This is a genomic window from Streptacidiphilus anmyonensis, assembly GCF_000787855.1.
GTDB lineage: Bacteria > Actinomycetota > Actinomycetes > Streptomycetales > Streptomycetaceae > Streptacidiphilus > Streptacidiphilus anmyonensis.
Map to the genome: position 1 here is coordinate 56,314 of NZ_BBPQ01000023.1, position 52,124 is coordinate 108,437.

Consider the following 52,124-nt stretch of genomic DNA (forward strand, 5'->3'; position numbering starts at 1 on the left):
GAGGCGGGCCGCGTCCGTGCTCGGTCCTGGCCCGCCGGTGAGGATGATCTGCTGGTACTTGCTCTGCGCGCTGACGCGGACCGGGGCTCCGTAGAGCCGTCGCTGCGCGGCGCGCTCGAAGGCCCCGCTGCCGGCCCAGGCGAAGCCGAGCACCACGACCACGGCTCCGCTGCACAGTCCGAGCAGCACCCGTTCCCGCGGCGCGGGCTCGCCGCGGAAGAGCCAGAAGGCGATCAGCCCGCCCGCGACCGTGTTGACGACGCCGGTCAGCAGCGCGCCGGTCAGCTGGCCGAGGGTGGGCAGCAGCAGGAACGGGAAGGCGAGGCCGCCGACCAGCGCGCCGACGTAGTCCGCGGCGAAGAGGTCGGCGACGGCACGGCCCGCCTCCTGCCGCCGGATGCGCTGCATCAACGTCATCAGCAGCGGGATCTCCGCGCCGATCAGCAGACCGATCAGGGAGGCGAAGCCGACAAGTGCGGCCTGGTAGTGGCCGATCCAGACGTAGCAGCCGTACAGGGCGATCACGGAGAGGCCGCCGACGAGCGCGAGCAGGCTCTCGACGAGGGCGAAGGAGGCGGCCGGGCGCAGCGTGAACCGTTTGGCCAGCAGGGAGCCGACGCCCATGGCGCAGACCATCACGGACAGGACCACGGATGCCTCGGTGACGGAATCGCCCAGCAGGTAGCTGCCGAGGGCGACCAGTTCCAGCTCGTAGACCAACCCGCAGGCGGCGCACACGAAGGCCGCGAGCAGCACGAGCAGCCGGGCGGCTCGGGGGGTTGGGTTGATCACGCAGAAACGCTAGGCGACGGACCCGTCCGGGTTCTGCGCCCGGACGAGTGGTCCGCAGATCGTCGCATTGACGTGGCGGACACCTGACCCAATCATCCGCCGAGTTCTGCGGACTGCCAGTCCCGCCGTCGCAACGTCGAGCGCGTGCACACCAGGCGACCCTCCTGTGGATAGGCGTGCCAGGTGCGCCAGAGGATGCCCTCCTCGTCGCCGCCCGCGAGCAACGCGGTGAACGCATTCGGGTCGCCCGGGAAGACGCCCGCCAGTCCGTGCGGGTGGTTCTCCACCAAGGCGAGCAACTCCTGGGCCCGGCAGTCGAAATCATGTTTCGTCAGTTTTTCGATGCGTGCAGCGAATTCGTACTCCCAGCCCCGGACGTGCTCCGCGGCGCGGGCGGGCAGCGGGGTGCGGCGGCCCGGCATGCAGGCGACCGTCTCGACGCAGGCGTCCTGCCCCTGCTCGCTCTGGTCCAGGACGACCTGGTGGGAGGCGCCGAGAAGGCGCAGTTGGAGGCTGCCCTGGCCGAGTTCGAGGTCGAGCACGGCGAGGGCGGGGAGCAGGCCGCTCCCCAGGCACCACGCCAGATCCCCGGCACGGGTGTCGGTGTAGGTCGTTTTGAGGGTGGTGAGCATTCTCGGCTCCGCGTACTCGGGTCACTCGACAACGCCGGGGCGCGGCCCCGGCATGCCGTGTCACGGCGCGACACGGCAAAGAAGTGACATGTCAACGGCATGAATGGCATGAACGGACCGAAGGGCACCGCGGCGGAGAGACATTCGGGGACTCAGGAAGCAGCGAAGCACGAATGCTCCGTGTCCGTAGGGGATTTACCCATTTTCGACACCGGTCCCCCATCCGGCCCGCAAAATGGAACGAGTTTCCTGGCATCCTGGTGAAGACGCCTTTGACGTGCCGCGATTCCCGGTGAACTCACCCGCGATCTCGGTGACATGTGCCCGGCGATCATTCAGTGGGCATATCCGGCAATTTTCCGGCTCCGAGGATCACCCGTCCGTGTGCCACCCGAACGGAGCCATGCGCCGTCAGCCCGACCCCGCCCGCTCCCTCCTTCGACGGATCTGGACGGCCCCGCCGGGAGAGATGACAATCAGCTCCATGAGCAACCCCGCCACGCGGCCGCATCCGGAACCGCGCACCTCCGTGCTCCGCATGGGCGAACTCCCTCCGGACGGCCTCCCGGAGGAGCTCCTGCCCGGCGAGCGCCTCTCCGACGCGGACCGGGAACGGGTGGTCGAGCAGCTGCGCGAGCACGCGGTGCAGGGGCGGCTCTCCCATGACACCTTCCTGCGCCGGATGGAGTCGGCCTTCACCGCCCGCGCCCGGCACGAGCTCGACGCCCTCACCGCCGACCTGCCCGTCGGCGGGCGGCTCACCCGCGCCCTGACCCGGACCGTCGGCGCCCTCGCCACCCTCAAGGTGCGGCTCGACAACGCCTGGCGCACACCGCAGTTGCCTGCGCTGCCGCTGCCGCGCAACCCGGCCGGGCCGGTGAAGAGTCGGACGGCTGCCGGGGTGCGACCTCAAACTCGGCGACGAGTCGGTCTCCCGCGTCCACGCGGAACTGCGGCTGGAGGGCGGCGTCTGGCTGCTGCGCGACCTCGGCTCGACCAACGGCACGCAGGTCAACGGCTGGCGCGTGATCGGCGCGGTTCCGGTCCGGGCGGGGGACCGGGTCAGCTTCGGCTCCGTCAGCTTCCGGCTCGCCGCGACGGGCGGGCCGCTCGCGGGCGGACCGTTCTCGGGCGGGTCGGCCGCACGGGCGTGACGTAGGGCCCCGGGCCCTTCACCGTGCGCATCACGGGCGCCGACTCGATCCGCCGCACGGCGGGCAACGCGGCGATCCTGGTGGTCAGGTAGGTGTAGAGGGCCTGCACGTCCGCGCCGAGCACGACGGCGTTGAGGTTGCTCGGGCCGGTGACCGCCGCGACGTAGCCGATCTCGGGGTGAGCGGCCAAGGCCTCGCCCGTGGCCGCCAGTTCGGCGGGTGCGACGTCGAGCCAGAGCTCCGTCATCGCGTGCACGCCGAAGCGCCGCCAGTCGAGCTCCAGATCGAAGTAGAGCGCGCCGCAGCGGTACAGCTCGTCCATCCGGCGGCGCACCGTGCTCGCCGACCAGCCTGTGGCGGCGGCGAGTTCGGGAAAGCCGGCGCGGCCGTCGACGGCCAGGGCGGCGAACAGCCGCCGGTCGCCGTCGTCGAGCGTCACCCGCGCCCCCTGGGCGAACGGGTCCGGCGCGACGGCCGAGGCGCCGGACCGGCCACCGGGGTGGAGACCGGACTGGGCGCGCAGCCAGGCGACCTGCTCGGCGTCGAGGGCGCCGGACTTGAGCGCGAGGCTCTGCGGTCCGCCGAAGTAGGTGTGCAGCACGCAGTGCGCGACGATGCCCACCACGGCCGGCGTCCGCGGCAGCCGCTGGAGCAGCAGGTCGTCGTGCCGGTCCGGGTGCGCCCTGGTGGAGCAGTTGATCTCGGCGCCGCCGGAGCAGACGTTGACCCAGGCGGTGTCCTCGCGCCGCGCCAGCGCCTCGGCCAGGTCCAGGGCCGCGGCGGGCGCGCACTGCACCCGCACCATCCAGCGCACCTCGCCGAGCGCCTCGGGCGAGCTCAGTCCCAGCACCCGCAGCCCCGTCTCCCGCAGCCGGGCATAGCGGCGCGCGACGGTCTGGTCGGAGACGCCGAGCAGCTCGGCGAGACGACTGAAGGGCACTCGTGCGTCGAGCTGGAGCGCCTGGATCAACTGGCGGTCGAGCGGGTCGAAGGCACCCGGGCGTACCGTGGTGGTGTTGTCGGATTCCACCCTCTCAGGCTAGGCAATGTCGAGATCCACCGCAGCAGGGGGTGGTGGCGGTGCCCGTGGCCCCGGCCGGACGCAGGCTGTGGGCCAGGGCCGGTCGCGTGGACGGGTCCGGCCCACCCCACGACCGACCCCAAGCCCAGTCCCGTCAACCGGAGCCCACCGTGCGTAAGTGGATACCGCTCGCAGCCATCTGCCTCGGCGCGTTCATGCTGCTCGTCGACGTCAGCATCGTGAACGTCGCGCTGCCCAAGATGTCCGCCGACCTGAACTCGTCTTTCACCTCACTGCAATGGGTGGTGGACATCTACGCGCTGACGCTGGCAGCGCTGCTGATGGTCTGCGGCTCCTTCGGAGACCGGCTCGGCCACCGGCGCCTCTACCTCGCCGGTCTGGTGGTCTTCGCGGCCGCCTCGCTGGTGTGCGCGCTGGCTCCGGACGCGGCCACGCTGATCACCGCCCGCGCCGTCCAGGGCGTCGGCGGAGCGGCGATGATGACCTCCACCACCGCGCTGATCGCGGGCGCCTACCAGGGCCGCGACCGGGGGACCGCCTTCGGCGTCTGGGGCGCCGTCAACGGCGCGGCGGCCGCCGTCGGCCCGGTTCTCGGTGGGCTGCTCACCGACCAGTTCGGCTGGCGGTCCATCTTCCTGGTCAACCTGCCGATCGCGGCGATCGCCCTCGCCATGACGCTGGGCAAGGGCCTGCGGCTGCCGCGCCCGCAGGCCGTCGAGGGCCGGGTGGACAGCACCGGCGCGCTGGCCTTCACCGTCTTCGCGGCAGCGCTGACGTACGGGCTGATCGAGAGCGGCACGCACGGCTGGGGCAGCGCCGTCGTGCTCGGCTCGCTCGGCGGCTCCGCGGTGGCGCTGATCGTCTTCGTCGTCGCCGAACTGCGGGTCCGCCGCCCGCTGCTGGACCTGTCGCTGCTGCGCAACCGCAGCTTCACCGGCCTGCTGGTCGGCGGGCTGCTGCTGAACGCGGCGGCCTTCGCCGAGCTCACCTACACCTCGCTCTGGCTCCAGCAGGCCCTGGACCTCTCGCCGTTGGACGCGGGCCTGGCCGTCTCGCCGATGGCCGCGACCGCCTTCGTCGTTGCCCTGGCCACCGGCCGCTCCCTGCACCGGTTCCCGCCGCAACTCCCCATCGGGGTGGGCCTGCTGTTCATCGGCACTGGCACCCTGCTGCTGACCGCGGTCTCCGCGGGCTCCGACTGGTCGGCGCTGCTGCCCGGCATGCTCGTCACCGGCGTCGGCGTCGGCCTGTCCACCCCGACGCTCATGGCCACGGCACTGGCCTCCGTCCCGCCGCAGCGCGCGGGGATGGCCTCCGGAGCCCTCAACACCTCCCGCCAGCTCGGTTACGCCCTCGGCATCGCCGTCCTCGGCACCGTGTTCCAGCAGCACGCCCACGGCCACTCCGCGCGCTCGGCCTTCGCCGCCGGCCTCCACCCCGTCTTCCTGACGGCCGGCCTCACCGGCCTCGTCGCCGGCCTCCTGGTCCTCGTCACGGTGCGCCGCCCCCACCTGATGGCCCCGGCCACCCCGGTGGCCACGTCCTCGCCGACGGGCGCCCCGGCGGACAACACCGCGCGCTGAGCGGCAACACGAAGGCCCGGCCGTGACGCGTGTCGTCAGCTGACGGCGTAGCCCTCGACCGAGGCGGTCAGGTCGAACGAGCTCTGCAGGAAGCAGGAGACCTTGATGTACCCGTTGACGACCGGGAGGTCGACGAGGTCCGCGGCAGGCTGCCCGTTGGCGATGTCGAGCACCATCCCGTCCGAGTGGTCCTCGTCCACGATCCCGCCCGAGCGCACGTCGACCGCTGAGAGCCGCACGGCCACCTCCGTGGCCGCGGCGGGAATGCCGCCCACCCCCGCCACCTTGATCCAGAGCGTGCCGGAGTACGGAACCTGAGCGTGCCGGCCGCCGAGCCCGGTCCGGGTGTCGAAGACGGGCGTGGACCTGACCGGGACGAGGGCGTGCAGCGCCTCGTCCGAGGACGCGGGCAGGTAGTACCCCTCGACCGAGGCGCTCACGGTCGTCGAGCCCGCAGTGTTGTGGATGCTCACAGTGCCGTCCGGGGCGACCGGCACGAGCAGGGTCGTGCTGTGCATCTGGCCCGGGTAGCCGTACACGCCGTCGGCTCCGGCGCCCGCGCCCGCGCCGCCCTGGACCGTCACCCGGGTGAACGCCGTGGTGATCTGCGTGGCCACATTCAGCACCGCCAGCAGGGGACGCTGACCGGGCGGGGTCATGTAGCTCTGGTACCCCGGGGCGGCCTGGAAGCTGACCGTCGCGCCCGGACCCATCCTGCGCTGCATGACCAGCGCCCAGTGCTGGGTGTCACCCGGGTAGTCCCCGCCCACGAACTCCAGGCCGTGCGCCGACTCCGGGTTCGTGGTGTCGTAGCCCTCCACCTCAGCCGAGACGTAGGCCTGCCCGGAGAGGTTGGTCAGGTCGACGTAGCCGTCCGCGCCCACGGGCACATGGATCAGGCTGCTGCTGGACTGCCGTGCGGGGTAGAGCACCGTGGGCTCCGACGGACGGGAGCTTCCGTCCGCGTAGGCCGTCACGGAACCCGCCTGTCCCGCACCGACCGCACTGACGTTCAGGACCACCGACGACGGGACGCCCGGCACCCCGTAGCGGTTGGCCACCTGGATCCGGAGGGTACGGCCGGGTGCGACGGCGCCCTTGACGCCGCCGGTGCCGTGGTAGGTGTCCAACGCCGTGACCGGCGTGGTGCGCACGAACTCCGGCCCGACGCTCAGGGCTCGGCCCACGCTCGCGCTGCGGCCCGCCGCGTCGGTCACCGCCACCTTGGTCTGGTAGATCCCCGGCTTGGCGTAGGTGTGCGTCAGGTTCCCGCAGCCCGGCAGGGTCGTCCCGTCTCCGAAGTCGACCGAGCAGGAGCCGAGACTGAACGGCGACAGGTACTGCACGGAGGACAGCGTCACGGCAAGCGGAACGCTGGTGTTCTGCACCGCGAACTGGGGCGACTGGACCGAGACCGGTCCCGGCGGGCTCACGATCTCGGTGGTGGTGAACCGCTCGGCCTCGCCGGTCGCCGGGGAGACCTCGGTGACCGTCACCGTGTAGACCTTGCTGCCACCGCCGGGGACGGCACCGTAGGTGTGGCGGACCACGGTGTCCGTGGTCGTGACCGGCTCCGTGCCGTCTCCGAAGTCGAACGTGCGGGTGACGACGTCGTGCCAAGGGTTGGCATCGCCCGTGGTGAACGAGACGGTCGACCCGTAGGCGACCGCGGCGGGCGCCGCCTTGGGCGTCCACCCCTGCCACGGGTCCTGAAGCTCGGTGGCGCCGCGGTCGTAGTAACCGGCCCCGGTCCCGGTGTTGGGCACCAGGGTGTCGTCGACGCGGGGTCTTCCGAAGTAGTCGGTGGTCAGCTCCCCCGGCGCGGCGGCGTCGGCGGAGTCGAGTTCGAGGCGGTCGGAGGAGCCCGGTCCGTTGACCAGCGTCACCGGCCCACCGGCCAGGTCGTGCTTGCCCTGGCCGCTCGCGGCGGTGAACGGGGACAGGCTGCCGTAGTCCACGCCGGCCCAGGAGTAGAGCGGTCCCGAGCCCACGGTGTAGTCGACGTTGTAATCCGAGGTCGTGGTCGCGGCGGAGTCGGCCGAAACGGTGATCGGGCCCTCGACGTCGTCGTTCTCCAGGACCGTTCCGCTCGCCGACTGATCGACCTGGACCGGCACGGCTGAGCCCATGAAGGCGTCGCTGACGACGTCGGTGCCGGTCGCGCCGTGCACCGCCACGCCCGGCGTGCCGCCGTTCGTCTCGATCATGTCGGTCGTGATGACGACGCCCTGAGCCCCGGGGTCGACCTCGGCCGCGCTGACGCCGTTCGCCTGGACGCTCGAGCGGCTGACGGTGACCTTCGAACTCCCCGCTCCCACGACCAGGCCGGGAGTCGTGCCCCCGTTGAGGGTGTCGAAGTCGAGCGCGACCGTCGAGGAGGAGTCGATCCGCACGGCGCCGAGGAACATCCGGTCCAGACTCACGTCGTGGACACCACTCACCGTCAGGCTGTCGAACCGCACGCTGCCGGTGTACTGGCCGGTGAACCTGATCGGTGCGCCGTCATCGCCCGAGCGGGTCAGGCGAAGCGCACCGTAGCTGCCGGCGGTCACATGGACGGTGTCACCCGCCTGGGCGGCGTCCGCGGCGGCCTGCGCCGTGCAGTACGGCTGCGCGGCGCTGCCGGACCCGCCGTCCGAGCAGGATGCGTTCGAGCCGTCGACGTACAGGTCGCTCCCGGTGGCGGCGGCCGACGACACGGGCAGCGTCAGACCGGTCGCCACCACCGCAAGCACCAGCGCACCGGACATACGAGCACGCTTCATACCATCCCCCACCCCTGATCAACACAGACAGCGCGGGGATCCTGCCACACAGCCGCCGTGGCGCAAAGTCGCTTTCCCCCGGCCGGAATTCAGCGCAGTGCGGCGAGCCGGGAGACGGCGTCCTCAAGGACCGAGTCCTGCTTGCAGAAGGTGAAGCGCACCTGGGAGCGGCCCGCGTCCGGGTCGTCGTAGAAGACCGAGTTGGGGATCGCCACCACGCCGCAGCGCTCCGGCAGGGCGCGGCAGAACGCGTAGGCGTCCTTCTCACCGAACGGCGCGGTGTCGGTGGTGATGAAGTACGTGCCCTGGGGCTCGTAGACCTCGAAGCCGGCCGCGCGCAGGCCGCTCCCCAGGAGATCGCGCTTGCGCTGGAGGTCGGCCCGGAGGGTGGCGAAGTAGGAGTCCGGGAGGCGCAGAGCCTCCGCGACGGCGTACTGGAACGGACCGGCGCTGACGTAGGTCAGGTACTGCTTCGCGGTGCGGACGGCGGCCACGAGCTCGGGCGTGGCGGTGACCCAGCCGACCTTCCATCCGGTGAAGGAGAAGGTCTTGCCCGCCGAGGAGATGGAGACCGTCCGCTCGCGCATACCGGGGAGCGAGACGAGCGGTCGGTGCGTGGACGGGGCGAAGACCAGGTGCTCGTAGACCTCGTCCGTGACGACCAGCAGGTCGTGCTCGACGGCGAGTTCGGCGATGGCGGCCAGCTCGTCGCCGGTCAGCACCATGCCGGTCGGGTTGTGCGGGGAGTTGAGCAGCAGCAGCCGGGTGCGCGGCGTGATCAGCGCGCGGAGCCGGTCCAGGTCCGGACGGAAGGACGGCGCACGGAGCGTCAACGGGACGCGGGTGGCGCCGGCCATGGCGATGCAGGCGGCGTAGGAGTCGTAGAAGGGCTCGAAGGCGATCACCTCGTCGCCCGGCTCCAGCAGGGCCAGCAGCGCGGCGGCGATCGCCTCGGTCGCGCCGGCGGTGACCAGTACCTCGGTGTCCGGGTCGTATGCGAGGCCGTGGAAGCGCTGCTGGTGCTCGGCGATGGCCGCCCTCAGCTCCGGGATGCCGGGCCCCGGCGGGTACTGGTTGCCCCGCCCCGACAGCACCGCGTCCGCCGCGGCCTGCGCGATCTCGCGCGGACCGTCGGTGTCCGGAAAGCCCTGGCCCAGGTTGATCGAGCCCGTGGCGGTGGCGAGCGCGGACATCTCCGCGAAGATCGTCGTCCCCATGCCCGCCAGTCGGCGGTTCAGCAGCGGCCTGTCGCTCATGAGCGCAGCATAGGCGGTCGGTTCGCGCCGGTGACCGTTTCGGCGCACGCGGGCCCGGTCGCCACACGGCGGGCGGCGGGCCGGGCACCGGGCCGGGAGACAGCCGGTGAGGGCCGGTGAGGCGACCAGTGACGTGACCGCCGACGGAAGGGCGCGGACCGCCCGGTGCTCGGGAGTCTGGTCGCTGGACAGACCCCTCGATCGCGCGGGGCGAGACCGTCGGCGGGACGGGCGCTACCGCCGAGACAGCCGCTGCGCTGGAAACGGCCCTGAGCGCTACCCCCGCGCGCTCAGGGCCGCCTGCGACGGCCCTCCGGGCGGACGGCCGTCAGCTCGTGGCCGCGGGGACCTTCTTGAGCAGCTCGCGCGCCAGCGTCAGCGCCTTGGCGCCGGTGGTCTTCTGGTCGTTGTACATCACGTCCACGACCTGCTTGCCGCTGCGGACGGCGACCAGCGTCTCGCCTCCGTCGTAGTTGGGCGAGGAGAGGACGGCCTCGACAGCCTCGTCGCCCAACCCGCTGAGCGCGGTGACCTTGACGTGCTCGGTGTAGGGGCTGCCGTTGCCGGTGACCTTGTGGGTCTTGCACTCGGCGAAGACCTTCTTGAGGGCCGTCAGCTGCTCGGTCGCGCCGGTGCCCTGGTAGGCGCCGATCTCCTCGTAGAACTCGTTGCCGGCGGAGTCGTGGAAGTCGGCCGCGGCGAAGGAAGCCTCGCGGACGCCGGTCGAGGTGACCCAGTCCGTCTGGTCGAGCTGGGTGCAGGCCGTGGACGCCGGCACGACGCTGGTGCCCGAATCCTGGAAGGCCGTGCCGGAGTTGCGGGTGATGTTCGGGTCGGCCTTCAGGGAGGGCACCACACTGCCGGAGAGCAGCCGGCCCGCCAGTTCGGTTCCGTTGGGCAGGCCGGCGTTCGGGTCGGGCGTGGCGGAGGCCGGGGCGGCTGCGGAGCTCGCGCCCGTCGTGCTGCCCCCGGAGGAGGAGCAGGCGGTGAGGGCCAAGGCGGCTCCGGCGCAAAGGGCGACGGCGAGTGCGCGACGGAGGTGGGTGGTCATGGTGGAACGCCTCTTCCGAGCTGGGGGATGGCAGGTGAGGGCGCAGAACACACGCCGTGGTCCGCTGTTCGCGCGCCTCGGCTGTGCAGCGAGAGAATCACAGCACGGGCTGTTAAGTCAGTCAACACGGACTGCGTGTGTGAAACGTGAACTCACGGGCTCGGTGTGTATGATCACCGCGGATCCACGGGGGGATCCCGAAGGAGGCGCGAGGATGGCCCAGCAGCGCAAGGCCCGTCAGCCCCAACCCGCCCACGGGACACCGCGGCAGGCCGAGGTCACCGCGACGGCGATCGCCCGCCTGGCGGGCGTGGGCCCGGCCGCGGTCAGCAACTGGCGTCGGCGCCACGCCGACTTCCCCAAGCCCGTCGGCGGCACGCCCAGCAGCCCGACCTTCGACCTCGCGCAGGTGGAGGAGTGGCTGCGCGTCCAGGGCAAGCTCACCCGGGTCCCCTTGCGCGAACGCGCCTGGCAGGAGGTCGAGCAGTACCCGATCGGCCCTTCCGCCGCCCTGATCCGTCTCGGCTCCGCGCTCACCCTCGGCCCTGACCCGGGCGCCGCGGAAACGCCGCTGCTGACGACCGGCCTGGAGTTGGCGGAGGAGACCTCGCCCGCCGAGGCGTTCGCCTTCCTTCTCGGCCGTCAACTGGAGTCCGTCTCACGCCAGTACGCCTCGACCCCGGCCGAGCTGGCGGTGCTCATGGCCGGGCTCGGCGGCCCGGCGGCCGAGGTCCTCGACCCGGCGTGCGGCTTCGGCGGCCTCCTCGACGCCGCCCGCACGCTGAACCCCGACGCCCGCCTCTGCGGCCAGGACGCCGAGCCCGAGCTCGCGGCCCTCGCCGAACTCCGCCTGACGCTCGCCGCGGAGGGCTCCGAGGACACGGCTGTCCTGCGCGACTCCGTGGACGTGCGGACCGGCGACAGCCTGCGGGCCGACGCCTTCGACCGCCCGCCGCACGCGCCCGGCGCCGACGTCGTGCTCTGCCATCCGCCCTTCAACGAGCGCAACTGGGGCCACGAGGAGCTCGCCTACGACTCCCGCTGGGAGTACGGGCTGCCGCCGCGCACCGAATCCGAACTCGCCTGGGTGCAGCACGCGCTGGCCCACGCCCGCGAGGGCGGCACCGTGGTGGTGCTGATGCCGCCGGCCGCGGCGTCCCGTCGGTCCGGACGCCGCATCCGCGCCGACCTGCTGCGCCGCGGCACGCTGCGCGCGGTCATCGCCCTCCCGGCGGGAGCCGCCCCGCCGTACGGGATCCCCCTTCACCTCTGGATCCTGCGCCGCCCGGCCGACGCGGGCGCCACCCCCGGGCAGGGCCTGCTGCTCGTCGAGACGGGCGCGCTCACCTGGCCCGAGGCCCGCGACGCCGCCCTGGCGGCGTGGCAGGCCGCGGAGCGGACAGGGGACGCCGAGGGCACCGCGGGTGCGGGGCGGCGGACACAGACAGGCGCGGGACGCGCGGCAGGCGCCGTAGGCGCGGTCCAGGCCAGGGACACGGCCGCACGTCACGAAGCACGCGGGGGCGGCGGCGAACGACCGGGAGTCGAACCGCCAGACGAGCGGCAAGGCGTCGAGCGGCCACGCGTCGAACGGGGCGGCGGCGAGCGGGGTGGCGTCGAGCGACCCGGTGTGAGCCGGTTGGTGCCCGTCGTCGAGCTGCTGGACGACGAGGTCGACCTCACACCGGCCCGCCACCTGCCACCGACCGCCGTGGACGGCGGCGCCGTCGGGCTCGACGAGCTGCGGGAGCAGCTCGTCGACGCGCTCGGACGGGCGTCGCTGCTGCCCGCGACCGGCGAGGCCGTCGAGGCCGCCGCCGGGGGCCCCCGCTCCGGCGGTTGGCCGGCGACCAGCGTCGGGGAGCTCGCCCGCGCGGGCGCACTCACGCTGCTCACGGCCGGCACCGGCGCCTCGGGCTCCGCCTCCACCACGTCCGGGCCGCTGACCCGTGCCGGGGACGTGGTCGTGCCGGTGCACGGCCAAGAGGGCGGCGGCATCCACGTCGTGGCCGAGGCGGAGGCCGGAGCGCCACTGGAGCGGGGTCACCAACTGCTGCGCCCGACGCCCGACGCGGTCGACCCCTGGTTCCTCGCCGGCTTCCTGCGCTCCACCGCCAACAGCCGACAGGCCTCGACCTTCACGGGCACCTCCACCCGCCTCGACGCACGCCGCCTCCAACTGCCCCGCCTGCCGCTGGCCGAGCAGCGGCGCTACGGCGCACGGTTCCGGGAGGTCGCGGAGTTCGAGCAGGCACTGCGCCAAGCCGCGCGCCTGGGCGAACAGTTCGCCCAGGGCCTCTACGACGGCCTGGCGGAGGGCGGTCCGGACGGGAGGTGAGGGACGGCTCGTCGTCGGCGTCCCGCGTCCGGAACGAGCCGCGTGAGCGGGCCGAAAGGAGCGCCGGAGGGAGCTGCCGGGCCGGGCTCGGCCGACGGTACGCTACCGACGACCCGAGCCCGATCCCAGGAGCTGCGCATGTACGGCCCCGCCAGCGACCCGACGCCGCCGTACACGCCGCCGTACACGTCGCCCTACACGCCGCCGTACACGCCGCCCGCCGATCCGTATGCGCCCGCGTACGGGTACCCGCCCCCGGGGGCCGGCCCGTACACCGCGCAGGCGAACGCCGCGCCGTACCCGCACGGAGTCCGGCTCGGATACGACCACCTCGCCGCACCCCGCGAACGGTCCACCGCCGCCCGCGTGGGCCTCTTCCTGCTCCGGGTCCTCCTGACCTGCGTTCCGATCGCCTCGATCGGGATCCTCGCCTGGGTCCCGCTGGTGCGGGCCGCGTTGCTCCGACGCCGGGTGGTCGACTGGGTCGTGCTGGCGGCCACGGTGGTGCTCTGCACCCTGGGCTTCTACCTGGTCGGCTCGTCGCCGGACGACCGCGACACCGGCAGGTCCGATGTCGGAGTGATGATCCTGCTCCTCATGATGGCGAGCTCCACGGTCTACTACCTCGTCGCCGAGCTGCGGCAGCCGCGCCACCAGCCCGTGCCGCCGTACGCGGCCCCGGCGCCGTCCTGGTCCCCGGCCGGACCTCCCGGAGTGGCGGGCCCCGCGGGAGTGCTGGGACCTGCGGGAGTGGTGGGACCTGAGGTAGTGCTGGGACCGGTCGACTCCGCGGCTCCTGCCGCGCAGCCGACGCCGATCGTCCCGCTCGGACAGGTCCAGGCCGATCTCGACGAGCTGAGCGCGCTGCTGCACCAGCACGAGCGGCCAGCACGGTGACCACCCCGGTGCCCGCCCCGATCCCCGAGCCCGTTCCCGGCTCGGGCCCCCGCACGGTCGGCGGACGGTACGAGCTGACCGCACTCGTCGGCCAGGGCGGCATGGGCCAGGTCTGGACGGCCCGGGACCTGCTGCTCGGCCGCGAGGTCGCGGTCAAGCTCCTGCGTGCCGCCGCCCCTGGCGGAACGCACACCGACGAGCTGCGCCGCCGCTTCGAGCGCGAGTCGCGGGTCACCGCGCGCGTCGACCACCCGGGGCTGGTCACCGTGCACGACGCCGGCACCGACACGGACGAGCTCTACCTGGTCATGCAGTACGTCCGCGGCACCGACCTGGCGGACCACCTCGCCGAGAACGACCCGTATCCGTGGCCGTGGGCGGTGGCCGTGGCGGCGCAGCTGTGCGCCGTCCTGGCCGCCGTGCACGAGGCGGGCGTCGTCCACCGGGACCTGAAGCCACGCAACCTGATGCTGCGTCACGACGGCACGCTGGTAGTGCTGGACCTCGGCGTCGCGGCGGTGCTGGGCGCGGACACGACGCGTGTGACGGCCACCGGCTCCCCTGTCGGGAGCCCCGCCTACATGTCGCCCGAGCAGGCGATGGGCAGCCCGGTCGGACCGGCGAGCGACCTCTACTCGCTCGGCGCCGTGCTGCACGAACTGCTCAGCGGCACGGTCCCGTTCGAGGGGTCGTCGGCGCTCGGCACGCTCCACCGGCATCTGCACGAGCCGCCGACTCCACTGCGGCGGCTACGGTCCGAGGTGCCGCCGGCGCTGGAGACACTGGTGCTGCGGCTGCTGGCCAAGGATCCCGCGCAGCGGCCCACCGACGCGCATGCGGTCTACCAGGCGCTGGCGCCGCTGCTCCCGCTGCCGCCGGGGTACTCGCCCGCCGGTCGGAGCCTCTGCGATCCGACGCGGCCGTTCCGTCTGCCGTTCGCGCCGTGGCCGGACCGGGCCGCCGCGCCCGCACCGCCACCGTCGTTCGGGCCACACCCGCCCGCGCCCGCGTCCATCCCCGCGTCCCTGCCGCCCACGCCGCCCATGCCGTCCATGCCGCCCATGCCCGAGCCGGGAACTCCCACGCCCAGTACTCCGGCGCACGGCACTCCGTTTCCAGGCCCCGAGGCCGACCTGCTCGCCGCGACCGTCGACGAGGCCCGCCGTCTGCTCGCCGCCGGCCGGATCAGCCAGGCCCTCGGGCTGCTCGGCAGCGCGCTGCGCACGGCCGAGGCGCGACACGGCGTCGACTCCCCCGTCGCGGCCGCACTGCGCCGGCAGTACGCGGCGCTCCAGCCGCATGCCCAGGCACACGGAACGGCCGGTGCGACTCCGCACCGGCCGTGACGTGCCACCCGAGACCCGGTCCCGATGGGACCGGGCTCGGTTCCTGCCTGAGTCCGAGCCTGAGTCCCAGCCTCAGCCGACCGTCGTCGGGAGGGCGCCCGCCGCGCTGCCCGACAGCCAGTCGGACCAGCTCAGCGTGAAGGCCGCATAGCCGTTGTCGCCGGAGACGTTGCCGCGCGGCGAACCGGTGATGGTGACCGGGTCACCGGGCTGGCTGAGGTCGTAGAACCACTTCGAGTCCGACAGCGACAGGTGCACGCACCCGTGCGAGCCATAGCTGTGGCCCGGGTACGGGTCGCCGGTGGAGTAGTGCACGTAGGTGCCCGACTGGGTCAGATGGACATCATTGGGCAGCGTGATGTCGTAGTAGTTGGGGCTGCTCTTGTCGCAGCTGATGCCGACGCTGCAGGAGGTCATGCGGACCTCGGCCTGCTTGTCGATCACGGCCATGGTGCCGTCCCACGACGGGAACTGCGGGCTGCCGGCGTCGATCGGCATCGTCTTGATCAGCGAGCCGTTCTTGTAGACCTTCATCCAGTGGCCGGGGACGCTCACCTTGGACTCGATGTCGGCACCGACGGTGAAGCTGTGGTGGTAGTCCTTGGTGCCCCAACGGCCGTTGCCGTCACCGACGTTGTTCAGGTCGGCGTCGACGGAGACCTTGGTCCCGGACGGCCAGTAGTTCTGCGGACGCCAGTCGACGCGGCGGTCGCCGAACCAGTGCCACGCACCGGTCATCGGCACGGAGGTGGTCACCTTCAGCGCCTGCTCGACGGCCTTGTGGGCCGAGGCGGCGACGGAGTGGGTGAAGACGATGGATATGGGCTGCGCCACTCCGACCGTCTCGCCGCTGAGCGGGTAGATCGAGTCCAGCTGGACCGGCGGGCCGGCCGGGTGGGTCGGTGAGGGGCTCGCCGACGGGCTCGCCTTCGCGCTCACCGACGGGTTGCCGCCGTTCGCGACCGGTGCGTCCGTGCCCTTGGCCGAGGTCGCGGAGGCCGTGCCCCCGCAGCCGCTCGCCCCGAAGGCGACCGCACCCGCCAGCAGTGCTATCCCGATTCCGTTCCTGATCCGCCCCACGCGCCCCACGCCACCTGCTCCGCTCGCGTCACTTCGTCATCACTGGCCATTTTCAACATGTCCAGAGAGTCCGAACCCTACGCAAGCGGTTGCAGGCGTCATGTAAAGCCAAGGTCAAGATTAGGACTCGGCCGAGTCGCCGTCCTCGGCGCCGCCGTCGGTCTCGTCGCCGCCCTGCTTGTCGTCGACGTCCTTGACCAGGCCGAGGCGCTCGTTGATCCACTGGTTGAAGGTCACGGCGGCCTGAACCCAGTTCACGACCATGGCCGCGAAGTAGTTGATGTTCACGCCCATGCCGACGATCATCTGCGTCTCACCGACGATGCGGAGCTCGCCCTCGTCGGTGGTCTGCGTGTAGACCTTGGGCCACAGGGTCTCGCGGTTCCACTCGTCCAGCGCCTCCAGCAGCGCGGTCTTCGCGGCGAGCTCGTGTGCGTGCTGGTAGAAGGCGCGGACCGCGAAGAGCTCCTTCTGCTCCCCACGGAACATGAAGTAGACCTGGAACTCCTCCCAGGGCGCGACGACGTCGCCCTCGGCGTCCACGCCGTGCTTCAGCTGCATCTGGTCCAGCAGCTGCTTCACCAGCTCCGCGTCGGGGATGATCACCGGCGGGGGGCCCTGCGGCTGCGGAGGCTGCGGGGACTGACCGCCGAAGTTGGGGATGGCGGACGGGTCGATGCTCACGACAGGGGTTCCCTTCGGGGATTACGGCTTGCCGTCACTCATCCTGCCTCACCCGGGGGCGTCGCGCCCAGTGTCGCCCCCCTCGGGCGTGCACTCACAGGCCGCCGTTCGCACGAGGTTCGCCCCCTCGACGTGTCCGGCCCCCGGGGCGCCGCGGTACCGCCGCGTCGCCCCGGGAACCGCGCCGGGAACCGCGTCGGCTACGAGCAGTCGATCAGCAGCGAGGTGAGCACGGTGCAGCTGCGGCTCGCCGCGTCGTTCGCCGTGTTCAGGTCGATCGGGCTGCTGGCCGAGCGGTCGACCGTCACCTTGTAGGGGAGCCCCAGGGTGAGCAGGCCCACCGGCACGGTGAACTGCCGGGTCGCGCTCGCGCCCACGGCCAGGGCGCCGACGGAGCAGCTGACGTCGCGCCCGCCGACCGTGCAGTCGCCGCCGGAGGCGGCCGCCATCGGCGTGGGCAGCAGCGCGCTGACCGTGGCCGACGTCAGCGCCGAGGGGCCGTGGTCGGTGACGGTGACCGTGTAGACGATCGAGCCGCCGAGGAGGGCGGGACGGGGGCTGGCGGCCAGGGTCACACCCACGTCGGCGGCGGCGTAGGCGAACTGGTCGCCCTGGCTCGTGGCGCTGGTCCCGCCCGGCGTGGTGACCTGGACGTCCACGGTCCCGACCGCGCCGGGCGGGGCGACGGCGGTGCAGCTCTGGTCGCCGCAGGAGAAGGACGCGGCGGGCCGGCCCGGACCGAAGTCGATCTCGGTGGCGCCGGAGAGGTGGCTGCCCGTGACGGTGACGGCGGTCCCGCCTCCGGGCGGGCCGGAGGCCGGGCTGACACCGGTCACCACGGGCGCGGGCACGGTCAGCGCGACGGCCACCCCGGCCGGGTCCGCCCCGACCGGGGTGGTGCCCACCACTTGGTCGTCGCCGGTGTCGACGGCGGAGACCGAGGCCGCGCCGAGGTCGGTGACGAGCACCCGGGAGCCGTCCGGCGTCACCGCGACGCCCTGCGGGTTGCCGCCCACCGGGATCGTCGCGGTCGTCCCGGCGGCGGTGTCCAGCACGGCCACGCTGTTCGCGGGGCCGTCCGCCAGATAGAGCCGGGACCCGTCCGGGGTGAGCGCGAGGGCGTAGGGGGCGGCGGGGACGGCGACCGTGGCGACGACGGCGTCGGCCGTGGTGTCGATCACGGAGAGCGTGGCAGAGCCCTGGTCCGCCACGTACAGGCGGGAGCCGTCCGAGGTCAGCGCCAGGGCCACCGGCACGCCGCCAGTCGGCAGCGTGGCGGTCACCGCGTCCGTGGCGGTGTCGATCACCGACAGCGCACCGCCTCCGCCGCTGTCCGCGACGTAGACGCGGCTGCCGTCGGGGCTGACCGCGAGGGCGTCCGGGCCCGCGCCGACGGTGACTGTGGCCGCCACCGTGTCGCTCGCGGTGTCGATCACGGAGACCGTGTCGGTGCCCAGGTTCGCGACGTAGACCCGGCCGCCGTCCGGGCTGACGGCCGCCGCGGTCGGGCTCGACCCCACGGGCACGTCCGCGACCAGGGTGTTGCTGTGGGTGTCGATGACGGCGACGTTGTTGGAGCCGATGTTCGGCACGTAGACGTGCCCGCCGTCCGGGGCCGCGGCCGCGCCCTGCGGGTCGTCGCCCACGTTCGCGACGGTCGCCTTGACGGTGCCGGTGGCGACGTCGACCACGGAGACGGCGTTGCTCCCGGCGTCGGCCACGTAGGCGGTGGCCACACCGCCCGACGGCGCCTGGGGCGCGCCGGCGGCGACGGTGGCGGCCTGCGCGGCGGGCACGCCGCCCGCGAGCGCTCCGGCCAGAGCGAGGCCGACGACCGCGGACAGCACGCCGGCCGTCCGCCGGCCCGAGGGCACGGCACCGGTCCGCCTCCGCGGCGACGCATCGGCGGATAAGGCCCGCGTGGCGGAGCTGGTGGGCGGCAGCAAGGGATACGGCGAGGACATGAAGAGGACTCCCCCCTCGGCGCGCCCGCCGCGGCAGGCACCGGTCGGAGCCCTGGGACCTCGGCGGTGCGTCGCGCTGCGGGCGCCGACGAGCCCCCGACCTCCCCGGCCGCACCGCCGCGCAACAGCATTCCTGAGGACCCCACCGGCCACAAGAGAACGGGAGATGACGATGGATCAGCCCGTCCGTCGGGCCCGGCCCATGCACGCTAGGATCCGTCCGCTCTGTGCGCGAACGCGCCGGGGTTCACATGCTCGGGGAGGGGCGGGGGATGTCCAGGCGTATGCCCGGAATGAGACGGCTGGCTCTGGTCGGTTCAGCGGCTTTGATCGCGATGGCGCCGCTGACGGGAGCGGTCCCTGCGGTGGCGGACTCGGCTCTGCCGTCGACGATGAAGGACGTGCTGGACATCGCGCCGGTCGACGGGGCGCCGAGCACGACGACACAGGCGGTTTTCTCCAGCGCGACCGGCTCCCTGTTCACGATCAGCGGCGTCTCCGGATACAGCTGGCTCGACTACGCCTCGGGGAACGTCACCACGGTCCCGGGCCTGCCGTCGACGACTGATGAGGTCGTCGACGCCGACGGGGAACAGTTCGACCTCTTCGACCCCGGGACCGGCCTTCTGCGGGTGGGAGATCCGCGGACCGGCGGCCCCTGGACCGCGTTCACCGTGCCGAGCGGATCAGGGCCGGTCGCCGTGCACGGCTCAGAGGTCCTGACGCACGTGACGGCGACGAACACCTACACGCTCCTCAGCTACGACAGCTCCGGGGCCGCGACGCCGATTCCGATCACCGGCCTGCCGACCGGCGGCGTCCTCAACCCCTGGATGAGCGGCGACTCCTTCGGCATGGTCCTCGGGTTCGCCACCTCGGACCAGGTGGCCCACTGGGGCGTGGTGGACTGGGCGACGGGGGCCTACCGCGAGCCCACATCGCTGTCCGGCGGAAATCCGGGGGCCCTCGGCATCTCAGGGGACAATGCGATCTTCTACCCGCCGGATCCGGCGAAATCCGGCCTCAAGATGCTCGTGTACCCGATCGGGGAAGCCCTGTCGGGTGCCGACGTGACACCGCGAAGTCCGAGCGTGGATCTTCCGTTCGTGGCACCTGCCACCGTGATCGGCGACCATGTGGTCTCCCTGCGTTACAACCAGCTCGTGGACCTGCCGCTGAACGGCGGGTCACCCAAGGTGCTGGACTCGAACGCCTCCTCGTGGGGCCCCTGGGACCCTGATGCCGTGGTCGCCGGTTCGTACGACCCTGGCGACGTCTCCCACCGGCGTTACACCGTGAAACGCTGGACTCCGGCCGCGGACGGAAGCCTGACCGGCCAGGTCGTCTACACCCCCACCATCCCGAAGTCGCACCTCGTTTCGCTGTGGATGCAGAGCGGCGTGCTCGGCTACAGCCGTGACTGGGACCCGACCACCACGACCACGGTGCCCGTCACCGCCGGAGCAGACACGGTCGCCCCCGACGGTCAGCTCGCCCCGGGCTGGGAGCTCCCCAAGGCCGGCTCGGGCCTGCCGGCGGGAACGCTGGTCCAGGTGGACCGGTCGGGACGGCAACTGCGCACCATCGACACCGGCGGGGCGTGTACCCCCGAGGACTTCCAGACCTCGCAGCACTGGCTCTACTGGAACTGCGGCGCCACGGCGCCCGCCGGCGTCTACGACCTCACCTCGGGCGTCCGCATCCCGCTCGCCTCGCGGGCCCCCTACACCTCGCGCATCAGCGACGGGTTCCTGGTCGACCAGGACCCCACGTCCGGCTCGGTGCGACTGACCGACTTCCACAGCGGAACAGCTTCCGCACCGGTCGCCATCGGGACAGCAAGCGTGTGGGGCAACGCGCGCCCGGGGGGCAGCTGGGCCGTCGACGCGTCCGACGGACTGATCGCCTACGAGAGCACGAGCGATCGGGCCGTCCACGTCATCGATCCCGGGATTCCCCACTCCCCGACGACGGCGTCGGCGCAGGCCTTCACCGGGACCGGAGCCAACCTCAGCAGCGTCACAGCCCAGGTCTCGCAACCCGTGGACGGTTGGCAGGCAACCGTTGTCAGGAGGTCCACCGGCAAGGTCGTCGCAAGGATGAGCGGCGGGCCCGCACATGCCTCCTTCACGGCCACATGGACCGGACCGAAGCCGTACAACGGCATCTACGACTGGTCGGTCAGCGTCCTCCCGCGCGGAGGAACCGCCTACGTACCGGTCGCTACCGTGCCCGAACCGGTCATCGACAGTGTGCCCGACCGGCATGTCTACAGCACCGGCGACCACCCGGACCTGCTGGCGATCCGGACCGACGCCGGAGGCTCGGTCTGGTGGACCCCGAACAACAGCGGACGCATCGTGCCGGAGCAGACCCCGAGTTGCCACCAGAGTGGGACGACCGAGGCCTACCTTCCTTATCGTGCGCTGATCCCGATCAGCCACCAGGCCGGGAGCGGGTCGAACGACCTGCTCGCCGTCGACCGCTACGGCAACCTCTGGTGGTACCCGACCGTCGACGCCTCCGGCACCTGCCCGGAGAAGGCCTACGCCCAGCGCGTCGGGTCCGGCTGGGGCCAGTACACGCAGGTCGTCTCGCCCGGGGACCTCAACGGGGACGGGCACGACGACCTCGTCGCGCGGGACTCCTCCGGCACGCTGTGGTTCTACGCGGGCCGTGGGGAGGGCGTGTTCGCGCCGCGAGCGCGGATCGGCGGCGGGTGGAACACCTACACGCACCTGGTCGGCGTCGGCGCGCTGACCGGCTCCGGGTACGGGAACCTGCTGGCGGTGGACGGCTCCGGGGTGTTGTGGCGCTACGACGCTGACGGGCACGGCGGGTTCCACGCGCGGGTGCGGATCGGCGGCGGGTGGAGCCAGTACAACGACTTCGTCGGGATCGGCGACTGGAACCAGAACGGCACCTACGACCTGCTGGCGCGGGACCACAACGGGGTGCTGTGGTTCTACGACGGCACCGGCCAGGGCACGTTCCGTCCGCGCAGCGAGATCAGCGCCGGGTGGGGCGGGGACTGGGGTCTGTTCTGACGGCGTAGGTCGCACTCATGGGAAGGGCCCCGCACGCGGATGCGCGCGGGGCCCTGCTCCGTGTGCGGCGTCAGTCGCCCTGGCGGGCGACCGTGAGCTGGTCCGCGCCCTCGTCGGCGTCGACGAGGACGGTGTCGCCGTCGCGGACCTCGCCGGCGAGGATCGCGCGGGCGAGCTTGTCGCCGATGGCCGACTGGACCAGGCGGCGCAGCGGGCGGGCGCCGTAGGCCGGGTCGTAGCCCGTGATCGCGAGCCAGTCGCGGGCGGCCTCGGTGACGTCCAGGATGATCCGGCGGTCGGCGAGGCGCCGGTCCAGCGCGGCGACCTGGAGGTCGACGATGCGGCCCAACTCGGCCGTGGACAGCGGCTCGAAGACCACGATGTCGTCCAGGCGGTTCAGGAACTCGGGCTTGAACGAGGCCCGGACGACCTCCAGGACCCGGTCCTTCTTCGCCGAATCCTCCACCGTCGGGTCCACCAGGAACTGCGAGCCCAGGTTGGAGGTCAGGATCAGGATGGTGTTGCGGAAGTCGACCGTCCGTCCCTGACCGTCCGTCAACCGGCCGTCGTCCAGCACCTGGAGGAGGATGTCGAAGACCTCCGGGTGGGCCTTCTCGACCTCGTCCAGCAGCACCACCGTGTACGGGCGGCGCCTGACGGCCTCGGTGAGCTGGCCGCCCTCCTCGTAGCCCACGTAGCCGGGGGGCGCACCCACCAGCCGCGCGACGCTGTGCTTCTCGCTGTACTCGCTCATGTCGATGCGGACCATGGCCCGCTCGTCGTCGAAGAGGAAGTCCGCCAGCGCCTTGGCCAGCTCGGTCTTACCGACGCCGGTCGGACCGAGGAAGAGGAACGAGCCGGTCGGACGGTCCGGGTCGGCGATGCCGGAGCGGGCGCGCCGCACCGCGTCGGAGACGGCCTGGACGGCGGCGAGCTGGCCGACCAGACGGCGGCCGAGCTCGTCCTCCATCCGCAGCAGCTTCGCCGTCTCGCCCTCCAGCAGTCGCCCGGCGGGAATGCCCGTCCAGGACGCCACGACGTCCGCGACGTCGTCCGGGCCGACCTCCTCCTTGACCATGGACGAGGTGGTGGACTCGGTCCGCGCCGCATCCTGGGCCTCGGCGAGCTCCTGCTCGGCGGCCGGGATGTCCGCGTACATCAGCCGGGAGGCGGAGGCGAAGTCGCCGTCGCGCTGGGCGCGTTCGGCCTGGCCGCGGAGGCCGTCGAGGCGCTCCTTGAGCTCGCCGACCTTGTTGAGGCTGCTCTTCTCCTGCTGCCAGCGCGCCGTCAGCGCGCCCAACTGCTCCTGCTTGTCCGCGAGATCGCGGCGCAGCCGGGACAGACGCTCGACGCTGGCCGCGTCGGACTCCTTGGACAGCGCCATCTCCTCCATCCGCAGCCGGTCGACGGAGCGCTGCAGCTCGTCGATCTCGACCGGGGAGGAGTCGATCTCCATGCGCAGCCGGGACGCCGCCTCGTCGACCAGGTCGATGGCCTTGTCCGGCAAGAAACGCGAGGTGATGTAGCGGTTGGACAGGGTGGCGGCGGCGACCAGCGCCGCGTCCGCGATCTGCACTTTGTGGTGGGCCTCGTAGCGGCCCTTGAGACCGCGCAGGATCGCGATGGTGTCCTCGACGCTGGGCTCGCCGACCAGCACCTGCTGGAAGCGGCGCTCCAGCGCGGCGTCCTTCTCGATCCGCTCGCGGTACTCGTCGAGCGTGGTCGCGCCGACCATGCGCAGCTCGCCGCGGGCCAGCATGGGCTTGAGCATGTTGCCCGCGTCCATCGCCGAGTCCCCGCCGGCGCCCGCGCCGACGAGCGTGTGCAGCTCGTCGATGAAGGTGATGACCTGGCCCTCGCTGGACTTGATGTCGTTCAGGACGGCCTTGAGCCGCTCCTCGAACTCGCCGCGGTACTTGGCGCCCGCGACCATCGCGCCGAGGTCCAGCGCGACCAGGCGCTTGCCGCGCAGCGACTCCGGCACGTCGCCGGCGACGATGCGCTGGGCGAGCCCCTCGACGACGGCGGTCTTGCCGACGCCGGGCTCACCGATCAGGACGGGGTTGTTCTTGGTGCGGCGGGAGAGCACCTGCACCACGCGGCGGATCTCGTGGTCGCGGCCGATGACCGGGTCGAGCTTGCCGTCGCGGGCGGCCTGGGTGAGGTCGGTGCCGTACTTCTCCAGCGCCTTGTAGCTGCCCTCGGGGTCCGGGGAGGTGACCCGGGCGCTGCCGCGCACCTCCTTGAAGGCGTCGAGCAGCGCCTTGGCGGTGGCGCCCTCGGCCTTGAGCGCCTCCGCGGCCGGGCCGCCCTCCGCGGCGAGGCCGACCATGAGGTGCTCGGTCGAGACGTACTGGTCGTCCAGCTCGGCCGCGCGGGCGGCGGCCTCGTTGAGGACGGCGACGGTCTGCCGGGCCAGCTGCGGCGCGGCGACCGTCGAGCCCTGGGCGCTGGGCAGCGCGAGGGCCAGGCGCTCGGCCGCGCCGCGCAGGCGCGCCGGGTCCGCCCCGACCGCCTCCAGCAGCGGCCGGGCGATGCCCTCGGGCTGCTCCAGCAGGGCGAGGAGGACGTGTACGGGCGTCACGTCCGGGTTGCCCGCGCCCGACGCCTGCCGGATCGCCGCGGACAGGGCCTCCTGGGCCTTGGTGGTGAGCTTGCTCGCATCCACGTGTGTTCGGTCCTCCTCCGCCGGTCGCACCCGGGCTCGCCTGTGGCCGCAGTGTCTGCGCTATGTCTGCCTCATCAAGCATGACATAAGTTGAGTCTATTCCACTCAACCTTTCGCGCCGCTGTCCTCCGCCGTCTCTCGCCATCCTCCGCCGTCTCCCGCCGTCTCCCGCTCAGACCTCGTGCGGGTGCTCCTCCGCATGGAGGTGGTCGACGCACACCGCGATCGAGAGCAGCAGCGGCACGTCCTCGCCGTCGGCCACGTCGATCGCGTAGGTGTCGCGGACCGAGAACCACTTCTTGCTGACCTGGGCGATCCGGCGCCCGTCCTGCTCCAGGGTGAACTCGTGGTCGGTGAAGTTGCCGTGGACCTCGATCTCGCCGCCGCCGACGGCGTCCCCCAGCTCGGCGAGGTACTTGTCGCGGAAGACGGTGATCAGCTTCTTCTTGACCGTGGCGATGCGCTCGCCGTCGCGCTCGACCATCATCGTGTCGCGGACCGCGATCATCTTCTTCTTGATCACGGCGACGATCTCGCCGGTGTGGTGGTCCTTGAGCTCGAACGTCTCACGGATGCGCAAGGCCTTGCCGTCGACGAGGAACGCCTTGTCGCCGTGCTCGGTGGTGATCCAGTGGTCGTCGCCGATACCGAAGACCCGCTCGCGCATCAGAAACTTCATCGTGCTTTCCCTCTTTCGCATGTGCCGGGGCGTCATCGGACATGCTGCCACCCGCGGAGAGCTCAGCCCATGCGCGACGGCAACCGGAACGGGTCCGGGACGGCTCCGGGACAGGCGCGGGACCCGACCGGGACACGTGCGCCCGAGGCAAGCGCGCCGGACCGGCACGCCCAGGACCGGCGCGCACCCCTCCGGCGCGCGCTACCGTCTCCCGCATGACGCTGCTGGACGAGCCCGGCCCACTGCTCGGCACGGGCCGCACCGCCGACGTGTACGCCCTCCCCGACGGCCGAGTGCTCCGCCGCTACCGGGACGGGCTCGACGCCACCGGTGAACTCGCCGTCATGGCCCGCCTGTTCGAGCACGGCTATCCGGTGCCCCGGGTCTGGCCCGGCCCCCACCACCACGACCTGATCATGGAGCGCCTCTCCGGTCCCACCCTGGCCGAGGCCACCGCAGCGGGCACGGTCAGCGCCGACGCCGCCGGCGAGCTCCTCGTCACCCACCTGCGCCGGCTCCACGCGATCCCCGCCCAGCACTCGTCCGATCCGTCGGACCGCGTCCTGCACATGGACTTCCACCCGCTGAACGTCATGCTGACGCCCGACGGCCCGGTCGTCATCGACTGGGCCACCGCGACCGAGGGGCCTCCCGCCCTGGACCGCGCGACGAGCGCGCTCATCCTGGCCCAAGCCGCCGTGGCATTCCCGGAGTTCGCGGCGCTCGCCCGTGCCGTCCTGCCGCCCTTCCTGCGCCACCTCGGCCCCGTCGACCCCGCCCAGCTGAACCACGCCCGCGACCTCCGCGCGGGCAATCCGACCCTGACCCCGGTCGAGATCGCCGCCCTCGACGAGGCGATGACCCTGCTGGCGCATCTCGGCTGACGCACGGCCGCAGGCGGGCCCGTGGGCCGACCGCTCAGCGCGTCCGGGGCTGGATCGGGCGGCCGGTCGTCGCGTCGACGAGGGTGCGCCGACCCAGGGGCGCGTGGAGCGTCGTGGTCACCTCGACGAGCGTGACGTAGGGCGGGCAGATCCCGGGCGGACGGGTCGTCGTCAAGGTCAACCGGACCTCCGTGGCGGACTCCGCGGCCTGGAGCGAGAGCCGGCGGCATCCGCCGCCGAGGGCCTGGACGCCGACCGTGAGGCCGCCGTCCGTCACGGTGACGGCCTCGATCGGGGTCTTCACCCCGGTCGGCGCGCCGGGCGTCGGCGTCGCCGTCGCCGTGCCCGTCCGCGTCGCCGTTCCTCCGGCGCCCGCCGTGGTTCCGGACCCCGCTCCGGATCCCGCTCCCGAGCCACAGCAGGTCAGCAGCACGCCCGCGAGGGCGACCGCCGCGACTCGCACCCCTTGCTCACGCCTCATGTCCCTTTGATGCCCGCGTGGGCGCACCGGTTCCCACCGATCGAAAAACCCCGGACGGAAGCTCCCGGCCGCGCGCATGATGACCCCATGGGAAAGACATACGAACGCATCGACGGCCGGCTGCGGGAGTTCATCGAGGCGCAGCACATGTTCTTCACCGCCACCGCGCCGCTCTCCGGCGACGGCACCGTGAACCTCTCGCCGAAGGGCCTCACCGGCTCGTTCGCGGTGATCGACGAGCAGACCGTGGCCTACCTCGACTTCGCCGGCAGCAATGCCGAGACCATCGCCCACCTGCGGGAGAACGGCCGGATCACGCTGATGTGGTGCGCCTTCGACGGCCCGCCGAACATCGTGCGGGTGCACGGGCGCGGCGAGCCCGTCTTCCGTGACGACCCGCGCTGGCCGGAGCTGGTCTCCCACTTCCCCGCGATCGACCCGGCCCCGCACGGCCCGCGCGCGATCATCATGGTGACCGCAGAACTGGTCCGCGACACCTGCGGCTACGCCGTGCCGTTCATGACCTACGACGAGGACCGGCCGCTGCACCGCTCCCGCTTCGAGCGGGAGACGGACGAGAGCCTGGACGCGTACTTCCACAAGAAGGAGCACATCGAGCACAGCATCGACGGCCTGCCCGGCCTTCCGCTCCCGCTGCCGCCGTTGCCGCCGCTGCCCGCCAACGCCTGAGCGGCCGAGTGCCTGAACGCCTGAATGCCTGCCTAGGTCAGGTCCCAGAGCAGGCGGTAGTAGCCGATCCGCTCCGGGTCGGGCTCGACGCCGTACGCGTCGAGCAGCGGGCGCTCCCATCCCGGGCCGTAGTTCCACTGGGTGCTCCACGTCGCGATCGCGAGATCGGCCCAGCGGTCGGCGACGCCGAGCGCACCGAGATCGACGTGCCCGCTGAACCGCCCGTCGTCCCCGACCAGGGTGTTGGGCGCGCAGGCGTCGCCGTGGCAGACGACGGGGACGTCCACCGGCGGCACGTCCGCGAGGACGTCGAGCGCCTGGTCGAGGGAGCCGAGGCCCAGGTGCTCGCGCGACCACTCCGGCAGCTCAGCTTCCCCCGCCCCGGCCCGTCCCCGTGCCACGCCGAGCCGCGCCTCGGCGGACCAGTCGAACGGGCACCGCGGCACCGGCAGCGCCTCGTGCAGCATCCGCAGCCCGGCCCCGATCGCCCGCACGGCCGCCCCGGGATCGCGCCTCCACCGCTCCTCGACGGCGCTGCGCCCCGGCAGACCGCGCGTCACGATCCACGTCCCGGCCTCGTCCGCCCCCTCGCCGACCACCTCCGGAACGGTGACGAACCCGCCCGCCCAGCGCAGCCGCGCCACTTCGGCGGACAATTCGACGCCGCTGCCGACGGGGGCCCACTTCACGAACTCCCGCGTGTGGCCTGTGCCGACCTGGAACGTCAGCCCGCCCGCCTCGTTCCGCCACACGGCCCGCACAGGGCGTCCGGCGGCGAGCTCGACGACGAACTCCGGTACCTCGACGGGCTCCTGGGGAAACGTGGCAACCATTCCGGCATTCTGTGCGGGGGCGCCGTCAGTCGGCCAACGCTTTTTCAGCCGCACACCGCGCGTGGATGTGCGCGTCGTGCCGACCGTCCGCGTGCAGCCACACGCTCCGGCGGACACCCTCCAGCGAGAACCCGCACTTCTCGGCGACACGGCAGGACGCCGTGTTGGCCACGGCGTGCCCGAGCTCGAGCCGCTGGAACCCCGCGTCGAAGGCCCACGCCGCCATCGCCTCAACAGCGCGCGGTCCGACCCCCCTCCCCCGCGCGGCCGGAACGGTCCAGTACGCGACGTGCGCCGTGCCGTCCGCGAAGTTCAACCCCTTCAACGCGGCGCGGCCGAGCAGACCGTCGCTCCCGGCGTCGACCACCGCCCAGCTCGCCTCGCTCTCGGCCGCCCAACCACCGCGCCAGCCGGCGACCCACTCCGCCGCCTCGGCGACGGAGTCCGCCCGCCGCACATGCCACCGCTGGATCTCGGGATCCTCGTACGCGGCCCTCACCGCCGGGGCGTCATCAACCGTCCACGGCCGCAGCAGCAGGCCGCCTTCGGCCACGAGTGTCGGCTGCTCCCGGGACGCGAGGGAACCAGGCTGCACGGTGGGCGCGACGAGAGTGGGCACGCGCCGGATTATCCAAGCTCAGAGCCTTGGTGCGCCAGGCTCCGGTTCGCCCTGCGCCGGGTGCGGGAAAGTCGGCCGGAGTCCACTTGCCCTGTCGTGGCGCAGCCCAGGCGGTTCTCCGTTCCCGGCGGTCTGGCAGCCGGTGGCCTCATCCGGGAGGATCGGAGTGGACTGATGAGTCAGCCGGTACCGGACGGGGCGGAGCTCATCCCCCGACCCACGAAGTCCCCTGCCGCCCTCAAGGCTGCGCTCGCCGTCGTCGCCGCAGACCAACTGCCCGAGATGGTGGAAGGGCAGACCAAGGCCATGGCCGAGGCCATCACCACCGGGGGCATCGCTCCCATCCAGGCGTTCGTCGCCCACTGGGCCGCGGTGGTGGAAATCGAACGCCGCCCGGAAACGGCGAGGGCGTACCACCGAGCGGACTACCTTGCCAACCACGGCGAGACCGTCGGCGAATGCCGGAGGCACGCCGTCGTCCTGGCTGAGATCTACCGATCCGCCTTCGCAGCGGTGAACGGGTGAGCTGGAGCTGGGAGTACCTGCCGAGCCAGGAGTACGTCACCGAGGGCGCGCCTCAGGATTTCCTCACGGCGGTCGCAGGCAAGGCCGAGGAACTGGTGCGGGCGGCCGAAGCCTTGTACCTGGACGGGACTACCTCCTCGGGGCGCTGAAGCGGAAGGGCCGCCCAGTACCAAGCGCGTGCGGCACCGGCGCGCTCCAGGTCGTTGCCCTTGCGCAGGTATCGCTGTATGGATACGGCCCCGAAACGACGGACAGCCTCGCCCGGACCACCTCGTCCAGGCACTGGCGGAAGGCCTCGCTCCCGTCCTGGCTCCGCTCGGGCAACGGTGGGAAGCCCCGGAGCGCTCCCTCGTCATTCCCCTCGGCGCCGTTACCCTGACCCACAGCCACGTCCCCACCCCAGTCGCGAACCCGCCCGGCAGCCTGTTCGGCGGCCACTCCCTCACGGATCTGCGGGGGAAGATCGTGGTACTCGACTTCTGGACCTTCTGCCACTGAACTCGGCCGTCCCGAGCCGGGCAGGGGCGGATGATCCGCCCTGCCCGGCTGTTGCTTACGCGGTACGTCAGGTCCGGACGGTGAAGTACTGCCAGGCACCGTTGGTGCTGAGGTTGGCGTTGTCGGTGGCACTGTGCACGTAGTGGGCCGAGAAGCGGTAGAGATGGCCGGTGGCACCCGGCAGGGTGAGCGTGCCGCCTGTGACACTCGACGGACTGAGCTTCTGGCACGAGGTGGTGATGACGGCGTGCCAGGCGGACGAGTAGTACTCCTGCACCTGGAAGTAGACGCACTCGCCGTACTTGTTCGGAGCCACGTCCGCGGCGATCGCGGGCCGGGTGGTGTGGTGGTACACCCGGTACAGGGTCGTGCCGTCGTGGGTGCTCGTGTAGTACCCGCTCTGCGACTCGCCGACATACGCGTAGGCGTACACCCCCGTGGACGCCGTCGCGGGCGCGTAGCGGTAGTCGCCCGGGAACGAGACGGAGAACGTCGTGCGGCGGGTGACCTTGTAGCTCGCCGTCAGATTGCCCCGGGTGTCCGCGATACCCGTCTTGACCAGGACCTTGCTACCGCCGTAGGGCTGCGCGTAGATCGACACCGTACGGCCGTTGTAGGTGGTGCCGAGGTGTGCGGTCACGGTCGCCGCAGCACCGTAGGCGTACGTGCCCGCGTTGGTCGCGATGGAGGCCGCGGTCGCGGCGCGCGAGACCTGCACCGTGACGGACGCGGTCACCCCCAGGTGGGTCGCGTCACCGGGGTAGACCACCGTGTAGACGTTGGGGCCGCCGATCTGCGGGGTGTCCTGGAAGGACAGCGAGCCGTCAGCCGCCACCGCGGCCGTGCCGAGGCTGTACCCGTTCGGGTGGGCCAGGTCGGTCTTGGTGATCTGGACGTTCACACCCGCCGTGTACGGCTCGTACGGATCGGCGGTCAGGTTCGCGCTGACCGTGAGCCCTGCGCCGCGGTTCACGGCGGACGGCGCGTGGAAGGTCAGACCTGGCGCGTCCGGGCTGAAGTTCAAAAACCCCGACGACTCCGTCGGCGCGAGGGTGTCGGACCCCGCGAAGGCCACGTCGTAGCGGAAGTGAAGGCCCGGGCCCGGGACGTCAGTGACACTGAACGAGTGGCTGACCGGGTCGACGGTGGCGGCGGGCAGAGCCACGGACTGCTGGGTGTCGGTGTTGACACGGGTCACGGCGACGGTGGTGCCCGGAGGGATGATCCCCTGCCCCAGCTCGGTGTAGATCACACCGGTGAAGGCGACGCCGGACGGGGTGGCCTTGCTGAACGACGGGTTGGTGATGGTGGTGCTCAGCTTCGCGACGTCCAGCGTGAGGGACGTCGTCGCGGGCCGGTGCGTCGCGTCGCCCGCATAACTGACCTGGTAGGTGTACGTTCCGACCGCGCCGACGGTGTCGTTGACCGAGAAGGTGCCGTCCGCGCCCAGCGTCGTGTCCGGCAGCGCCGAACCGTTCCGCGTCACCTGGAGCGCGGCCCCCGCCGGGATCGCGCCCTTCGTCGCCAGCGTTCCGGGGAGCGTGAACTGCTGCGTGGGGACGGGCATCGCCGACGGGTACGCCAGGCTGAGCGAGGTGTCGGTCAGCCGGGGGTTGCTCAGGATGTTGAGCGTGAGGGCGCCGGCGGCGTCCTTGGTCACGGCGTAGAGGGACAGGCCGTCCGCACCCCAGGCGAGTCCGTCGGGCGCCAGAGTGCTCGGGGCGAAGCCGACGCTGCCCATCGGCTGGTTGCCGCTGTGCGTGACCCACACGTCCGAACCGGAGGTGATGTCACTCCCGGTGGCGATGGTTCCGTCGGACGCCAAGGAGACGGCGTCCGGACCGTAGGTCGAGCCTCCGGCGTAGCCGCCCGGCGAAGCGGACATGAGGGTCCTCGTCAGGAAGGATCCGACCTGGAACTGCTGCGGCGCGGCCAGCAGTACCCGGCTCCCGTCAGCCGTGACGGCCAGGGAGGCCGCCGTACCGCCGTAGACCAAGGTGTCTGCGAGCGTGCGGGGCGCTGCGCCGGTGACGTCGAACGTGGCCACATGGCTGAGGTTCTGGTCGGGCTCCTCAGCGGCGAGAACACCGCCGCCGGTCGCGAGGAGCGGCGACTGGCTCCAGTGCGACATGGCCGGCTCGGGCGTCGCGACGGGCGCCGCCGCGCTGGTGTCGACCTGACCGATGCCGCTGGGTCCGCCGACCGGGCCGTACCCGTACCAGACGGTACTGCCGACGACAGCCACGGACGCCGGGGCGCTGCCCGTGCCGGTCGAATACCGCGCGGCCTCCGTGAGCGTTGACGTGTCGATCGCCGCAACGGCGTCCCCGTCGGCCAGCGCCGCGTACAACCGGCTGCCGTCGGCGGAGAGCGCCAGGCCGGTCGCCCCGGCCTCGTTCGGGATCGTGGCTACCTGGTTCCCGGACAGGTCGGTCACGAGGATGGACACGCTCCCCGCGCCTTGGCTGAAGAAGAGATGCTGGTGAGCGGCGTCGACCACCATGTGGGAGTAGGCCGACAACGCGAGTGCGGTCGAGGTGTCGGCGTGCGCCGCGGTGGCGGGGATCCCGAGGGTCGTGACGGTTCCGGCGACAACGGACACCAGCGTCGCGAGGGAAACCTTCCGGAGGCGCATGGGGCTCCTGGGGGCGTGGTGAGAAACGAGCAGGCGGAGACTAGCGCAGCCCCTGCACTGGTCGGCGCCCGCCCCGATACGTCCCGTCAGGTCCTCTTCATGCATGCCCGGAATGCGCGCGCAGCCCGATGCGGTTGGATGCAGGTATGGCTTCACGTGCACGCGTCCGCGCTCCCCAGCTGGTCGGCAAGGGTGGATGGCTCAACACCGGCGGCAAGGATCTGACCCTCGCGGATCTGCGGGGGAAGATCGTGGTACTCGACTTCTGGACCTTCTGCTGCATCAACTGTCTGCATGTCCTCGACGAGCTCCGGGAGCTCGAGGAGGCGCATCGGGAGACGTTGGTGATCGTCGGGGTGCACTCGCCGAAGTTCGTGCACGAGGCCGAGCATCAGGCCGTGGTGGACGCCGTGGCGCGGTACGAGGTGGAGCACCCCGTGCTGGACGATCCCGAGCTGGCCACGTGGAAGCAGTACGCGGTCCGGGCCTGGCCGACGCTCGTGGTGATCGACCCCGAGGGGTACGTCGTGGCGCAGCATGCCGGGGAGGGGCATGCGCACGCGATCGCCGCGCTGGTGGCGGAGCTGGAGGCGGAGCACGAGGCGAAGGGGACGCTCCGGCGCGGGGACGGGCCGTACGTGGCGCCGGAGGCGGTGCCCGGGGTGCTGAAGTTCCCCGGGAAGGCGGTCGCGCTGCCCGACGGCGGGTACCTGGTGGCGGACTCCGGGCACCACAGCCTGGTCGAGCTGGCCGCGGACGGGGAGACCGTCGTGCGGCGGATCGGCAGCGGGGAGCGCGGGTTCACGGACGGGAAGGCCGAGGCCGCCCGGTTCAGTGAACCGCAGGGCCTGGCGCTGGTCGAGGGCGGAAGCGACGGCCGGGCGTACGACGTCGTGGTGGCCGACACGGTCAACCACGCGTTGCGCGGGGTGAACCTGGCGACCGGCGAGGTGACCACGCTGGCCGGGACGGGGCGGCAGTGGTGGCAGAACTCCGCCACCAGCGGTCCGGCCCGGGACGTGGACCTGTCGTCACCGTGGGATGTGGCGTGGTTCGACGGCCGGGTGTGGATCGCGATGGCCGGGACGCACCAGCTGTGGAGCTACGACCCGGACGCCGACACCGTCCAGGTCGAGGCCGGGACGACGAACGAGGGGCTGGTCGACGGTCCCGCCGCCGAGGCGTGGTTCGCGCAGCCGTCCGGGCTCGCGGTCGCCGCGGACGGGAGCCGGCTGTGGGTGGCCGACTCCGAGACCTCCGCCGTGCGGTACGTGGCGGCCGGGACGCACGAGGTGCGGACCGCCGTCGGGACCGGGCTGTTCGACTTCGGGCACCGGGACGGCGATGCCGCGCAGGCGCTGCTCCAGCACCCGCTCGGGGTGACCGTCCTGCCCGACGGATCGGTCGCGATCGCGGACACCTACAACCACGCGCTGCGCCGCTTCGATCCGGAGACCGGCGAGGTCAGCACGCTCGCCACCGACCTGCGGGAGCCGTCCGGGGCGGTGGTGGACGGGGACGAGATCGTGGTGGTCGAGTCCGCCCGCCACCGGCTGACCCGGCTGCGGCTGCCGGAGGAGGCGGTGCAGGTGGAGGCCGCCGCGCACCGGACGCAGCGGCCCGCGACCGAGATCGCGGGCGGCACGCTCGCGCTGGACGTCGTCTTCACCCCGCCGGCCGGGCAGAAGCTGGACGAGACCTACGGTCCCGCCACCCGCCTGCTGGTCAGCTCCACACCGCCGGAGCTGATCCTCGTGGGCGCCGGCCCGGACACCGCACTGCGGCGCGAGCTGACCCTGAACCCGGACGTCAGCGAGGGCGTGCTGCACGTCTCGGCCATGGCCGCTTCCTGCGACGCGGACCCGGCGATCGAGTTCCCGACCTGCCACGTGCACCAGCAGGACTGGGGCGTGCCGGTCCGCGTCACCGCGCAGGGGACGGACCGGCTCGCCCTGGTGCTGGCCGGGATGGACCAGCAGTAGCGCGAGCCGCGGCCGGCCTCAGCTCTCGAGGAACGCCTTGAGGGCCGCGGCCAGCAGGAACGGGTCGTCCGCCCCGCACAGCTCGCGCGCGGAGTGCATGGACAGGGCGGCGACGCCGCAGTCCACCGTCGCGATGCCGAGGCGGGCGGCCGTGATCGGGCCGATGGTCGTGCCGCAGGGGACCGAGTTGTTGGAGACGAAGCTCTGCCACGGCACGCCCGCCTTCTCACAGGCGGCGGCGAAGACGGCGCGGCCGGTCGCGTTGGTGGCGTAGCGGTTGTTGACGTTGACCTTGAGGATCGGGCCGCCGTTCGGCAGCGGGCGGTGGCCCGGCTCGTGGCGCTCGCTGTAGTTCGGGTGGACGGCGTGGCCCATGTCGGAGGAGAGGCAGATCGTGCCGGCCAGGGCCCGGGCGCGGTCCTCCTGAGTCCCGCCGCGGGCGAAGACGGAGCGGTCGAGGACGTTGCCGAGCAGCGGGCCCTGGGCGCCGGTGTCGGACTCGCTGCCGGTCTCCTCGTGGTCGAAGGCGGCCAGCACCGGGATGTGGTCCGGCTCGGCGTCGGCGGCCGCGACGGCCGCGAGCGCCGCGGTGCCGGCGTGGACGGAGAGCAGGTTGTCCAGGCGCGGCGCGGCCAGCAGCTCGCGGTCCCGGCCGAGGTAGGACGGCGGCTGCACGTCGTGGACCATGAGGTCCCAGCCGACGACGTCCGCCTCGGCGACGCCGGCCGCGGCGGCGACGTAGGCGATGAGGGAGCCCTCGTCGACCTCGCCGAGGCCCCAGACCGGGGTGAGGTGGCGCTGCCGGTCGAGCGTCAGCGCCTCGTTGACGCTGCGGTCCAGGTGGACGGCCAGCTGCGGGACGCGCAGCAGCGCCTCGTCGATGCGGACCAGGACGACCCGGCCGTCGCGCAGCGCGAGCCGGCCGGAGAGGCCGAGGTCGCGGTCGAGCCAGGTGTTGAGCGGGACCCCGCCGTAGATCTCGACGGCGACCTGGCGCCAGCCGTCCGCACCGGTGTCCGGGACCGGCTTGACGCGGAGGTTGGGCGAGTCGGTGTGGGCGCCGACGATGCGGAACGGGGTGGCCGGGGTGGCCCCCTCGGGGACGTACCAGGCGATGAGCGCGCCGCCGCGGATGAGGTAGCGCCCGCCGGGCGCCGCGTCCCAGGCCGCCGTCTCCTCCACCTGCCGGAAGCCCGCCTTCTCCAGCCGTGCCGCCGCCTCGGCCACCGCGTGGAAGGGTGACGGGCTCGACTGCAGGTAGGCGATGAGGTCATCGGTGTGGCTGCGGTCGAAGGCAGGCGTGGCGGTGTGCGTGGAGGCGGCAGCGGGGGTCAAAGCGGGCTCCAGACGTGCTGAGAATGTGCTGAGGGAGGCGATCTCTCCGGTCGAGCATAGGGCCGACACCGACAGGCGCGCGTTGATCGAGCCTTCGTTCACCATGGCGAAGGGTGGCGAGCGGGACGGGTGGCGGCCGCCTCCGGGAGCCGCCGGGGACGCCGCAGGACGCGCGCGGGACGGGCGAAGGACGGCCGCGCAGGGCACGGGCGGGACGCGGGCAGGACGTGCGCAGGGCGCGGGACGCACGAGGGCCCGGACCCTTCCCGGGTCCGGGCCCTGCGTAGTCAGACGGTGCTCAGACGGTGCTCAGCGGGTGCCGGGCACGCGGCCGATCGGCGTGGGCGCCGATCAGAAAGCCTCCTCCGCGAGGTCCATGATCGCGTTGTCGATGCCCTCGGCGATCAGGCGCTGCGTGTGCACGGTCGGCAGCACGTTGCGGGCGAAGAAGCGGGCCGCGGCGATCTTGCCCTGGTAGAACGGCACGTCCTTTTCCGAGGCGCCCTCCGCCAGCTTGGTCTGGGCGACGGCGGCCGCGCGCAGCAGCAGCCAGCCGAGGACCACGTCGCCGGAGGCGAGCAGCAGGCGGGTGGTGTTCTGGCCGACCTTGTACATGTTGCGCAGGTCCTGCTCGACCGTGCCGAGCTGGGCCAGCATGGTGCCGACCAGGGCCTCCAGGTCGCCCGCGGCGGCGGCCAGCGCGTCGCGCTCGGCGGCCAGCTCGTCGCCGCCGACGCCGGCGGCGATGGACTTGAGGATCTGCTCCGACAGCGCGGTCAGCGCCTGGCCCTGGTCCTTGACGATCTTCCGGAAGAAGAAGTCCTGGCCCTGGATGGCGGTGGTGCCCTCGTAGAGGGTGTCGATCTTGGCGTCCCGGATGTACTGCTCGATCGGGTACTCCTGCAGGAAGCCGGAGCCGCCGAAGGTCTGCAGCGACTGGGCCAGCTGCTCGTAGGACTTCTCCGAGCCGTAGCCCTTGACGATCGGCAGCAGCAGGTCGTTCAGGCGCTCGGCGGCGGAGGCGTCCTCACCGCGGGCCTTGAGCAGCTGCACCTCGTCCTGGACGGACGCGGTGAACAGGACCAGCGCGCGCATGCCCTCGGCGTAGGCCTTCTGGGTCAGCAGCGAGCGGCGGACGTCCGGGTGGTGCGTGATGGTGACGCGCGGCGCGGTCTTGTCCAGGAACTGCGCCAGGTCCGGGCCCTGCACACGCTCCTTGGCGTACTCCAGGGCGTTCAGGTAGCCGGTGGAGAGGGTGGCGATCGCCTTGGTGCCGACCATCATGCGGGCGAACTCGATGATGCGGAACATCTGGCGGATGCCGTCGTGCTTCTCGCCGACCAGCCAGCCCTTGGCCGGGTGCTTGGCGCCGAAGGTCATCTCGCAGGTGTTGGAGGCCTTGAGGCCCATCTTGTGCTCGACGTTGGTGGCGTAGGCGCCGTTGCGCTCGCCCAGCTCGCCGGTCTCCCAGTCGAAGTCGTACTTCGGCACGATGAAGAGCGACAGGCCCTTGGTGCCGGGGCCGGCGCCCTCGGGGCGGGCCAGCACCAGGTGGATGATGTTCTCGGACATGTCGTGCTCGCCCGAGGTGATGAAGCGCTTGACGCCCTCGATGTGCCAGGTGCCGTCGGGCTGCTGGATCGCCTTGGTGCGGCCGGCGCCCACGTCGGAGCCCGCGTCGGGCTCGGTCAGCACCATGGTGGCGCCCCAGCCCTTGTCGACCATGAGCTGGGCGACCTTGGACTGCTCCTCGGTGCCCTCCTCGTGGATGACGCCGGCGAAGGCCGGGCCGGAGGAGTACATCCAGATGGCCGGGTTCGAGCCCAGGATCAGCTCGGCGTAGGCCCAGACCAGGGAGTTCGGGGTGGGCGTGCCGCCGATCGCCTCCGGGATGCCGAGACGCCAGTACTCGGAGTCCATGAAGGCCTGGTAGCTCTTCTTGAAGGTCGCCGGTATCGGGGCCGTGTTGGTCTCCGGGTCGAAGACCGGCGGGTTGCGGTCGGCGTCGGTGAAGGACGCGGCAAGGTCGTTCTCGGCGAGACGCGCGATCTCGGACAGGATGGACTTCGCCGTCTCGACGTCCATCTCGGCGAACGGACCGGTGCCGTAGACCTCGTCGCGACCGAGCACCTCGAAGAGGTTGAACTCCAGGTCGCGGAGGTTGGACTTGTAGTGACCCATAGTCGTGAACCCTCAACTCGATCGACGAGATCTACAGCGATCTACCAGTGAGACCTTCTACCTGCTACCAGCAGGTAGCTGCCATGATGCTACCCAAGGGTAACTTAGATCAACCCCCTGCGGCCCTGGCGTAGGTCACATCGCTCGCTAGCCTTGACCTGTGTACGGCTACGAGCAGCCCCAGCAGGGGCCGAACCCCGGCTATCAGCAGCCCTACCCGGAGCCCACTCCGCCCTCGCTGGCGGATGCGATCCGGGCCTTCACCTCGGGTGCGATGACGGTCGAGGACTTTCAGTCGATCTTCATCACCTCGAAGATCTACTGCCCACGCGGGGACCGCCCCGGCTTCCTCGCCCTGCACAACACGCCCCAACCGGTGATCCCGATGTTCAGCTCCCTCAAGGAGCTGCGCCGGTACGCCGGCAAGGACTCGAAGTTCTTCACCGTGACGGGCGCGGAAGTGCTGGACCTCCTGCCCACCGGCTACGGCTTCGCGATGGACATGGAGGGCGAGCACCGGATGGTCTTCGACGCGAAGGCTGTCGAACAGATGGTCGATTTCACCATGCGGAGGATGTACGGATAAGGCGGACGGGGGGTCGTCCGTCACAGGGGCGGGAATTAGTTGACGCTTCAACTTGCTTAGAGATTCAACGTTCAACTACCTTGGACGTGTCGAAGCAAGAGCAAGGAGGCAGCCATGCCCGCTGTGACCGTAGAGAACCCCCTGGTCCTGCCGCGCGTGGAGACGCCGGACCCGGGCACCACGACGCCGCGCCCGGTCCTGGGCGTGGTCACGGCTCCCGAGGGCTTCGAGGGCGAGGGTTTCCCGGTCCGTCGCGCCTTCGCGAAGATCAACACCAAGTACCTCGACCCGTTCATCATGATGGACCAGATGGGTGAGGTGGAGTACGCGGCCGGCGAGCCCAAGGGCACCCCGTGGCACCCGCACCGCGGCTTCGAGACCGTGACGTACATGATCGACGGCGAGTTCGTGCACCAGGACTCGACCGGCGGCGGCGGTCACCTCAGCGGCGGCGACACCCAGTGGATGACGGCCGGCTCCGGCATCCTCCACATCGAGACCCCGCCGGAGCACCTGGTCATGAGCGGCGGCCTGTTCCACGGCATCCAGCTGTGGGTGAACCTGCCGGCCTCGGACAAGATGATCCAGCCGAAGTACCAGGACATCCACGGCGGCGAGGTGAAGCTGCTGTCCACCCCCGACGGGGGCGCGGTCCTGCGGCTCATCGCCGGCGACCTGGGCGGCCACCAGGGCCCCGGCACGACCTTCACCCCGATCACGCTGCTGCACGCCACGATCAGCCCCGGCGCGCGGATCACCCTGCCGTGGCGGCCGGACTTCAACGCGCTGGTCTACGTGCTGGGCGGCGAGGGCACGATCGGCGAGGAGAACCGGCCGATCCACATGGGCCAGTCGGCGGTCTTCGGCGACGGCGACAGCATCGCGCTGCAGGCCTCCGCGATGCAGGAGTCGCGCTCGCCCAACATGGACGTCATCATCCTCGGCGGCGAGCCGATCAAGGAGCCGGTGGCGCACTACGGCCCGTTCGTGATGAACAGTCACCGCGAACTGCAGCAGGCAATCGAGGACTTCAACGCCGGACGATTCGGGCAGATCCCCGTGACCAGGGATTAGTCGCCCCCCGATCGAGCCTGCACGAGAACCCCGTTCACGAATTGAGTGGACGGGGTTCTCGCTTGTCTGTCAGACCTATGCACTAACGTTCACGTTATTCACACAGCATCACGGTGTGTGGGGCGACTGCAGCGCTCTGCCCGTGATCGCACATTCTTTGGCATGCGCACATTCGCGCGTGCTTTCTCTGGGGGTAGTACTTCCGTGAAGCTCCGTACCACTGTGGCCACCGCTGTGGCCGCGACCGCCGCCGTCCTCGCCGTCGGCGCCGCCCCGGCGAACGCGGCCACCGCCGCCAAGGTCAACCCGCAGCTGAGCCTCTCCGCCAGCACGCAGAACGCCACCTACGGTCAGACCATCACCCTGACCGCCCACCTGGGCAAGACCGCGTCCAACCGCACCGTCTCCATCTACCGCAGCCCGGTCGGCGAGGCGGCCAACCAGGTCGTCAAGACCGGCAAGGTCGACAGCTCCGGCAACCTGCGCGTCTCGCTCTGGATGGGCCGCAACACCGGCTTCACCGTCAAGTTCGCTGGCGACGCCGGCGACAACGCGGCCAGCCGCAGCGTCTACGTCCACGACGCGGCCGTGGTCAGCGCCTCCATGGTCAAGGCCGACTACTCCCAGAGCGGTTGGGCCTACTACCACGTCGGCAGCCAGCACTTCCCGACCTTCGCCGGCAAGGTCTCCCCGAACAAGGCCAATGAGCCGATCAACATCCACCTGCAGGTCTACTACAAGGGCGCGTGGGTGAACGCGTACGCGGCCCAGGCTTTCCAGCTCGACTCCAGCTCCTCCTTCGGCGTGTACTGGAAGGGGCTGAACGCCGGCTGGTCCTGGCGCGTCGCGGCGACCTTCAACGGTGACAGCACGAACAGCGGTTCCGGCTACGCCTGGCACTACTTCAAGACCGTCAAGTAAGCCCCAGCCAGGAAACCCTCAGCGCAGGGTCGCGTACAGGGCCGTGGCGTCGTCCTTGGCCTTGCCGCGCGGCCAGCGTGCGCACGCCGGGTCCGAGGCCTCGGCCTCGCGGACCCGGCGGAGGAGTTCGGCCGGGCCGCGCTGGTCCATCAGACGCATCGCGTCGGGCCAGCCGCCCAGGTCGAACCGGTCCACGAACCTCGCCGCCCCGTCGGTGAGCGCCGCGAACGCGCGGAGCTCGCCGAGCGGGGCGGCGCCCGTCTCCGCGTGCTCCGCCGCGCGCGGCAGCGCGGAGGCCACCCACGGGCCGTGGCCAGTGTTGCGGGCGGCCCGGACGGCGAGCGCATAGCGCATGTGCAGGGAGGCCCGCTCCGGACTGCCGTGGGCCGCCGCGTGGACCTGGCGGCGCAGCCCCTCGCCCGCCGGGAAGGGCTGGTTGTCCCCGACGACGGCATAGGTGCCGTCGCGGTCCAGCACCAGCTGGGAGTCGCCGAGCACCAGGTACTGGAGCCCGGGCCCGTGCGCGCGGGCCGCCACCACCATGGCCGCCGGCGTGTTCGGATGCCCGAGATCGCAGCGGGCGCCGTGCAGGGACGCGGTCTCGGCGATCGCGTCGCTCAGACACTGCGCCATCGTCCGGTCCGGGCGGTCGACCAGACGGGCCAGCAGGTGCACGCCCAGCCGCCGGACGAACCAGGCCGTGCCGTGCTCGCAGCCGTTCTCCATCGCGACGGGCGAGCTGCAGCCGTCCAGCAGCACGAACGCGTCGCCGCTGCTGGCGACGAAGTCCTCCGAGGGGCGGTCGCCCCGTTGCGGTTCCCCCGCTATCTCCACGCGCATGCAGTCAGTGTGAGACGGCACGCCGGGCAATGGGAGTCGTTTGACGTACCATCACCCACAATTCGGCTGGTTCGTACACTTGTCCCGAAAGCTGCTGAACTCTCCCACCGAGTCGGCCGCGAGCACGGCGTGCCCGATCGCGCGGGTGACGGTGTCGGCGGCGGCGGCGTAGAGCTCGTTGAGCGCGCCGGCCTCGAGGTGGACGGCGAAGGCGGGATCCCCCTCCGGGAGGGGCAGCGGGCGGGCGCCGGAGGCGAGGACGAACACGGTGTCACCGTCCGAGAGCAGGTGCACCGGGCGCAGCGCGCGGGCGAGGCCGTCGTGGGCGGTCCCGGCGAGCTTCTGGGCCTGCGCCTTGGTGAGGGTCGTGTCGGTGGCGACGACCACGAGCGTGGTGTTGAGGGAGGGCCCCTCGTCGGCCGTGGACGGCGCGGAGGGCTCCGCCCGGAGGTCCGGGAACTCCCCCGGCCGCCCGAAGCGGGCGGCGTAGAGCTCGCCCGTCGCCGGGTCGACCGCCGAGCCGACGGCGTTGACGGCCACGACCGCGCCGAGGGTCGCCCCGGAGGGCAGCCGGACCGAGGCCGTGCCGATGCCGCCCTTGAGCCCGCCCACGACCGCGCCCGTGCCCGCGCCGACGTTGCCCTGCGCGACGGGCGCGTCGGTGGCCGCGTCGGCCGCGTCGCGGCCGAGCGCGGCGTCGGGGCGGGCCTTCCAGTCGCCGCCCCGCCCCAGGTCGAACAACGCGGCGGCCGGCACGACCGGCACCACCTGCGACGGCTCCGCGCCGACGCGGAACCCGCGTCCCCGCTCCTCCAGCCACCCGACGACGCCTCCGGCGGCGTCCAGCCCGAAGGCGCTGCCGCCGGTCAGCAGGACCGCGTCCACGCGCTGCACGAGGTTGCGCGGGTCCAGCGCGTCCGTCTCCCGCGTCCCGGGGCCCCCGCCGCGCACGTCCACCGCCGCGACGGCCCCGCCCTCCGGCGCGAGCACGACCGTGACGCCGGTCAGCGCGCCGTCACCTGCGCGGTGGGCATGCCCGACCCGGAACCCGGGGACGTCGGTGAGGGAGTTGGTCGGCGTGCCGTCGTCTGCCATGCCGTCAGCTTGGCATCCGGGCCTTGGGAAGCGCAGCACCTCAAGGGGCGCGGGGCTCTGCCGATGTACCGCTCCGCCGATGTGCCGCTCCGCCGATGTGCCGCTCCGCCGCGTGGGCGCGAGCAACCACCCTGTGCGGACGGCCCTGCGCACGGAGGACCGTGCTCACAGTCAGTGGTCACTCGCGCAAATCCCCGCGCCCCTGGGCGGTGCCCCTGCCGGGAGGAGCGAACAGGCGGGCGGCAGGGTGCTGAGTACGATGAAAACCATGGTCTCCAGAGCCGCCGCGTCCACGCACGACGACGCCCCCGCCGCGCCCGCGCTCGACGCGGTGGAGGCCGAGCGTGTGGCCGGGACGCTGCAGGCCCTCGCGACGCCCTCGCGGCTGCGCATCCTGTCGCGGCTGCGGCAGGGCCCCTGCACGCCGAGCGAGCTCGCCGCCGACGTGGACATGGAGCAGTCGTCCTGCTCCCACCAGCTGCGGCTGCTGCGCAACCTCGGGCTGGTGGTGCGGGAGCGCCAGGGGCGGTCGGTGGTGTACGCGCTCTACGACGACCACGTCTCCGCGCTGCTGGACCAGGCCGTCTACCACGTCGCGCACCTGCGCGTCGGCGGAGTCGGCGGGGTCAGCGCCGGGGAGGAATGAGCGGGCTCGGCTCACCGCGCCGGACGGCGCCGGGCGCGCGGCGGGCGGGGCCGCCGCCCCGGTGGGAGGAGGCGAGCTGCCAGGGGACGCTGATGACCATCACGCCCGGCATGAACAGCAGCCGGCTCTTGAGCCACAGCGCGGACTGGTTGTGCAGCGGCTGTTCCCACCAGTGGCCGACGACGTACTCGGGGATGAAGACGGCGACCGCGTCCCTCGGGGAGTCCCTGCGCAGGCCGCGCACGTACGTCACGACCGGCTTGGTGATCTCCCGGAAGGGCGAGTCGAGGACCTTGAGCGGGATGTCGATGTCGAACTCGTCCCACTGCCGCTCCAGCTCGGTCGCCTCGTCGCGGTCGACGGCCGCGGTGACCGCCTCCAGCACGTCCGGGCGGAGCGCCTCCGCGTAGCCGATGGCGCGCAGGGTGGCCTTGTGCAGCTTGGAGACCAGCACCACGCCGTGCACCCGGCCCGGCCGGGTGAACTCCTCGGCGGTGGCGTCGACGGCGAGCTCGTCCGCGACGTCGTCGTAGTGCCGGTGAATGGCCCTCATGTTGACGAAGAGGAAGATCGCGGCGACCACGGCCAGCCACGCGCCCTGGGTGAACTTGGTGGCCATCACGATGACCAGGACCAGCGCGGTGACGCACGCGCCGAAGCCGTTGATGATCCGGGACCGCTTCGCCGCCGCCCGTGTCCTCGGCTCCGCCTCCCCGCGCAGCAGCTCGTTCCAGTGCCGGACCATGCCGATCTGCGAGAGCGTGAAGGAGGTGAAGACGCCGAGGATGTAGAGGTGGATCAGGTCGGTGACGTTCGCCTTGTAGGCGACCAGCAGGGCGACGTTGACCAGGGCCAGCGCCAGGATTCCGTTGGAGAAGGCGAGCCGGTCGCCGCGGGTGTGCAGTTGGCGGGGCAGGTAGCGGTGCTGCGCGAGGATCGAGGCCAGCAGCGGGAAGCCGTTGAAGGCGGTGTTCGCGGCCAGGACCAGGACCAGGGCGGTGGCGGCCTGGATGTAGTAGAAGAGCACGCTGTGGTCGCCGCCGAAGATCGCCGCGGCGAGCTGGGCGATGACCGTCTGCTGCGGAGCCGTCGAGCAGTTGGGGAAACCGACGAGCTGGCAGCCGTTGTTCGTGATGTGGATCTTCGAGGTCAGCGACAGCACGGTGATCCCGGCGAACATCACCACGGCCGTGATGCCCATGGCGGCCATGGTCTGCGCGGCGTTGCGGCTCTTGGGCCTGCGGAAGGCGGGGACGCCGTTGGAGATCGCCTCGACGCCGGTCAGCGCGGTACAGCCGGAGGCGAAGGCGCGGAGCGCGAGCATCAGCAGGGCGAAGCCGGCGAGCGTGTTGTTGTGGTCCGTCGGCGTGATCGGGTACTTCGCGCTGGAGGCGACCGGGCTGTGGCCGAAGGCCATCTTGACGAAGCCGGTGATGATCATGAGCAGGATGCCGGCGATGAACAGGTAGGTCGGGGTGGCGAAGGCCTTGCCGGACTCGCGCACGCCCCGCAGGTTCACCGCCGCCAGCAACACGACGAAGAGCACCGCCATCAGCACGCGGTAGGACGCCAGCGCGGTGAAGGCCGAGATGATGTTGTCGACGCCGGAGGCGACGGAGACGGCGACGGTCATCACGTAGTCGACGAGCAGCGCCGCCGCGACGACCAGGCCGGCGTTGGGTCCGAGGTTCGAGGAGACCACTTCGTAGGAGCCGCCGCCGCTCGGGTAGGCGTAGACGACCTGACGGTAGGACAGCACCACCACCGCCATCAGCAGCACGACGCCGAGGCCGATCCACGGGGTCAGGTAGAGGAAGGCCGTGCCGCCGACGGTCAGGACCAGCAGGATCTCCTGGGTGGCGTAGGCGACCGAGGAGAGCGGGTCGGAGGCGAAGATCGGCAGCGCGACGCGCTTCGGCAGCAGCGTCTCGCCGATCTCCTCGCTGCTCATCGCCCGGCCGATCAGCAGCCGCTTCACCACCTGAGGGATGTTCACCACGAACCGAGACTAGGCGAAAACGGATATACAGGGTCTTTCCGGCGCGCGGTGGGGGCGGCTTGGGCGGCGTGGGCGGCTTGGGCGGCGTGGGGACGGTGCCGAGACGACGCAGGGACCGCGCAGGGACCGCGCAGGGACTGCGCAGGGACGGCGGCGCAGCACGGCGGGGGTCCGCCGACGGCCGCATCAGGATCCCGTAGGAGCGGCGCCCGGCGACGTTAGAAGACCATCAGGAACGCTCCGGGATCGCGCCCCCGCACGCCAGCATGGGGGCTCGACCGCTCGACGACCACCACGACGCACATCCCCCGGGAGGGGTCATGTCGGCAGCCACCGCCGCCACCGAAGAGTCCACGCCGCATCCGATACCCGCGGCCGCCGACCCCGCGGAGAAGCACCGCCTCTCCGCGCTCGGCGGCCTGGCCGCGCTCTCCCTGGACGCCATGGCGTCCGTGGCGTACGGGCCCGAGGCGATCGTGCTGGTGCTGGCCACCGCCGGCGCGCACGGGCTCGGCTTCACCCTCCCGGTCACCCTCGCGATCGCCGCGCTGCTGGCCGTGCTGACCTTCTCCTACCGCCAGGTCATCGCCGCGTTCCCGGACGGCGGCGGCTCCTACGCCGTCGCCAAGACCCACCTCGGCCACCGCACCGCGCTGGTCGCGGCGGCATCCCTGGTCATCGACTACGTGCTGAACGTGGCCGTCTCGGTGACGGCCGGCGTGGCCGCGCTGACCTCCGCGTTCCCGTCCCTGTACGGACAGCGCGTGTGGATCTGCCTGGCCGTGCTGGCGCTGGTCACCGCGATCAACCTGCGCGGCATCGCCGAGTCGGCGCGCGCCTTCATGATCCCGACGGCGGTCTTCGTCGCGTCGATCCTCGGCGTCATCGTCGTCGGCCTGTTCCGCGCCCACCCGGTCGCGCTGCTGGCCGCCGGGCACAGCTCCGTCGTCGCCTCCAACGCCACCTCCGTCGGCGTCCTGCTGCTGCTTCGCGCGTTCGCGTCCGGCTGCTCCGCGCTGACGGGCGTCGAGGCGATCGCCAACGCGGTCCCCTCGTTCCGCGTGCCGCGCGTCAAGCGCGCCCAGCACACCGAGATCGCCCTGGGCGGGCTGCTCGGCGTGATGCTGATCGGGCTGGCCGTGCTCATCGGCCGGTTCCACCTTCAACCGCGCGACGGCGTCACCGTGCTGGCCCAGCTGACCGACGCCTCCTTCGGCCACGGCTTCCTCTTCTACCTGGTGCAGTTCGCCACCATGGTGCTGCTGGCGCTCGCCGCGAACACCTCCTTCGGCGGCCTGCCGGTGCTGCTGCGGCTGCTGGCCCGTGACCACCACCTGCCGCACGTCTTCGCGCTCCGCGCGGACCACCAGGTCTACCGGCACGGCGTGCTGGCGCTGGCCGGGGCCTCGGCCGTGCTGCTGGTCGCCTCCGGCGGCGACGTGAACAGCCTCGTCCCGCTGTTCGCGATCGGCGTCTTCGTCGGCTTCACCATCGCCCAGGTCGGCATGGTCCGGCACTGGTGGCTCTCCCGCTGCGCCGGCTGGCGCGGCAAGGCGGCCGTGAACGGATTCGGCGCGCTGCTGACCGCGGCGGCCACGGTGGTCGAGACGCTGACGAAGTTCACCGAGGGCGCCTGGCTGGTCGTCACCCTGCTGCCGCTGCTGGTCCTGCTGTTCACCGCCGTCCGGCGCGGCTACGCCAGGATCGGCGAGAAGCTGGAGCTGGGCGTCGTCCCGGCAGCGCCGGAGCCGCGCCACTCGCTCGTCGTCGTCCCCGTGGGCGCGCTGTCGCGCCTGACGCGCGAGGCGCTGTCCGCGGCGGTCTCGCTCGGCGACGAGGTGGTCGCCGTGACGGTCGTCCCCGGCGAGGCGGACGAGGAGGAGCGCGCGGCGGCGGAGTCCCTGCGGCGGGACTGGGAGCTGTGGCAGCCCGGGGTCCCGCTCGTCGAGATCCCCTCGGCCCGCCGCGAGTTGGCCAGGCCGCTCGTGCGGTACGTGCGGGAGCTGCGCGCGGAGGACGGCGGGCACGCGTACGACCGCGTCACCGTCCTGGTGCCGGAGGTCGAGCCGGAGCACTGGTGGACCTGGCCCCTGCACAACCAGCGCGGCGCGCTGATCAGCCGGGCCGTGCGACGCGGTACGGACGCCACCGTCTGCCGACTGCGGCTGCGACTGAACGGATAGGACCGCCCAAGAGCGGACGGGAGGCCGAAATCCGACCTTCGGCGCAAGGGGTACACGCCGAGGAAAGTGCGTCGCCGCAGGTCAGTGGTGGCTGCTAGGCTCCGCCTGCGCCATGGGGGGGAGCCCGAGGCCGCCGCCGGCTCGCCCGCCAGGGCTTGAGCACAGGACCTTCGGCACGCGGCATCGGTCGGCACCGTCCGTGCGCGATTCGAGACGTTCCTCCTGAGGGAGAGCCTGTGCTGTCCGACCGTTCCCGGGCACTGAGCACGGCCGCCGCGGCTTTCACCGCGGCGGCCGTCGCCGTCGCCCTGACCGTGACCGGCAGTGCCGTCGCCACGGCCGCCACCGCCACCGGGACCACCCCGGCGAGCAGCGGCGCCGCGGGCATCGGCACGCCGGTCGACTTCCCCGGCACCACCGCCTCCGCGCCGGCCGCGGAGACGCTGATCAGCGCGGGGAGCACCGGGTTCCTGCACCAGCGCGCAGGCAGCAACGACCTGCTGTGGACCCGATACGACACCGGCGCGACCGTCACGGCCTTCACGCTGTCCCCGCGCGTCGTCCCGGCGAACCTCCGGCTGACGATCCCCGGGGAGTTCGGGGCCGGCTCCGACGTCGTCGCGTCCTTCGACTGGAGCACCCAGTCCTCGGTCACGCTCTACGACATGGGCGCGGGCGGCGCGCAGAGCGTCGTGTCGCTCAACGGGCTGATGTACAAGGGAACGTACGGCAGCACCGTGGTGGCGGTCGGCCTCGCCGGCTCCGCAGCCGGGCCGGGCGTGCACCTGCTCACTCCGGACGGGGCGGGCGGGACCAAGGACGTCCTGGTCACCGGCCTGCCGGCCGCGGCCGCGGGACGGGCGACCCAGGTGTTGGCCGGCGACGCCTCCGCGGTCGTGGTCCAGTACACGGACGCCTCCGGCTACCACCAGGCCCTGGTCGACCTGACCTCGGGCGCCGCCACCCCGGTCAGCCTCAACGCCCCTGCCGCGTCCGTCCTCCCCGCACAGGTGGCCCTCTCGCCCACCTCGATCGTGTTCTGGGCCGGGGGCGGCAGCGCCGTCCACGTCTTCTCCCGGTCGGACGTCTCGGCCGCGCCCGTGGCCGTGCAGACCCCGGCGAACTCGGTGAGCCAGCCCACCCCTTCCGTCGCCGAGGTCGGCGGGGCCGTCCTGGCGGTCCAGAACCCGCGAGCGGCGGCGCTCAGCGGCGGCGCGCTGACGGCGACGCCGGAAGCGGGCGGGGCGAACACCTCGCTGCTCGCGGTGACCGACGACGCCTTGCTCCCCACGCCCGACGGCGGCGCCCTGATCGCGGGCACCACCCAGGGCGGCGAGTGGGGGTTCTACCGGGTCGCCCCGGGGTCCTCCGGACCGGCCGCCACGGAGGTCACCCCGCTCTACCGCGCGCCGTCCCCCGTCGCGGGCCTCGCGTTGGAGCGTGGCACGGCCACGGTGTGGAGCGCCGACTCCGGGACGATCTGGAGCCGCACGCTCACGGGCGGAGCCTTCGGCGCGCCGACGCGCATCGCGTCCACCGGAACGGCGTACGGGCCGATCATCGCGACCGGCGACGGCCAGGTGGTGTACGCCGACGGCGGGGCCCTCGTCAAGGCGGGCAGCTCCGGCACAAGCGGCGGCGTCGGATCGCCCACCGGTTCGCCCGTCGACGCCGACGGACGCTACGCGCTCTCCGACAGCGGCGCGCTGATCGCCTCGGACTTCGGGGCCCACGACATCCTCGGACCGGTCGGCGCTCCCGCCAAGCCCTCGGGGCAGCGTCCGGGCGCCGTATGGGGCGGCTTCGCCTACGTCGGCTCCGGTCGGACGGGCGCCGTCACCATCGAGGACCTGGCCCACCAGCGGGTGGCCGGCGTCGTCGACAGCGGCGCGCCCTGCGTCGCCCCCGAGGTCCAGGTCGTCGGCCGCTGGCTGTACTGGACCTGCGACACCCACACGGCCGGCATCCTCGACATGGCCGACGGGGCCCGTTACCGGCTGCCGGCGAGCGGCGCCGGTTACGACGACGCGCTGCTGGGCGACGGCTTCGTCGTCCACCACGACGCGACGGCCGGGCAGTTGGTGCTCGACGATGTCCACACCGACGCGGACGCCTCGACTACGACGGTGGCCGCGCTCGGCGGCGGGACCACGGCGCCCGACCGCGACCTGTCCTGGACCGTGGACCGCTACAGCGACGAGCTCGGCTGGCACGGCGACGACAACGTCTTCGACGTCGCGCCCGTCGTCGGCATCCCCGCTTCCGCCGCGTGGACCCCGACACCCGGCAAGGCCGCCTCCGTGCCCGCGTGGGTGACGCCGGTGGCGTTCACCTACGGCCAGGGCCTGACGGACTTCCACGAGTGCTCGGGCGTCCTGATGGCGCCGATCCGCGTGCTCGCCACGGCCGACTGCTACACCGGCCACGGCAGCAACAGCTTCGGCTGGAACTACAACCGCTCCACCGGCACGCTCAATGGCGGCGGCAGCAACCCCTCGTACCTGCTCGACCAGCGCTACAACGCGGCGACGGGGCAGGACGACGTCAGTGTGACGCGCTCCTACGACAACCCGTCGAAGAGCGTCGCCGTCCTCGCAGGAGCGTCCGACGGCGCCCTGTACCGTCCCGGCACCACTGCGACCTTCTACTCCTGGTCCACGCTGGGTTGGGGCGGCTCGGGCGGCATCCGCACCCCGCATGTGGAGACGGTGCAGCTCCAGTCCGCGGCGACCTGCGCGCAGCTCCTCGGCCACGCGCTGCCGTCCGGCTCCATCTGCACGGCCCCGGCCCCGGGCGCGGCCTGGGTGGCGCCGCAGGACCAGTGCACGGGTGACGCGGGCGGCGCGCTCGTCGCCGGCGGCAAGGTGATCGCGACGTCCGCGACGCCCGAGAGCTCCTGCGCTTCCACCTCGGTCCGCGTCTACACGGCGACGGCACCCAAGATCGCCTTGGAGCGCGGCTGGAGCCGGGACCTCGGCGTGTCCAACTACGGCATGGGCTTCGGGGGCATCACCGCGAAGTCCTCCGACGGCCTGCTGACCGCCTTCTGCTCCAGTGACATGCACGGCTGCCTCAACGGCGGCGTGGGCCAGCTGAGCGACATCCAGAAGCAGTTCAACCTCGTGCTCGCCGCGGGCGACATGGACGGGGACGGCAACCTCGACCTTCTCATCCGCAGCAAGTCGGGCGCGCTGTACCGGTTCTGGGGCCTGGGCGTGGGCGTTGTCGAGCTGAACAGCAACAAGAAGACCCTGCTGGGCACCGGTTGGAACCAGTACACCCGCATCCTCGCCCCCGGCGACCTCACCGGTGACGGGATCACCGACGTGGTGGCCATCGACCACTCCGGCGTGATGTGGCTCTACCCCGGCACCGCGAACGGCGGTCTCGGCAGCCGGATCCGGGTCAGCAGCGGCTGGAACTCCTTCAACCTCGTGGCCGGGAACGGCGACCTGACCGGCGACGGCATCGCCGACCTGGTGGCGCGGGACTCCGGCGGGCGGCTGTGGACCTTCGTGGGCGACGGCCACGGCGGGTTCCAGGCGCACCACGTGTACGTCGGCTCGGGCTGGGGCCGCTACAACGCCGTCGTCCTCGGCGGCGACCTGGACGGGCAGGGCCACGAGCAGCTCATCGGCCGCCTGCCCAACGGCCAGTGCTACCTCTACACCTCCAACGGCGCGGGCGGCTTCACCTCCAACGGCGCGGTCGGCGGCAACAACTGGGAGCGCTACGCCCAGCTGAGCTGAGCCCGGGCGCGGACACACGCACTCGCGCACTCGCGCACAAGCCCCAGGGCGCGGATCCTCCGCCCCTGGGGCTTCGCCACGCTAGGACGGCGTATAGATGCGCCCGGCTCGCGTATGGAACCCGTCAAGATTGCACAACCCACCCGCCCGCCGCGGGTGTGATGGCGGGGTGTTCGAGGAATCCGCCCCCGCGTCGATGCCGACGCCCCTGCTGTTCGTGGTCGCCTTCGGCGTCGCGTTGGCGGCGTCGGTGTTCGTGGGTGCGGTGACGACGCCCCGGCACGCCGTGGTGGGGCTGGTCCTGGTGGGCGCCGCCTGCGTCGGCGTGGCGCGGCGGGGCAGGGACCTGCGGGCGGCGCTGGTGATCGCGCCGGTCTTCTGGCTCTGCTTCGACGGGTTCGTCGAGCACCGGGACGGCGTCCTCGGCTGGGACGGCTGGACGGAGGCGTGGCGGCTCGCCGCGCTGCTGGGCGCGGCGCTGCTGCCGCTGCTCGTGCGCGGGGCACGCGGGTTGTGGAGCGCGCGGACGCGGTTCCGGCGGGCCTCGCTGGAGTGGTTCGAGCCCGAGATGCCCGAGCGGAAGCACCCCTCCGCCTGGAACTGAAGGCGGCTCAGCCCGCCGACCGACCCGCGAGGATCCGCGCCCGGCAGGACGCGGGCGTCCCCCACGCGTCCCGCAGCGGACGGGCCTTGCGCAGCCACAGGGACAGGTCCAGCTCCTCCGTGTAGCCGATCGCCCCGTGCAGTTGCAGAGCCGCCCGTGCCGCGGTGCAGGCCGCCTCTCCCGAGGCGACCTTCGCCATGGCGATGTCGACGGGGTCGAGCGACAGCGCCGCCGCGTGGACGAGCGGCTGCGCGAACTCCAGCGCGATCAGCACGTCCGCGAGGCGGTGCTTGACCGCCTGGAAGGAGCCGACCGCGACACCGAACTGGCGCCGCTGGCGCACGTAGGCGACGGTCTGCTCCAGCAGGGCCCGCCCGAGGCCCAACGCCTGCGCCGCCGTCGCGAGCGCGGCCCACGCCCGCGCCTGCCCGACGGCCGCGGCGACCTGCGGACCGCGTGCGAGCAGCTCTCCGCTCGCGGCAGGAGCGGCAGGAGCGAAGAGGCGCCGGACCGGATCGTGCGAGGGCGCCTCAGGGCCGGGCCCGGCCGCCGACCACAGCTCCTCCCCCGCCTCCCCGGCGACGACGAGGATCACGTCCGCGACATCGGCGTCGAGCGCGTAGCCGCCGCCCACGCGCAGAGTCGCGAGTGCGCTGCCGGACGCGAGACGCAGCAGCCACGCCCCGGCGTGCGCAGCACAGCCGCCCACACCGCCCCGGTCGGACCCCGCCCCGCCGCCGACCCCCGGGTCGCCGAGCCCCGCGAGGCCCGGCCTCGCCCCAACGG

36 protein-coding genes and 3 pseudogenes are annotated in these 52,124 nt (G+C 72.2%); 18 read left to right on the top strand and 21 right to left on the bottom strand.

The window, feature by feature from the left end; all coding sequences use genetic code 11:
- Positions 1-792, bottom strand: a pseudogene (locus TR50_RS46820) (spermidine synthase); the annotation flags it as partial.
- Positions 793-884: 92 nt separating this feature from the next.
- Positions 885-1,424 (bottom strand): DUF2617 family protein, encoded by a 540-nt coding sequence (locus TR50_RS20875; RefSeq protein ID WP_042423555.1) that lies wholly within the window; start codon positions 1,422-1,424, stop codon positions 885-887.
- Between the two features lie 538 nt (positions 1,425-1,962).
- Between TR50_RS20875 and TR50_RS20880 the strand changes: the two are divergent.
- A pseudogene (locus TR50_RS20880) lies at positions 1,963-2,578 on the top strand (FHA domain-containing protein).
- Here the strand turns inward: TR50_RS20880 and TR50_RS20885 are convergent.
- The gene (locus TR50_RS20885) at positions 2,502-3,608 is read right to left on the bottom strand and encodes an Lrp/AsnC family transcriptional regulator (protein ID WP_042423559.1); all 1,107 of its coding nucleotides are present in this window, start codon (positions 3,606-3,608) and stop codon (positions 2,502-2,504) included. The pseudogene TR50_RS20880 and the gene TR50_RS20885 overlap by 77 nt on opposite strands.
- Before the next feature lie 161 nt (positions 3,609-3,769).
- On the opposite strand from TR50_RS20885, the gene TR50_RS20890 reads away from it, so the two are divergent.
- The gene (locus TR50_RS20890; RefSeq protein ID WP_042423561.1) at positions 3,770-5,203 is read left to right on the top strand and encodes an MFS transporter; all 1,434 of its coding nucleotides are present in this window, start codon (positions 3,770-3,772) and stop codon (positions 5,201-5,203) included.
- A 35-nt stretch (positions 5,204-5,238) separates the two neighbouring features.
- Here the strand turns inward: TR50_RS20890 and TR50_RS20895 are convergent, their stop codons facing one another.
- The 3 genes from TR50_RS20895 to TR50_RS20905 form a co-directional block, all read right to left on the bottom strand.
- Positions 5,239-7,953 carry a PKD domain-containing protein gene (locus TR50_RS20895; RefSeq protein WP_042423563.1) on the bottom strand — a complete coding sequence of 905 codons (2,715 nt, stop codon included), beginning with the start codon at positions 7,951-7,953 and terminating at the stop codon, positions 5,239-5,241.
- A 104-nt stretch (positions 7,954-8,057) separates the two neighbouring features.
- Positions 8,058-9,224, bottom strand: a complete 1,167-nt coding sequence (locus TR50_RS20900; RefSeq protein ID WP_042423565.1) for a pyridoxal phosphate-dependent aminotransferase — start codon at positions 9,222-9,224, stop codon at positions 8,058-8,060.
- Positions 9,225-9,552: 328 nt separating this feature from the next.
- Positions 9,553-10,275, bottom strand: a complete 723-nt coding sequence (locus TR50_RS20905; RefSeq protein ID WP_042423567.1) for a hypothetical protein — start codon at positions 10,273-10,275, stop codon at positions 9,553-9,555.
- Positions 10,276-10,489: 214 nt separating this feature from the next.
- On the opposite strand from TR50_RS20905, the gene TR50_RS20910 reads away from it, so the two are divergent.
- The 3 genes and pseudogenes from TR50_RS20910 to TR50_RS20920 form a co-directional block, all read left to right on the top strand.
- Positions 10,490-12,613, top strand: coding sequence for an N-6 DNA methylase (locus TR50_RS20910; RefSeq protein ID WP_042423569.1), 2,124 nt, complete (start codon positions 10,490-10,492; stop codon positions 12,611-12,613).
- Positions 12,614-12,751: 138 nt separating this feature from the next.
- Complete coding sequence (locus TR50_RS42710; protein WP_052441147.1) at positions 12,752-13,510, top strand: hypothetical protein; 759 nt, start codon at positions 12,752-12,754, stop codon at positions 13,508-13,510.
- A gap of 101 nt (positions 13,511-13,611) precedes the next feature.
- Positions 13,612-14,799 (top strand): annotated as a pseudogene (locus TR50_RS20920) (serine/threonine-protein kinase); the annotation flags it as partial.
- A 129-nt stretch (positions 14,800-14,928) separates the two neighbouring features.
- Here TR50_RS20920 and TR50_RS20925 read toward each other — a convergent pair.
- The 3 genes from TR50_RS20925 to TR50_RS20935 form a co-directional block, all read right to left on the bottom strand.
- Positions 14,929-15,936 carry a L,D-transpeptidase gene (locus TR50_RS20925; protein WP_042423571.1) on the bottom strand — a complete coding sequence of 336 codons (1,008 nt, stop codon included), beginning with the start codon at positions 15,934-15,936 and terminating at the stop codon, positions 14,929-14,931.
- Between the two features lie 120 nt (positions 15,937-16,056).
- A complete protein-coding gene (locus TR50_RS20930; RefSeq protein ID WP_042423573.1) occupies positions 16,057-16,620 on the bottom strand; it encodes a type III secretion system chaperone family protein in 564 nt (187 codons plus the stop codon).
- A 200-nt stretch (positions 16,621-16,820) separates the two neighbouring features.
- Positions 16,821-18,467, bottom strand: a complete 1,647-nt coding sequence (locus TR50_RS20935; protein ID WP_160311142.1) for a YVTN family beta-propeller repeat protein — start codon at positions 18,465-18,467, stop codon at positions 16,821-16,823.
- A gap of 482 nt (positions 18,468-18,949) precedes the next feature.
- Here TR50_RS20935 and TR50_RS20940 point away from each other — a divergent pair, with 482 nt between their 5' ends.
- The gene (locus tag TR50_RS20940) at positions 18,950-21,631 is read left to right on the top strand and encodes an FG-GAP-like repeat-containing protein (protein WP_152648516.1); all 2,682 of its coding nucleotides are present in this window, start codon (positions 18,950-18,952) and stop codon (positions 21,629-21,631) included.
- Positions 21,632-21,701: 70 nt separating this feature from the next.
- On the opposite strand, the gene clpB is transcribed toward TR50_RS20940, so the two are convergent.
- On the bottom strand, positions 21,702-24,299 hold the full coding sequence (gene clpB, locus TR50_RS20945) for an ATP-dependent chaperone ClpB (RefSeq protein WP_042423578.1): 2,598 nt from the start codon (positions 24,297-24,299) through the stop codon (positions 21,702-21,704).
- 172 nt (positions 24,300-24,471) lie between these two features.
- Positions 24,472-24,978, bottom strand: coding sequence for an LURP-one-related family protein (locus TR50_RS20950; protein WP_042423580.1), 507 nt, complete (start codon positions 24,976-24,978; stop codon positions 24,472-24,474).
- Positions 24,979-25,193: 215 nt separating this feature from the next.
- On the opposite strand from TR50_RS20950, the gene TR50_RS20955 reads away from it, so the two are divergent.
- The gene (locus TR50_RS20955; protein WP_042423583.1) at positions 25,194-25,862 is read left to right on the top strand and encodes a phosphotransferase; all 669 of its coding nucleotides are present in this window, start codon (positions 25,194-25,196) and stop codon (positions 25,860-25,862) included.
- 34 nt (positions 25,863-25,896) lie between these two features.
- Here the strand turns inward: TR50_RS20955 and TR50_RS42715 are convergent, their stop codons facing one another.
- Positions 25,897-26,343: a hypothetical protein gene (locus TR50_RS42715; RefSeq protein ID WP_152648518.1), complete on the bottom strand. Its 447-nt coding sequence runs from the start codon at positions 26,341-26,343 to the stop codon at positions 25,897-25,899.
- A gap of 87 nt (positions 26,344-26,430) precedes the next feature.
- On the opposite strand from TR50_RS42715, the gene TR50_RS20965 reads away from it, so the two are divergent.
- On the top strand, positions 26,431-27,033 hold the full coding sequence (locus tag TR50_RS20965; RefSeq protein WP_042423587.1) for a pyridoxamine 5'-phosphate oxidase family protein: 603 nt from the start codon (positions 26,431-26,433) through the stop codon (positions 27,031-27,033).
- Between the two features lie 32 nt (positions 27,034-27,065).
- Here TR50_RS20965 and TR50_RS20970 read toward each other — a convergent pair whose 3' ends face one another.
- On the bottom strand, positions 27,066-27,866 hold the full coding sequence (locus TR50_RS20970) for an aminoglycoside 3'-phosphotransferase (RefSeq protein ID WP_042423589.1): 801 nt from the start codon (positions 27,864-27,866) through the stop codon (positions 27,066-27,068).
- A 25-nt stretch (positions 27,867-27,891) separates the two neighbouring features.
- Positions 27,892-28,485: a GNAT family N-acetyltransferase gene (locus TR50_RS20975; protein ID WP_042423592.1), complete on the bottom strand. Its 594-nt coding sequence runs from the start codon at positions 28,483-28,485 to the stop codon at positions 27,892-27,894.
- 174 nt (positions 28,486-28,659) lie between these two features.
- On the opposite strand from TR50_RS20975, the gene TR50_RS20980 reads away from it, so the two are divergent.
- Together TR50_RS20980 and TR50_RS46825 are read left to right on the top strand one after the other, a co-directional pair.
- Complete coding sequence (locus TR50_RS20980) at positions 28,660-29,010, top strand: DUF6247 family protein (protein ID WP_042423596.1); 351 nt, start codon at positions 28,660-28,662, stop codon at positions 29,008-29,010.
- Positions 29,007-29,159 carry a hypothetical protein gene (locus TR50_RS46825; protein WP_160311143.1) on the top strand — a complete coding sequence of 51 codons (153 nt, stop codon included), beginning with the start codon at positions 29,007-29,009 and terminating at the stop codon, positions 29,157-29,159. The genes TR50_RS20980 and TR50_RS46825 overlap by 4 nt, the downstream gene beginning before the upstream one ends.
- Positions 29,160-29,575: 416 nt before the next feature.
- Here the strand turns inward: TR50_RS46825 and TR50_RS20985 are convergent, their stop codons facing one another.
- On the bottom strand, positions 29,576-32,143 hold the full coding sequence (locus TR50_RS20985; RefSeq protein WP_042423598.1) for a hypothetical protein: 2,568 nt from the start codon (positions 32,141-32,143) through the stop codon (positions 29,576-29,578).
- A 146-nt stretch (positions 32,144-32,289) separates the two neighbouring features.
- Between TR50_RS20985 and TR50_RS20990 the strand changes: the two genes are divergently transcribed.
- Complete coding sequence (locus tag TR50_RS20990; protein ID WP_042423601.1) at positions 32,290-34,125, top strand: NHL domain-containing thioredoxin family protein; 1,836 nt, start codon at positions 32,290-32,292, stop codon at positions 34,123-34,125.
- A gap of 18 nt (positions 34,126-34,143) precedes the next feature.
- Here TR50_RS20990 and TR50_RS20995 read toward each other — a convergent pair whose 3' ends face one another.
- Together TR50_RS20995 and TR50_RS21000 are read right to left on the bottom strand one after the other, a co-directional pair.
- The gene (locus TR50_RS20995) at positions 34,144-35,460 is read right to left on the bottom strand and encodes a M18 family aminopeptidase (protein ID WP_042423604.1); all 1,317 of its coding nucleotides are present in this window, start codon (positions 35,458-35,460) and stop codon (positions 34,144-34,146) included.
- 351 nt (positions 35,461-35,811) lie between these two features.
- Positions 35,812-37,641 (bottom strand): acyl-CoA dehydrogenase, encoded by a 1,830-nt coding sequence (locus tag TR50_RS21000; protein ID WP_042423606.1) that lies wholly within the window; start codon positions 37,639-37,641, stop codon positions 35,812-35,814.
- Between the two features lie 160 nt (positions 37,642-37,801).
- On the opposite strand from TR50_RS21000, the gene TR50_RS21005 reads away from it, so the two are divergent.
- From TR50_RS21005 to TR50_RS21015, 3 genes are all read left to right on the top strand, one after another.
- The gene (locus TR50_RS21005) at positions 37,802-38,227 is read left to right on the top strand and encodes an SseB family protein (protein WP_042370143.1); all 426 of its coding nucleotides are present in this window, start codon (positions 37,802-37,804) and stop codon (positions 38,225-38,227) included.
- Between the two features lie 114 nt (positions 38,228-38,341).
- Positions 38,342-39,301, top strand: coding sequence for a pirin family protein (locus TR50_RS21010; RefSeq protein WP_042423609.1), 960 nt, complete (start codon positions 38,342-38,344; stop codon positions 39,299-39,301).
- Positions 39,302-39,505: 204 nt separating this feature from the next.
- Positions 39,506-40,222, top strand: coding sequence for a hypothetical protein (locus TR50_RS21015; RefSeq protein WP_152648519.1), 717 nt, complete (start codon positions 39,506-39,508; stop codon positions 40,220-40,222).
- Positions 40,223-40,240: 18 nt separating this feature from the next.
- Here the strand turns inward: TR50_RS21015 and TR50_RS21020 are convergent, their stop codons facing one another.
- Positions 40,241-41,062 carry a protein phosphatase 2C domain-containing protein gene (locus TR50_RS21020; protein ID WP_042423615.1) on the bottom strand — a complete coding sequence of 274 codons (822 nt, stop codon included), beginning with the start codon at positions 41,060-41,062 and terminating at the stop codon, positions 40,241-40,243.
- 51 nt (positions 41,063-41,113) lie between these two features.
- Positions 41,114-42,157 carry a P1 family peptidase gene (locus tag TR50_RS21025; protein WP_042423619.1) on the bottom strand — a complete coding sequence of 348 codons (1,044 nt, stop codon included), beginning with the start codon at positions 42,155-42,157 and terminating at the stop codon, positions 41,114-41,116.
- Positions 42,158-42,425: 268 nt separating this feature from the next.
- Here TR50_RS21025 and TR50_RS21030 point away from each other — a divergent pair, with 268 nt between their 5' ends.
- Positions 42,426-42,803, top strand: coding sequence for an ArsR/SmtB family transcription factor (locus tag TR50_RS21030; protein ID WP_042423622.1), 378 nt, complete (start codon positions 42,426-42,428; stop codon positions 42,801-42,803).
- Here TR50_RS21030 and TR50_RS21035 read toward each other — a convergent pair.
- On the bottom strand, positions 42,784-44,754 hold the full coding sequence (locus tag TR50_RS21035; RefSeq protein ID WP_152648523.1) for an APC family permease: 1,971 nt from the start codon (positions 44,752-44,754) through the stop codon (positions 42,784-42,786). The two genes, TR50_RS21030 and TR50_RS21035, sit on opposite strands and share 20 nt — an antisense overlap.
- A 368-nt stretch (positions 44,755-45,122) precedes the next feature.
- Between TR50_RS21035 and TR50_RS21040 the strand changes: the two genes are divergently transcribed.
- The 3 genes from TR50_RS21040 to TR50_RS21050 all read left to right on the top strand — a co-directional run bounded on the left by TR50_RS21040 (position 45,123) and on the right by TR50_RS21050 (position 51,338).
- A complete protein-coding gene (locus tag TR50_RS21040) occupies positions 45,123-46,985 on the top strand; it encodes an APC family permease (RefSeq protein WP_042423629.1) in 1,863 nt (620 codons plus the stop codon).
- A 236-nt stretch (positions 46,986-47,221) separates the two neighbouring features.
- Entirely contained in the window at positions 47,222-50,734 is a 3,513-nt protein-coding gene (locus TR50_RS21045; RefSeq protein WP_042423632.1) for an FG-GAP-like repeat-containing protein, read from the top strand.
- Between the two features lie 169 nt (positions 50,735-50,903).
- On the top strand, positions 50,904-51,338 hold the full coding sequence (locus TR50_RS21050) for a hypothetical protein (protein WP_152648520.1): 435 nt from the start codon (positions 50,904-50,906) through the stop codon (positions 51,336-51,338).
- 7 nt (positions 51,339-51,345) lie between these two features.
- On the opposite strand, the gene TR50_RS21055 is transcribed toward TR50_RS21050, so the two are convergent.
- Positions 51,346-52,124, bottom strand: a 779-nt coding sequence (locus TR50_RS21055) for an acyl-CoA dehydrogenase family protein (RefSeq protein ID WP_042423714.1), incomplete at its 5' end; no start/stop codon positions are given.

Coding starts and splice junctions, on each gene's coding strand:
- TR50_RS20875 (WP_042423555.1), bottom strand. CDS start 1,424: ATGCTCACCACCCTCAAAACGACCTACACCGACACCCGTGCCGGGGAT.
- TR50_RS20895 (WP_042423563.1), bottom strand. CDS start 7,953: ATGTCCGGTGCGCTGGTGCTTGCGGTGGTGGCGACCGGTCTGACGCTG.
- TR50_RS20900 (WP_042423565.1), bottom strand. CDS start 9,224: ATGAGCGACAGGCCGCTGCTGAACCGCCGACTGGCGGGCATGGGGACG.
- TR50_RS20905 (WP_042423567.1), bottom strand. CDS start 10,275: ATGACCACCCACCTCCGTCGCGCACTCGCCGTCGCCCTTTGCGCCGGA.
- TR50_RS20910 (WP_042423569.1), top strand. CDS start 10,490: ATGGCCCAGCAGCGCAAGGCCCGTCAGCCCCAACCCGCCCACGGGACA.
- TR50_RS42710 (WP_052441147.1), top strand. CDS start 12,752: ATGTACGGCCCCGCCAGCGACCCGACGCCGCCGTACACGCCGCCGTAC.
- TR50_RS20950 (WP_042423580.1), bottom strand. CDS start 24,978: ATGAAGTTTCTGATGCGCGAGCGGGTCTTCGGTATCGGCGACGACCAC.
- TR50_RS20955 (WP_042423583.1), top strand. CDS start 25,194: ATGACGCTGCTGGACGAGCCCGGCCCACTGCTCGGCACGGGCCGCACC.
- TR50_RS42715 (WP_152648518.1), bottom strand. CDS start 26,343: ATGAGGCGTGAGCAAGGGGTGCGAGTCGCGGCGGTCGCCCTCGCGGGC.
- TR50_RS20965 (WP_042423587.1), top strand. CDS start 26,431: ATGGGAAAGACATACGAACGCATCGACGGCCGGCTGCGGGAGTTCATC.
- TR50_RS20970 (WP_042423589.1), bottom strand. CDS start 27,866: ATGGTTGCCACGTTTCCCCAGGAGCCCGTCGAGGTACCGGAGTTCGTC.
- TR50_RS20980 (WP_042423596.1), top strand. CDS start 28,660: ATGAGTCAGCCGGTACCGGACGGGGCGGAGCTCATCCCCCGACCCACG.
- TR50_RS20985 (WP_042423598.1), bottom strand. CDS start 32,143: ATGCGCCTCCGGAAGGTTTCCCTCGCGACGCTGGTGTCCGTTGTCGCC.
- TR50_RS20990 (WP_042423601.1), top strand. CDS start 32,290: ATGGCTTCACGTGCACGCGTCCGCGCTCCCCAGCTGGTCGGCAAGGGT.
- TR50_RS21000 (WP_042423606.1), bottom strand. CDS start 37,641: ATGGGTCACTACAAGTCCAACCTCCGCGACCTGGAGTTCAACCTCTTC.
- TR50_RS21010 (WP_042423609.1), top strand. CDS start 38,342: ATGCCCGCTGTGACCGTAGAGAACCCCCTGGTCCTGCCGCGCGTGGAG.
- TR50_RS21020 (WP_042423615.1), bottom strand. CDS start 41,062: ATGCGCGTGGAGATAGCGGGGGAACCGCAACGGGGCGACCGCCCCTCG.
- TR50_RS21025 (WP_042423619.1), bottom strand. CDS start 42,157: ATGGCAGACGACGGCACGCCGACCAACTCCCTCACCGACGTCCCCGGG.
- TR50_RS21030 (WP_042423622.1), top strand. CDS start 42,426: ATGGTCTCCAGAGCCGCCGCGTCCACGCACGACGACGCCCCCGCCGCG.
- TR50_RS21035 (WP_152648523.1), bottom strand. CDS start 44,754: ATGAGCAGCGAGGAGATCGGCGAGACGCTGCTGCCGAAGCGCGTCGCG.
- TR50_RS21040 (WP_042423629.1), top strand. CDS start 45,123: ATGTCGGCAGCCACCGCCGCCACCGAAGAGTCCACGCCGCATCCGATA.